The sequence below is a fragment of the Corynebacterium lemuris genome (genome assembly GCF_024919295.1).
Taxonomy (GTDB): Bacteria; Actinomycetota; Actinomycetes; order Mycobacteriales; family Mycobacteriaceae; genus Corynebacterium; species Corynebacterium lemuris.
The window spans coordinates 342,734-398,382 of sequence record NZ_JANWTC010000002.1; the positions used below are offsets into that span (position 1 = coordinate 342,734).

The window sequence follows — 55,649 nt, forward strand, 5'->3', positions numbered from 1 at the left end:
CGGGTAAGCCGATCTCCGTTCCGGTCGGTGACGTCGTCAAGGGCCACGTCTTCAACGCCCTCGGTGACTGCCTCGACGAGCCGGGCCTCGGCCGCGACGGTGAGCAGTGGGGCATCCACCGCGACCCGCCGCCCTTCTCCGAGCTCGAAGGTAAGACCGAGATCCTGGAGACCGGCATCAAGGTCATCGACCTGCTGACCCCGTACGTCAAGGGTGGCAAGATCGGTCTGTTCGGTGGTGCCGGTGTCGGCAAGACCGTTCTGATCCAGGAGATGATCACCCGTATCGCGCGTGAGTTCTCCGGTACCTCCGTGTTCGCCGGTGTCGGCGAGCGCACCCGTGAGGGCACCGACCTCTTCCTCGAGATGGAGGAGATGGGTGTTCTCCAGGACACCGCCCTCGTGTTCGGCCAGATGGATGAGCCGCCGGGAGTCCGTATGCGTGTCGCACTGTCCGGCCTGACCATGGCCGAGTACTTCCGCGACGTGCAGAACCAGGACGTTCTGCTGTTCATCGACAACATCTTCCGTTTCACCCAGGCCGGCTCCGAGGTCTCGACCCTGCTGGGTCGTATGCCCTCCGCCGTGGGCTACCAGCCCACCCTGGCTGACGAGATGGGTGTCCTCCAGGAGCGAATCACCTCGACCAAGGGTAAGTCGATCACCTCTCTGCAGGCCGTCTACGTGCCCGCCGATGACTACACCGACCCCGCCCCGGCCACCGTGTTCGCCCACCTGGATGCCACCACCGAGCTTGACCGCTCGATCGCGTCCAAGGGTATCTACCCGGCCGTGAACCCGCTGTCCTCGACTTCTCGTATCCTCGAGCCGTCGATCGTCGGCGAGCGTCACTACGCCGTGGCACAGCGTGTCATCGGCATCCTGCAGAAGAACAAGGAACTGCAGGACATCATCGCCATCCTCGGTATGGACGAGCTCGGCGAAGAGGACAAGATCACCGTCCTGCGCGCACGTCGTCTCGAGCGCTTCCTGGGCCAGAACTTCTTCGTCGCTGAGAAGTTCACCGGTCTGCCGGGATCCTATGTCCCGCTGGAGCACACCATCGAGGCATTCGAGCGCATCTGCGACGGCGAGTTTGACCACTACCCGGAGCAGGCCTTCAACGGCCTCGGTGGCCTGGACGATGTCGAGGCCGCCTACAAGAAGCTCACCGGCAAGTAAGAGGAGACGCACATGGCTGACATCACCGTTGAACTGGTCTCCGTGGAGCGCATGCTCTGGTCGGGTTCGGCCAGCATCGTCACCGCGCAGACCACTGAGGGTGAGATCGGCGTGCTGTCCGGTCACGAGCCGATGCTCGGGCAGCTGCGCGAGAACGGCGTCGTGACCATCCGTCCGGTCGAGGGCGACAGGCTCGTCGCCGCCGTACACGGTGGCTTCCTCTCCGTTACCCCGGAGAAGGTCACCATCCTCGCGGACTACGCGATCTGGGCCGATGAGGTCGACACCTCGCTGGCCGAGTCTCAGCTGCAGGACGCCGACGAGTTCACCCGTCTCCGTGCGGAGGCGGAACTGAGCGCCGTGCGCCGTAAGGCCGAGGCTTAATAAACGGGGGGCCGGGTGACCGGCTCCCGAGGCACCGCCTCTTCCTCTCTCAGACTGACACCCGCTGCCCACCAGGGCAGCGGGTGTCAGTTTTTCCGGTATCGGCGGGGGAAGGGCAAACGGTTGTTCCTGCGGGCATGCGCTGTCGTTGGGCAATTGCAGGCGCGGGCTATAGAATGAGCCGACAACCGTCCGGAAGGGGAACGTGCCGTGGAGATCGTGACCTGGGTACTGATCGTGTTTGCCGTGCTTGCGGTTCTGCTCGCCGTCTGGCGCTTCCTCACCCTGCGTTCGCGCGGCACGACGATCCTCCTGCGTCGCCTTCCGGCCTCCGGCGTCCACGGCTGGCGCCACGGCACGATCCGCTACAACGGTGACGACCTCGAGTACTTCAAGCTGCGGTCCATCTCACCGATGGCGGACCAGGTGTTCAACCGGCAGCGCCTGGACTTCCACGAGCCCCGGCAGCTGACCCCGGGGGAGGTCGCCTTCATGGCCGAGGGCCTGTCGGTGGCGACCCTGTGCGACGGCGGCACCCACTACGAGATGGCGCTTGACCCGCATAGTCTCACGGCGCTGACCTCCTGGATCGAGTCCGCTCCGCACGAGCGGCAGGAGCGCATCGACCATCACCGTCTGCGCAGCAGGATCACCCGGGGTCAGAACGGAAAGTGACCACGGGCTAGTCTGGAACGCATGCGTTTAGTCATCGCCCGTTGTTCCGTGGACTATGTCGGCCGCCTGGAGGCGCACCTGCCCATGGCTGACCGTCTGCTCATGATCAAAGCCGACGGTTCGGTGTCAGTGCACGCCGACGACCGCGCCTACAAACCCCTCAACTGGATGACTCCGCCGTGCGCGCTCACCGAGACAGCCATCACCGACATCGACGGTGAGGACACCGGCGAGCAGCTGTGGATCGTGGAGAACTCGAAGGGGGAGCAGCTCCGCATCACCATCGAGCAGGTCCACCACGAGACCACCCATGAGCTCGGCCAGGATCCCGGCCTGGTCAAGGACGGGGTGGAGGCCCACCTTCAGGAGCTGCTGGCGGAGCACATCGACACCCTCGGTGAGGGCTACAGCCTCGTACGCCGCGAGTACCCCACCGCCATCGGCCCGGTGGACCTCCTGGCCCGTGACGGGGCCGGCGGGACCGTGGCCGTGGAGATCAAGCGCCGCGGCGGTATCGACGGCGTCGAGCAGCTGAGCCGTTACCTCGATCTGCTCAACCGCGACGAACTGCTGCGGCCGGTCCGTGGCGTCTTCGCCGCCCAGGAGATCAAACCCCAGGCCCGCACCCTGGCCGAGGACCGTGGCATCCGCTGCCTGACCCTGGACTACCAGGAGCTGCGCGGCATCGAGACCGACGAACTGCGGTTGTTCTAGCAGTGCCGCGCAGGAACAGACCGCAGCGCCCGTGCAGAGGCGGGCGTCGGGAAGCGGTGGTGCCCAGGGAGCTGCCCCGCGACGGCACCGCCTTCTACGGCACCCAGACTGTCGAGGGGCCCTCGTGGACCCAGGGGGAGTTGTACCAGTTCCGGCACATGGGTTCGCATTCGGCGAAGAAATTCTACGTGTGCCCGGGCTGCAACCAGAACATCCCGCCGGGGGTCGCCCACATCGTCGCCTGGCCCCGCGACACCGGACGTGGCGCCGATGACCGGCGGCACTGGCACCGCCACTGCTGGGACCGCAGGTAACCTGGAACGCATGATCATCGCCTTCTCCGTGGCACCGACCGTCACCGCCACCCCCGACGCCGAAATGTCCGCCGCCGTAGCCGAGGCCGTGAGGATCGTCCGCGATTCCGGCCTGCCGAACGAGACCAACGCCATGTTCACCCTCGTCGAGGGGGAGTGGGACGAGGTCATGGACGTGGTCAAACGGGCCACCGAGGCAGTCTGCGCCGTCTCACCGCGTGTGTCCCTGGTGCTCAAGGCCGATATCCGGCCCGGTTACCCGGACCAGCTGCACCAGAAGGTCGAATCCCTCGAGAAGCACTTCTAAGGAGAACACCACTTGAACACCCCACACCGCTACGTCTCCGGAGCCATCGACCTCGGCGAGGTGAAGGCACGGGCGGAGGCCCGCGATCAGGCCGCCCAGCAGGTGGCCACCGGCACCGGACCGGCCCCGTACCTGACCGTCACCCCGCAGAACTTCGAGAACGACGTCGTCCGCCGTTCCCTCGAGGTGCCGGTCGTGGTGCTCGTCGGCACCCCGCGCAGCCCCGAATCCGAGCAGCTGCGCGCTGACCTGCAGCAGCTGGCAGAGGGGGCGGGCCTGAGCTACATCGTCGGCTACGTCGACGCTGACGCCACCCCCGAGGTCGCGCAGGCCTTCGGCGTGCAGGTCCTGCCCACCGTCATCGCCCTCGGCGGTGGTCGCCCCGTCACCCAGTTCGAGGGCGGCCAGCCCGCCGACGCCCTGCGGACCTGGCTCGACGCCCTGGTCACCCAGGTCGGCCCGCAGCTCTCCGGACTGCAGGCGGCACCCGCGGAAGAGGACGCCCCGGAGGATCCGCGCCTGGGCCAGGCGCTGGCGGCCCTGAACGCCGGCGACTTCGACGTGGCAATCGCGGTCTACGACGAGATCCTCGCCGAGACCCCCGGTGACCAGGACATCGTCCAGGCCCGCGACACCGCGAAGCTGCTGCAGCGCCTCGACCCGGCCTCCCGCACCGAGGACCCGGTCGCCGCCGCGGACGCCGACCCGACGGACGTGGAGAAGCAGTTCACCGCCGCCGACGCGGAGGTGGTCGCCGGGGCTCCCGAGCGTGCCTTCGACAGGCTGCTGGCACTCATGGTCGCCGTACCGGGGGAGAAGCTGCGCGTGCGTGACCGCCTCGTCGAGCTCTTCGCGCTCTTCGATGCCGCCGACCCCCGCGTCACCGGGGCCCGCACGCGGATGGCCTCCGTCCTCTTCTAGCCGGACCGACCCTAAAACACCGACGGCGCCCGACCCCTGAGCTCAGGGGTCGGGCGCCGCCGGCGTCGAGAAGCAGGGGATCAGCCGCGGTGGCGGTACCACTGCACGGAGTTGGCGGGGATCTGCAGCTCCAGGGAGTGCTCCTGGCCGTCCCAGCCGGTGTCCGTGGTGCTCACGACCTCCGGGAGTTCGTTGCCGGCTCCCTGGTACTTCGCGTCATCGGTGTTGAGCACCAGCTCCCAGTCACCGGCCCGGGGGATGCCCAGCGGGTAGCTCTGCTGGGAGGTGCCGGAGAGGTTGACCACCGCGAGCAGCGCGGAATCGTCGTTGCCCCAGCGCAGGTAGGCGAGGATGTTGTTGGCGGCATCATCGCTCTTGAGCCACTGGAAACCCCGGTAGTCGTGGTCCTGGGAGTACAGGGCGGGGGAGTCCCGGTAGATCCGGTGCATGTCACGCACCAGATTCTGGATGCCCTCGTGGTACTCGTGGCCCCAGCCCTCCAGGTTGGACCAGTCGACGGAGTGGGCCTCGTCCCATTCGCCGGTCTGGCCGAACTCCTGGCCCATGAACAGCAGCTTCTTGCCCGGGTGGGAGAACATGTAGCCGTAGAGGGCACGCAGGCCGGCAGCCTTGTTCCAGTCATCACCCGGCATGCGTCCCCACAGGGAACCCTTGCCGTGGACGACCTCGTCGTGGGAGAAGGGCAGGACGTACTTCTCGGAGTAGGCGTAGATCATCGAGAAGGTGATCTCGTTGTGGTGGTACCCGCGGTGGATCGGGTCGAGCTTGAAGTACTCGAGGGTGTCGTTCATCCAGCCCATGTTCCACTTGAGGGAGAAGCCCAGCCCGCCCTGCTCGGTGGGGGCGGTGACCCCAGTCCAGGAGGTGGATTCCTCGGCGATGGTGAGCACACCCGGGTGCGTGCGGTGGACGGTGGCGTTCATCTCCTGGAGGAACTGCACGGCCTCGAGGTTCTCGCGGCCACCGAACTGGTTGGGCTCCCACTGACCTTCCTCGCGGGAGTAGTCGAGGTAGAGCATGGAGGCCACGGCGTCGACGCGCAGGCCGTCGATGTGGAACTCCTCGATCCAGTACAGGGCGTTGGCGACGAGGAAGTTGCGGACCTCGTTGCGGCCGAAGTCGAAGACGTAGGTGCCCCAGTCCATCTGCTCGCCGCGGCGCCAGTCGGCGTGCTCGTAGAGGGCGGGGCCGTCGAAACGCGCCAGCGCCCAGTCATCCTTCGGGAAGTGGGCCGGGACCCAGTCCATGAGGACGCCGATGCCGCGGTTGTGGAAGGCCTCGATCAGGCCGCGCAGCTCATCCGGGCTGCCCCAGCGGGCGGTCGGGGCGTAGTAGCCGGAGACCTGGTAGCCCCAGGAACCACCGAAGGGGTGCTCGGAGACGGGCATGAGCTCCACGTGGGTGAAACCCTGTTCGGCGACGTAGTCGACCAGCTCGGTGGTCAGCTCCTTGTACCCCTTGCCGATCTTCCAGGAACCGAGGTGCACCTCGTAGATCGACATCGGCTGGTTGAGCAGGTCCGCGGAGGCGCGGTTACGCATCCACTCACCGTCGTTCCACTCGTAGCGGGAGTCCACGACGATGGAGGCGGTCTCCGGCGGGCACTGGGCAGCCTTGGCCAGCGGATCGGCCTTGTCGCGGCGGTGGCCCTCCTTGGTCTGGATGGCGAATTTGTACACCTCACCCTCGCCGATGTCCGGGATGAACAGCTCCCACACGCCGCTGGAACCCAGCGAACGCATCGGGAAGTGGCCGGCGTTCCAGCCGCAGAAGTCACCGACGACGGCCACGCCGATGGCGTTGGGTGCCCACACCGCGAAGGAGGTTCCCTTGACGGTGCCCAGGGCGGTCTCGTAGGAACGGACGTTGGCGCCGAGGACATCCCAGAGGCGCTCGTGGCGGCCCTCGGAGATCAGGTGGATGTCCAGGTTGCCCAGCGTGGGCAGGAAGGCGTATGGATCGGCGATGACGGCCTCACCGGTGTCCGGCCAGGTGACGCGCAGGCGGTAGTCCGGGGTGTAGATGTCCGGCAGTCCCAGCACCCACACATCGTTGCCGATGGGGGTGGCCTCACGCGACTCGTTGTGGATGAGGACATCGACGCGGAGGGCACCCGGCTGGCGGGTGCGGATGACGGAGCCGCCCTGCACGGCGTGCCAGCCGTAGAAGTCATGGGGTGCGTGATGGCTGCAGTTGTACAGCCGCTCCATGTCCGTGTCGGGGATGAGCAGATTCTGGTCGATGCCGTCGTGGGCGTCGTGCATGGCTGGACCTCACAGGGGGAAGGTGAATGCGGTTGATGCGTTTTTGTCAGGGGGAGTTGCTCCGCCCGGTCACGTTCCTGACGCTACAGGAACGGGTCGGGCGGAGGCGGCCGGATCAGGCCCGGTAGTCGGTGACCTGGCGCCAGGAGAGCGGCTCCCGCCGGTCGGCCGGGACGTTCGGCAGGATGAGCACATGGGCGACGTCGACCTCGGGCACCAGCTGCACGAAATTGCTCTGGTGCCAGGTCCAGGTGGCGCCGGTGATGGCGTCGTGGACGGGGAAGCTGGCACCGGGGTGCTGGCCGAGGGCCTTCAGGTCCAGATGCACGGTGCCGGCCTGCGTGTGATGCGGGTCGAGGTTGACCACCATGAGGACGATGTTGCCGGTGACCGGGTCGAGCTTGGAGTAGGCCAGGATCTGGTCGTTGTCCACCTCATGGAAGTGCAGGTTGCGCAGCTGCTGGAGCGCGGGGTTCTCCCGGCGGATGTGGTTGAGCAGGGCGAGGTAGGGCTCGAGGGAGTTCCCGGCGGCGCGGGCCGCCTCGAAGTCGCGGGGCCGTAGCTCGTACTTCTCGGAGTCGAGGTACTCCTCGGAACCCTTCTTGACGGGGACGTGCTCGTAGAGCTCATAACCGGAGTAGACACCCCACAGCGGGGACATCGTCGCGGCGAGGGTGGCCCGGATGGCGAACACGGCGGGCCCGCCGACCTGCAGGGACTCGTGGAGGATGTCGGGGGTGTTGACGAAGAGGTTCGGGCGGGAGTAGTCCGCGGCGTCGCGGATCTCGGAGGCGAACTCGGTCAGCTCGTGCTTGCTCGTCTTCCAGGTGAAGTAGGTGTAGGACTGTGAGAAGCCCAGCTTGGCCAGCCCGTAGAGGCGCGGGGCGCGGGTGAAGGCCTCGGCGAGGAAGATGACGTCCGGGTCGGTCTCGTGGATCCGGGCGATGAGCCACTGCCAGAAGTTGGCGGGTTTGGTGTGCGGGTTGTCCACCCGGAAGGTCCGTACACCCAGATCGACCCAGTACTTGACCACGCGGTGGACCTCGTCGTAGATCGCGGTGGGGTTGTTGTCGAAGTTGATGGGGTAGATGTCCTGGTACTTCTTCGGCGGGTTCTCGGCGTAGGCGATGGTGCCGTCGGCGAGCTCGGTGAAGAAGTCACGGTGGTCGGTGGCCCAGGGGTGGTCCGGGGCGGCCTGCAGCGCCAGGTCGAGCGCGATCTCCAGGCCGAGTTCCTCCGCGCGGGCCAGCAGCGCCTGGAAATCCGCGACGGTGCCCAGCTCCGGGTGGACCGCGTCGTGGCCGCCGTCCTTCGAACCGATGGCCCAGGGGGAGCCGACGTCGCCCGGCTCGGGGGTGAGGGTGTTGTTGCGGCCCTTGCGGTTGACCTCGCCGACGGGGTGGATCGGGGGGAAGTAGACGGTGTCGAAACCCATGGCGGCGACCCGCTCGAGTGCCTTCGCGGTGGTGGCGAAGGTGCCGTGGACCGGGCGGCCCTCCTGGTCCCGTCCGCCGGTGGAGCGCGGGAAGAGTTCGTACCAGGAGTTGAACAGGGCGTCGCGGCGCTCCACCTTGACCTCGCAGATCGGGCCGTGGGTGAGCAGGTCGCGCAGCGGGTGGTCGTGCAGCACGGCGGTGACGACCTCGGACATCGCGATGCGGACGCGGTCGGTGACGTCGCCGTCGGTGCGGCGCAGGGCGCTCGCGGCGTCGACAAGCACGCCGGAGACGGAGTCCGGGGCCTGGGCCGCGGCGCGGTCGAAGAGCGCCGCGCCGTGGGCGAGGTCATTGGCCAGCTCGGCGGCGGACTGCCCGGCGTCCATCTTCTTGGTCACCGCGTTGCGCCAGGTGGCGAACGCATCCGACCAGGCGTCCACCCGGAAGGTCCACACGCCGGGGGTGTCCGGCACGAAGACCCCGTGGACACGGTCCTGGTTGTGCGGGTCCGTGGTCATGTGGAGACCCACTGTCTCCCCACCTGGCGGGGTGACATTCAGGGTCGCGGCGATGGCGTCATGTCCTTCGCGCCAGGCCAGCGCGGTGACCGGCAGGACCTCGCCCACCACGGCCTTGGCGGGGAATAGTCGCCCGGAGATCTGCGGGCGGACGTCATCAATACCGAGTCGACCTGTCATGTGTTTCACCTTCGACATAGGGGTTGGAATTACCCTGACGAGCCTAGTGCAGCTGTGTCAGTTCCACAGGGGGCGCGGCTAATCGGCCACAATGGGGGATGTGACTGACTTCAATGACGAGACCAACGAGGACCTCCTGCTCGATTTCCGTGACGTGACCTTCCGGCGTGGGGGACGGGACCTCGTTGGCCCCGTCACCTGGCAGGTCGAACTCGATGAGCGGTGGGTGATCATCGGCCCCAACGGCGCGGGAAAGACCACCCTCATCCGCATGGCCGCCGCCGAGGAGTTCCCCAGCACCGGCCGGGCCTTCGTCATGGGGGAGCAGCTGGGACGCACCGACATGCGGGACCTGCGCTCCATGATCGGTGTCTCCTCTGCCGCGCTGGGCAACCGCATCCCCGACAACGAGACCGTGGGGGATCTCGTCGTCTCCGCCGGTTATGCCGTGCTCGGCCGCTGGCGCGAGGAGTACGAGGCGATCGACTTCGAGCAGGCCCACGAGATCCTCGACCTGGTCGGCGCGTACCACCTCATCGACCGCACCTGGGGCACCCTCTCCGAGGGGGAACGCAAGCGTGTCCTCGTCGCGCGTGCCCTGATGACCAACCCGGAGCTGCTCATCCTGGATGAGCCGGGCGCCGGCATGGATCTCGGCGGCCGGGAGGACCTCGTCGGTTATCTCGGGGATCTGGCCCTGGATCCGGATGCCCCCGCCATCGTCATGATCACCCACCACGTGGAGGAGATCCCTTTCGGCTTCACCCACGCCATGCTTCTCGACGAGGGCAAGGTGGTCGCCCAGGGACTCATCGACAATGTCCTGACCAGCGAGAACCTCTCCACGACCTTCCACCAGCCCATCGAGGTCTCCCGCATCGGCGAACGCTACTTCGCCCGCCGGACGCGCCGCCCCGGCACCCACCGCCGCTGAGTGGGGCCTAGACTATCGGTGTAAGAGGTCCGACCAGAGTGAACTGTGGAGGTGAATCGGCCGTGACCCAACGTCAGGCGCCCACCGGCTATGGCCAGGCCCGCCTGTCCACCACGGTCATCCTGGTCCGGGATTCCGGGGAGGGACTGCAGGTGTGGGCCCAGGAACGGGTCTCCACGATGCGCAACTATCCCGGCATGACCGTCTTCCCGGGTGGGGGAGTGGACCAGCGTGACCTGCCCGTCGGGGACACCTCCGCGCTGTGGACCGGCGAACCCGTCGAGGATTTCGCCGTCCGGCTGGGCCTGAGCCCCGAGCAGACCCACGCCGTCGTCTTCGCCGCAGTCCGCGAACTCTTCGAGGAGACCGGCACCCTGCTGGCCTACCACGCGGACGGTTCAACGATCGCCGATGTCACGCCCTACCACCGGGACCGCGTCGACCTCATCTCCCACCGCATCTCTCTGACGGAGATGCTCACCGGGCGTGACCTGCGGGTCTGCACCCACGGCCTGCGCCCCTGGGCCCGGTGGGTGGGCGGGTGGAAGGACCTCCACTGGTTCGACACCATCTCCTTCGTCGCCGTCGCCCCGGAAGGGCAGTCACCCGACGGCGACACCTCCGAGGCCGACGACGCAGGCTGGTTCTCCCCGCAGCTGCTTCTCGACGGCTGGCGGCACGGCCTCGTCCGCCTCGCCATCCCCACCTGGGCCCAGTTGTCCTTCCTCGCCCAGTTCCCCACCACGGCGCAGGCCCTGGCCGCCGCCGACGCCGCGGACCTCAGCCCTGTCGTCGGCGACCCGGTCGATGACCCGCGCTACGCCGAATACTTCAACGCCGCCTGGGTCGACCGGATCCGCCCGACACGCTGATGGCCTACACACGCGACGAGGTCGCCTTCCTGGCGGCCCACACGCAGGAGATCGCCGAGGCCACCACAGACCTCCCGCTCACCCGGAAGAGCCTGCTCGCCGACACCGCCGCCCTGCGTCAACGCTTCGGGGAGCATGGCCGCGCGGTGACAGAACTCGCGCAGGCCCGCCGCTCGGCGGTGACGAACGGGAAATTCCCCGCCGACTGGCTCACCGACCTCGACGCCGCCCAGCAGGCCACCCCGCAGGTCGTGGCCGCCGAACGTGCCGCCCGTCTGCGCCGCACCCTCGGACCGGACACCCTGGTCCATGACGTGACCTGCTCGGTGGGCACGGAGGGGGCGTCGACAGTCGCGGAAGGCCTGGGGTACCTGGGCAGCGACCTCGACCACACCCGCCTGCTCATGGCGCGCCACAACCTCGGCCCCGCCGCCTGGCTCGTGCGCGCCGACGCCACCGCCCCGGTGAGCAGCGGGGCCGACGTTGTCGTCGCCGACCCCGCGCGCCGGGCCGGGGGACGGCGCATCACCCGGCCCGACCAGCTGCTGCCGCCGCTGCCGGACCTGTTGGCCGCCTGGCCGGGTAAGGAGCTGGCGGTCAAATGCGCCCCGGGCCTGGATTTCTCGGACTGGGAGGGGCTGGTCAGCCTGGTCAGCGTCGACGGCGGTGTGAAGGAGGCCTGCCTCTACACTCCGGGACTGGCGGAGGGGGTCAGCCGGGAGGCGGTCGTCATCTCCGGCGGGAAGACCGATCGGATCACGGATTCTGAACCGGACGGTACTGATGCGGGTGAACCGGGCCGTTTCCTCATCGACCCGGACGGCGCGGTCGTGCGCGCCGGACTGGTGCGCCACTACGCCCACCGGGAGGGGCTGTGGATGCTCGATGAGCGCATCGCCTATCTGACCGGGGACGTGATCCCGGCGGGCCGCACCGGCTTCGAGATCCGCGAGATCGTGCCGCTGAAGAAGCTCAGGGCTGCCCTGAACAGCCATGATGCCGGTGCCCTGGAGATCCTCGTGCGCGGGGTGGATGTTGATCCGGATGCCCTGCGCAGGAAGCTGAAGCTGAAGGGGAAGGCGGCGATGGCGGTGGTGTGCACCCGGATCGGCACCCAGGGTGTGGCCCTGATCTGCGGCCCCCGGCAGGCCATGGAGCCCGGAAACTAAGTGTTGCCTGACCGGGCTGACAACGCCTTAGAGTAGACTTTCTGCAGAATTCCCCCAACCCCGTCGAAAGGTGACTGCCGATGCCCGCCATCGTGGTACTCGTCAAGCATGTTCCGGACACCTGGTCCCAGAAGGCCCTCGAGGCCGACAACACACTGGACCGGGTCAACGTTGATTCCGTCATCGACGAAATCAACGAGTTCGCCATGGAGCAGGCACTCCAGCTGCGGGACGACAACCCGGACGCCGGTTACCGCGTCATCGCCCTGACCGTCGGTGCAGCCGGCGCCGACGAGACCCTGCGCAAGGCCCTGGCCATGGGCGCGGACGACGCCGTCCACATCCTCGACGACGCCATCGCCGGTTCCGACCTGCTGGGCACCACCTGGGTGCTCACCAACGCCATCAACACCGTCGGGGACGTGGCACTCATCGTCGCGGGGAACGCCTCCTCCGACGGCGCGATGGGTGCCCTGCCGGGCATCCTGGCCGAGTACCGCCAGGTCCCGGCCCTGACCAACGTGCGTTCTGTGGCGCTCCAGGGCCAGACCATCGCCGCTGTCCGTGAGACCGCTGAGGGCCGTTTCGAGCTCTCCGCGCAGCTGCCGGCGATCGTCTCCGTCACCGACAAGGCGCCGAAACCGCGTTTCCCCAACTTCAAGGGGCTGATGGCCGCAAAGAAGCACGACGTGACCGTCCTGGACCTGGCCGCCATCGGTGTGGCCCCCGAACAGGTCGGTCTGGCGCATGCCGCCACCGCCGTGACCGCAGCGAACACCCGCCCCGCCCGCGGGTCCGGCGACGTGATCAACGGCTCTGACGGGACCGCCGCCGCGGGCACCGTCGCGGAGTTCCTCGCCGCCGAGAAGTTCCTCTGATCCACTCGACCCCCTGTTAGGAAAGCACCACATGTCCACTGTCTATGTCCTGGTCGAGCACAACGGTTCCGAGCTCGCCGCCACCACCGCCGAACTGATCACCGCCGCCCGCCCGCTGGGTGAGGTCGCCGCCGTGGTCGTCGGCACCCCGGGTGTCACCCAGCAGCTCGCCCCCGCTCTCGCGGAGCTCGGGGCCGCGACCGTCGTCGCCGCTGAGTCCGCCGATGCCGACCAGCGCCTCGTGCTGCCCAAGGTCGACGCCCTGGCCACGCTGGCCGCCACCAACCCGGGCCCCATCGTCATCTCCGCCGGGGTCTCCGGCAACGAGGTCGCCGGCCGCCTGGCCGCCCGCCTGGCCTCCGGCGTGCTCTGCGATGTGGTGGGCATCAACGCCGACCGCACTGCCGCCCAGTCCGTCTTCGGTGACCAGATCCAGGTTTCCGCTGCCGTCGGCGGTGCCAGCCCGATCTACACCCTGCGCCCCGGTGTCATCGATCCCGCTCCGGTGGCCGCTGCGGGCACCGTCACCTCCGTGGCCCTGCCGGCCGCCACCGTCAAGGACGTCACCGTCACCGGATTCACCCCGGCCCAGCGCGGTTCCCGCCCGGACCTGCCTGCGGCCAAGGTCGTGGTGGCGGTCGGGCGCGGCATCGGTTCGGCCGAGGGGATGGCCCTGGCCGAGCAGCTCGCCGACGCACTCGGCGGTGCGGTGGGTGTCACCCGCGACATCGTCGACCTGGGCTACTACGACGGCGCCTACCAGGTGGGGCAGACCGGTGTCACCGTCTCCCCGGACCTCTACATCGGCCTGGGTGTCTCCGGTGCCATCCAGCACACCTCCGGCATGCAGACCGCGAAGAAGATCGTCGTGGTCAACAATGACGAGGATGCCCCGATCTTCCAGATCGCCGACCTCGGTGTGGTCGGTGACCTCTTCGACGTCGTCCCGGCGCTCATCGACGAGATCAACCAGCGCCAGTAGATGCAGCACGCCCGCCGGTACCTCGACCATGCGGCGACCACCCCGATGCGTCAGGTCGCCATCGACGCCTGGGTTGAGCACGCCGGCGCGCTCAACCCCGGTGGGCAGTACGGCTCCGGCCGTGCCGCCCGCCGGGTGCTTGATGACGCCCGCGAGCTCATCGCCCGCCTCCTCGGTGCCGACCCGGTGGAGGTCGTCTTCACCGCCTCCGGCACGGAGGCCGACAACCTCGCGGTGACGGGTCTGTACCGGGCCTCGGAGCTGGAGCGCATCGTCTCCACCCCGATCGAGCACCCGGCGGTACTTGAACCGGTCAAGGCCCTTGGTACGGCCGCTGAGCTGCTGCCGGTGGGCCCGGACGGTCGCGTCTCGGATCTGTCCGCCCTGGACACCCCCGCCGCGGTCGCGTGCTGCATGTGGGCCAACAACGAGACCGGCGCGATCCAGCCGATCGATGAGGTCATCGCCCGCGCCTGCGCCGCCGGCACGCCGGTGCATGTCGACGCGGTGCAGGTCGTCGGTCATCTGCCGGTGGATTTCCGTACCCTCGGTGCCACCACGCTGGCGGCCAGCGCCCATAAATTCGGTGGTCCGCGCAGCTCCGGCCTGCTGCTGGCCCGGCGTTCCCCGGCGCCGGCCCCGGTATTGCACGGCGGGGGTCAGGAGCGGGGTATCCGCCCGGGCACCCTCGACGTCGCCACGGCCGCCGCCACCGCCGCCGCGCTGGCGGAGGCGGTGGGGGAGATCTCCGAGGAGACCACGCGTCTGGCGGCTCTGCGCGACACCCTGCGCGCAGGGATCCTCGCCCGCGTCGACGATGTCCTGGTCCACACCATGGAGCCTGCCCTGCCCGGACACCTGCACCTGTCCTTCCCCGGCGCGGAGGGCGACAGCCTGATCATGCTTCTCGACGCCGCCGGCATCGAGGCCTCCACCGGCTCCGCCTGCGCCAGCGGTGTCAACCGTGCCAGCCACGTGCTGCTGGCCCAGGGTGTGGGCGAGCGGGACGCCCGCGGGGCGGTGCGGTTCACCCTCGGCCACACCAGTACGGGGGAGGACGTGGAAGCCGTCCTGGCGGTGATCGCCGAGGTGGTGGCGAGGGCACGCGCCGCCGGCATGGCGTGACAGGAGTTTCTCATGTGATTCATGGGACTTATGTGACTACATGGATTAGCGTTCTCAACCATGAATGTTCTTCCCCGGCTGACCGCTGTCCTGACCTCCGCCACTCTCGCCCTCACCCTCTCCGCCGTCCCCGCCACCGCCTTCTCACCGCTGGCGCCCTCCGGTGTGGACGTCTCGGGACACCAGCGCGACAACGGCACCCCCATCCACTGGCGTGAGGTCGCCGCCGACGGGCAACGCTTCGTCTTCGTCAAGGCCACCGAGGGGGAGGGCTGGCTCAACCCGCACTACCTGGAGGATGTCCACGCCGCGCACCAGGCCGGACTGCTCGTGGGCACCTACCATTACGCCCGTCCCGCCAAGGACGCCCGCACCCAGGCCGCCCACTATGCCGCCGCACTGGCCACCGCCCCGGCGACCTCCCTGCCCCCGGTGCTCGACATCGAGGTCGACGAGGGCCTGTCCCCGGTGCAGCTGCAGGCCTGGACCCGGGACTTCCTCACCGAGACCGAACGCCTCACCGGCCGGGCCCCGATGGTCTACACCTACCGCTATTTCTGGCGCGAGCACATGGCCGACAGCAACGCCTTCACCCGCTACCCGCTCTGGCTGGCGGCCTACCAGAACACCGTGCCTGAGAGCGTCGGTGGCTGGGACAACCTCACCTTCTGGCAGCGTTCCGATGCCGGCCGCGTCGCGGGCATCAACGGACCCGTCGACCTCAACCTCTTCAACGGCACCGACGCACAGCTGGGTGATTTCGTCGCCGGCCGTCACGTCGACCTCGGCGGGCTCCTCGACACCGTCCCCGGTCCCGACATCCTCGACTCCCTGGGTGGCGACAACGCCGCCCTGGCGGGCCTGATCCTCGCCGCGGAATCCGGTCTCCTGCCCGAGGGTGCGCTGGCCGGTGCCGCCGAGCGGGCGGGCATTGACCCGGCCCTGGCCGGTGACATCGCCGGCCGCGTCGGCCAGCTCCTGGAATCCGGGGAGCTGCCCGTCGATGACCTGCTGGTGATGGTGGAGAACCCCGACTATTCCATCGGTGACCTGCTCATCCTGCTCAACAACGCGGGCTGAGCGATCAACCGAGTGAGTGGATGCTGAACGCCGCGAGGAAGCCCAGGGTGGCGATCAGCCCGGAGTAGAGGGAGGCCTTCTCGAAGGCCTCCGGGATCATCGTGTCTGTGATCATGGCCAGGATCGCCCCCGCGGCCAGCGCGTTGACGAATGCCAGTGTCACCGGGGAGGCGCCGTCCAGCAGGAGGTAGCCGGCCAGTGCCGCCAGGCCCGAGGCCATGGCGATCCCACCCCAGATCCCGAAGACATAGCCGGCGCTGCGGCCGGACCTCTTCATCCCCGCTGTGCTGGACAGGCCCTCCGGGACGTTGGAGATGAACACCGCGGCCAGCATCGGAATGCTCAGTCCGCCCCCGGTGAGGAAACTCAACCCCAGCACCATCGATTCCGGAATTCCGTCGATCAGTGCGCCCACCGCGATCGCCGCCCCACCGCCTTCATCGGCATCGGGTTGCTGGTCACCGGACCGCTTGCGGTGTCGGGCCCCCTGCCAGGCCAGCACGAGGTTCAGGCCGACGTACACGACGGCGCCCACGAGAAAACCCAGGGCAGTGGCGGCCAGTCCACCCTGCTCCACCGCCTCCTGCACCAGCTCAAATGCCAGTGCGGAGATCAGTACCCCGGAACCGAAGGCCATCACCACCGCGACCAGCCTGGCAGGCACAGACATGAACCAGGCGACAGCACTGCCCAGCAGCAGCGCGGCGCCAGCCATCAGTCCGGCACCTCCGGCAAGCAGCCACTCCGGCACGGGAACTCCCTCTCCTGGATCGGCAGGTGACTCTCACCATACGAGGGTAGTCCGTTCCGCTGTCCCGGGCGTCAGGGAGAGATTCGTCCCTGGGAGGGGTCATCCGGGCGGAGGGCGTCGAACTCAGTCAGCGCAATGCGGAAACCGAGGACATCGAGCACCTGCAGCAGCGTGTCCAGCCGGAGACTGGGTTTGCCTTTCTCGATCTCCCGGATGAGGCGTTCGGACACTCCGGCCAGGGCTGCCAGGTCCTGCTGGCGCAGGCCGAGTTCAATACGGCGTGCACGGGCTGCCTCGCCCAGCTCTGCGGGTGTCATCCTGCCTCTTTCAATCGGCGCGATCGTGCCGTTAGGCGCAAGTCTACAGGCGCATGAGGGGCAATAGCCCCACTATCGGCACGATCGCGCCGATCAGACCCCTTCCGGGCCCTCCAAGAGCGAGATGGTACTGCCATCGGCATGATCGTGCCGGTTATCCAGGCGGCGCGGCGCGGTGCCGGAGAACAGGTCCCGGGTCCAGCGCTCGTCCTTGTAGTGGGCCGGCACGGCGCCACCCAGCAGCACGCGTGCGAGCCCGGCAGCCTCCGGGGAGCCCTCCTCCGGCAGCTCATGGTCGCTGCCGATGAGGATCATGTTGCCAGAGCGGCGGCCCTTGAGCATCGGGGGATCGGCGATGACCGCCACATGGGCGAAGACCTCGGCCATGCCGGCCAGCTCCGTTTTCGTGGCGATCAGGCTGTGGAAGTCGCCGCAGTTGGCCACGTAGAGCCCGCCCGGGGCCAGCGCGTTCTGCACATCGCGGAAGAAATCGGGTGTGGTCAGGTGCAGGGGGACCCGGGCTCCGGCGAAGGCGTCGCGGATGATCACGTCGCGGCTGGCGGGGTGGAAACCGGCGGTGACCTCCCCGGCCTCGCCGACGCGGATCTTCACGGTCGGGGAGCGCGGGATGTCGAACCACTGGCGCACATACTGCGCCAGCTCGCTGTCCAGCTCCACGACGGTGTGCCGCGACTTCGGCCACAGGTCGGCGAAGTAGCGCGCCATGGTGCAGGCCGCACCTCCCAGGTGTGTCACGCGCAGGGTCGACGGATCGTGGTGTGCGGCCACCTGCTGCTCCACGATCGCCGCGATCCAGCGCATGTACTCGAATTCGAGGACGTCGGGGCGGCCGATCTGCACATGGGAGGAGGGCACCCCGTTGATCATCAGCGTCCAGGCGTCCGGCAGGAAGGTGTCGGGGACAAGCTCGGCGATGCCGGAGTCGATCTCGTAGCTGCCGGCGGCGGCGCCGGTGGTCGGGGTATCAGGGGAGGTGCGTTGACGACGGGACATGTTCTACCGGGTGTTTCTGGGCTCTCAAGAGGACGGGTGGACGGTGGCGGAAGCCTCCCTCACCATACGGTCATGACCGGAGGCAGAGGAATCCCGGAGCCGCACAGTTTAGATCCTTTAGAACTCGGGGGCCGGTTTAGATCCTTGAGAACCTCACCGTGGTTTCAGATCGGTGCGCTTCGGGATTACGCTGCAGGATTGACTGTTGGAATGAGGAGAAGAGGGAGGAAGCACATGCGCGTACTGGCGGCGATGAGCGGCGGGGTCGACTCGGCCGTGGCGGCAGCGAGGATGGTGGAGGCCGGACACGAGGTCGTCGGCGTCCACCTGGCCCTGTCCCGCGACCCGCAGGCCGTGCGTGAATCCTCCCGCGGCTGCTGCTCGCTCGAGGACTCCGCGGATGCGCGCCGGGTCTGCGACAAACTTGGTATCCCCTTCTACGTGTGGGACTTCTCCGACCGCTTCCAGGCCGATGTCATCGATGATTTCGTCGATTCCTACGCCCGCGGCGAGACCCCCAACCCCTGCCTGCGCTGCAACGAGAAGATCAAGTTCGCCGCGCTGCTCGACCGTGCCGTGGCGCTCGGATTCGACGCCGTGGCCACGGGGCATTACGCGCTGATCGACTCCGACGGCCATATGCGCCGTTCCGCCGACCCGGACAAGGACCAGTCCTATGTCCTCGGTGTGCTCACCCGCGAGGAGCTCGACCGCTGCCTCTTCCCCGTCGGCGACACCCCCAAACCGCAGATCCGGGAGGAGGCCGCCCGCCACGGCTTCTCCGTCGCATCCAAGCCGGACTCCTACGACATCTGTTTCATCCCCGACGGCAACACCCAGGCCTTCCTCGGCTCCCGCATCGGCCTGCGCCCCGGCATGGTCGTCGACCAGGACGGTGCGCAGCTGCGCGATCACGACGGCGCCTGGAATTTCACCATCGGCCAGCGCAAGGGGCTGGACCTGCGCAACCCCGCGGCCGACGGCCGCCCGCGCTACGTCACCGACATCGACGCCTCCACCGGCACCGTCACCGTCGGCCCCCGCTCCGCGTTGTCCGTGACCACCATCCACGCCGACCGCCTCAAGGTGCTCCACCCGGCGATGACCGGTTCCTTCGACGCCCATGTCCAGGTCCGCGCCCATGGCGGCATCACCTCCTGCCACGCCCAGATCAGCGGCGATGAGATGACGCTGCACCTGCGTGAACCCCTCCAGGGTGTGGCCCGCGGCCAGGCCGCCGTACTCTACCTGCCTGACCCCGACGGGGAGGGGGATGTGGTCCTGGGCTCCGGCACGATCTGCGGGACGGAGTCCGCGTGAGCGCCTACGGACTCGGCCCCCTGCCGGGCACCTCGGTCCCTGAGGCCGCCGATGTCATCCTCTCGGAGACCGGCGACCTGCCCCACCTGCCCGACCTGCCCGCCCGCGGTCTCGGCTCCGATCCCATCGGCCGTACCGCCTGCCTCCTGGAGGCTGTGACCGTCGACCGCGGGCCGCGCTCCTGGATCATGACGGACCGCCCCCAGCTGCTCACCCGGCGGACCTGGGACCGCCTCCACCGCGACCTCGACGAGGTCGAGGAGGCCTGGGGCACCACCATCCCGGAGCTGAAGATCCAGGTCACCGGCCCCTGGACCCTGGCAGCCGGCATCGAACTGGGCAACGGCCACCGCGTGATCACCGACCGCGGTGCCCTGCGCGACCTCACCGACGCCCTCATCGAGGGCGTCAACCAGCACGCCCGCCACCTGGCCACCCGCTTCCGCTCGAAGATCACCGTGCAGCTCGACGAACCGGACCTGCCCGCCATCGCCCGCGGGCTGGCCGGGGCCACCGACTTCAACCCCGTCCGTGCGATCAACCCGAAGGACCTGGCCGAGCGCCTGGCTCATGTCGTCGACGGTCTCGGGGCCGAGGACGTCCTGCTCAACCAGACCGGTTATGAACCCCTGTGGGAGGTGGCGCGGGACTGTGGCGCCGGCACCGTGCTGGTCAGCCTCGACCGGGTGCAGGGTACGGAGCAGTACGACGGCTTCGGCCACACCGTCAGCGCCGGTACCCGTATCGGGCTGGGTGTGACCGGGCCGGGCGACACCGTCGATGAACTGCTGGAGCGCCCCCGCGAGCGGGCCGTGGCTGTCGCCCGTTTCTGGGAGCGCCTCGGCCTGGATCCGCAGTGGCTCACCGAGCGGGTCGACGTCCACCCGCGCGCCGGCATCACCGAGGGCACCCTGGTGGAGGCCGCCGGGGCCTACCGGATGGCCGTGGCCGTGGAGCAGATGCTGCGCACCGACGCCGGCGACCTGTAGCCGCCGGATTCAGCGGCTCTGTCGCGGCATGGTCACCGCGGCCAGAGCCAGGAATACCACCGCGAAGGCCAGACACAGGGTGGTGTCCGCGACCACCTCGCCGGTGACACCGGAGCGGGCCGCCACCGTGACGGCGTCGACGGCATGCGAGAGCGGCAGCGCCTCCGAGATCCAGCGCAGCAGATCCGGCAGCTCCTCGCGGGGGACCAGCAGCCCGCACAGCAGGACCTGCGGGATGATGAGCACGGGCATGAGCTGCACGGCCTGGAATTCGGAACGCGCGAAGGCCGAGCCGAGCAGACCGAGGGACAGACCTGCCAGCCCCGTGACCCCGGCGATGAGCGCCAGTACCCACCAGCCGGCCTGCGTTTCGACATCCATGGACAGGTCCATCACCAGCACCAGGATGAGCGCCTGCGCGACGGCGAGAATCCCGAAGGCCAGGGCGTAACCGCCGATGAGGTCCACCCGGTGCAGGCGCGTGGTCCACAGCCGCTCGAGGGTGCCGTTGGCCCGTTCGCGCTGCATGGTCACCGAGGAGACGATGAACATCAGCGACAACGGCAGGATGGCTGTCATCACCACGGCCACGAAGCTGAACAGCTCCGGCGAATCCCGGTAGATCCAGTAGAAGAGTGTGAGCAGCAGCACCGGGACGATGAGCAGCAGCGCCATCGAGCGGGGGTCGGCGCGCAGCTGCCGCAGCACGCGGCCGGCGGTGGTGAGCAGCAGGGCGGGATTCACCGGCTTCCCCTCTCGATGGTGGCGAGGAAGGCGTCCTCGTAACTGCCGGTCACCGTGTCTGCCAGCAGCTCGGCCGGGGTGCCCTGCCAGATGAGCGCGCCCTCCCGCATGAGCAGCAGGCGGTCGCAGCGACCGGCCTCCTCCATGACGTGGCTGGACACGAGCAGGGTGCGGCCCTCCTGCGCCAGTTCGCGGAAACTGTCCCACAGCCGGGCCCGGATCACCGGGTCCAGCCCCACGGTGGGTTCGTCCATGACCAGCAGCTCCGGTGCACCGACCAGTGCCGCCCCCAGGGAGGCCCGGCCGCGCTGGCCACCCGAGAGCGCACTGATCCGCTGCCCGCGTATCTCTGTCAGACCGAGCTTCTCGACGACCCCCGCAACCTCCCCGCCCGCCAGCCGCGCGAAGTAGGCGAGGTTCTCGTCCACGCTCAGCTCCGGGTAGAGGCTGGGGGACTGGGTGACGTAGCCGATCAGTCCGCGCAAGGAAGCATCCCCGGCCGGGCTGCCCAGCACCTGCAGTCCGCCGCTGTAGTGCTGCAGCCCCGTGATAGTACGCATCAGGGTGGTCTTGCCGCAGCCGGAGGGGCCGAACAGGCCCGTGATGGAACCGGCCGGGATGCGGAAGTTGAGATCAATCAGGACCTGGGTGCGTCTGCGGCGCACATTCAAGCCCTCAGCCTGGACCGCAGCAGACATCATCATGCCTCAAGCGTCCCCCACACCAGGCCGGCGGTCAATACTTCGCCTACCGTGGATGCAAGTAAATACCCTCCGGATTAATTTGTCCGGGAATACAGCACCTAAAGTCGAGGACCATGGCCCGTTCCCCGCTTCCACCCCTCGGCCCCGCCTGGGCGGGCAGCGTCATGGGCACCTCACTGGCGGCCACCATGACCCACGTCCACGGGGCCACCCACCTCAGCCCGCTGCTCCTCGGCGCGGCCAGCCTCATCTTCCTGGCCATCAGCATCGGTTGGCTGCAGCACGCCAACCCCCATTTCACCCAGCCCTACATGGGGCCGTGGGGCATGTACGTCATGGGCGTGCTGGCTCTCGGCGGGGCCTGGACCACCATCACCGGCAGCTGGGGCTGGCAGACGGTCACCTGGCTGCTGGCCACCCCACTGGCGTGGATCGTCACGCTATGGCAGCTGAAGAAATTTCACGGCGCCCCGACCTTCTTCTGGGGGCTGTCACTGGTGCCACCGATGGTCTCTGCGAACTCCGGTTCCCAGCTGGTGGCCTCCGGCCAGCTCGACCCGGGCTGGACCCTGGCTGTTTGGCTGGTTTCCCTGGGGGGATTCCTGCTGAGCATGGCCACCGCGCTGCCGGTCTTCGCCCGCGTCTACCTCGATGTCATCCGCCGCCGGCTCTACCTGCCCCCGGGGATGACGGGTACGGCGTGGATCCCGCTGGGCATCGTGGGGCAGTCCACGGCGGTGGCCATCCTGCTGAGCAACTCACCGCCAGGGATCGGGGAGGCCGCCACCTGGCGGTTGATCGGCATCGTCATCGGTTATGTCATGTTCACCCTGGGGGTGCCCATGGCGGTGTATGCCGCGTGGAAGTTCTGGCGCGACATCGTCACCTGGCCCGGCTACTACCCGGGCTGGTGGGGTTCGGTCTTCCCGGCCGGCACCTGCACCCTGGGCAGCTACCAGCTGGCGGAGGTCACCGGCTCCGGCTGGTGGAACTGGGTGAGCCTGGTCTGGCTGACCGTCCTGCTCTTCCACGGAACGGTATGCGCGCTGCGGGCCCTGTTCCATGTGTACGAGGTCAACCGGAGTACGGAGGAGACCGCGCCGGTGCTTGTGCCCGCCGCGGCGAGAAGGTAGTTTCTCAAGCAGAAGTATCCCCGAGCCAAGGAAATGTGACGTGAAGAACCTCCGCGTTCCCGCAGCAGAACAGCAGCGCTGACCCGCGTAGAGGCCACCTCACGGCCCCGGTGTCAGCGTCCCCCGCGAGACACCGGAGTCACCTTGACACATCTTCACGCCCCTTCCGTCATCCTGTCCGACCTCGGCTTCACCTGGCCGGACGGTACACCCGCCCTGCGCGGCATCACCGCCACCTTCGGCCCCGGCCGCACAGGCCTGACCGGTGCGAACGGCACCGGCAAATCCACCCTCCTCCGACTCATCGGCGGGCAGCTGCACCCCACCGCCGGGACCGTGTCGGTCACCGGGACGGTGGGCCACCTGCCGCAGCGGCTGGCCACCGCCCCCGACGCGCAGGTCGCCGATCTCCTGGGCATTCGCCGCACCCTGGACGCACTGCGGGCCGTCGAGGCCGGCGACGCCGACCCCCGCCACTTCGAGGCGGTGGGTGCGGACTGGGACATCGAGACGCGCGCCCGCGCCGCCCTCGACGCCCTCGGCCTACCCGGCATCGGCCTCGACCGCCCGGTACGCGAGGTCTCCGGCGGGGAGGCCGTCCTCATCGCCCTGACCGGGCTCCGCCTGGCCGGCGATGATGTCGTGCTTCTCGACGAACCCACCAACAACCTCGACCTGCCCACCCGCCGGCGGCTCTACGACATGGTCCTGGACTGGCGCGGTGCCCTCATCGTGGTCAGCCACGACACCGCCCTGCTGGAGCTGATGGACGCCACCGCCGAACTGCACCACAACAGCCTCCACATCTACGGCGGGCCTTACAGCCACTACCGGGAACAGCTGGCCGTGCAGCAGGCCGCGGCCGAACAGGCCCTGCGCAGCGCCGAACAGAACCTGAAACAGGAGAAGCGCCAGCGCGTCGAGGCGGAGACGAAACTCGCCCGGCGCGCCCGCTACGCCCGCACGGACTACGCGAATAAACGCAAGCCCAAGATCGTCATGAACCAGCGGAAGACCGAGGCTCAGGTGTCGGCCGGCAAGTTGCGGGGCGAGCTGGATTCCCGACTGGAGGACGCCCGGCAGGCCGTGGCCGAGAAGGAGGGGCAGGTGCGCCGCGACGGGCACATCCGCATCCAGCTGCCGGATCCGGACGTGCCCGCCGGGCGGCGCATCGCCACGCTGGGGGAGTACACCGTCCAGGGCCCGGAGAAGCTCGCCCTGACCGGGCCCAACGGGGTGGGCAAGACCCGGCTGCTGGAGGACCTCATCCACGGGCGCGCCGGGGTGCTGTTCACGGACCGGGTGGGTTATCTGCCCCAGCGGCTCGACCATCTCGATGATTCCGCCACCGTGCTGGATTCGGTCCCGGCCGCCTCAGTGCAGGCGGCACGCGCCGGGCTGGCCCGGTTCCTGTTCACCGGTGCTGAGGTGGACAGGACGGTCGGGGAGCTTTCCGGCGGGGAACGCTTCCGCGTCGCACTCGCCGCCCTACTGCTCACTGACCCACCAAATCAAGTTCTTGTCCTTGACGAACCGACCAATAATCTGGACCTGGACAGCGTCACCGAGCTGGTCAGCGCTCTGTCCTCCTACCGTGGCGCCCTCATCGTGGTCAGCCACGACCTCGACTTCCTGCAGCGCCTGGGGATCACCACCTGGCTGGAGCTCAGCCCTGCATCGGCCAGCTCGTGTTCACCGTCGATGCATCTTTGCCCTGGCCCGCCAGATAGCGGGCGAAATCGCTCTGCCGGTCGTGGTAGCCCACGGCCTGGAACTCCATGAGCTCACCGACGTCCTTGCGGCTGAGCTCCGGCCACTGGCGCACCTGCTTCCAGGCGATGCGGGCCGCCGCCAGGGCATCGGCGGTGGCTTCGTGGGCGTTGCCCAGCTCCACCCCGTAATGCTCCGACATGGCCGTCAGGGTACGGCTGCCCTTGCGGTAGGGGTCCTGGATCTTGTCCACGGCGAAGGGGTCGAAGACGGGTCCGGTGACGGTGAAATCGCCGGTGAGCTGGCGCAGCACCGTCAGGTCGTAGCTGGCGTTGAAGACAATGAGCGTGAGCCCGTCCGCCCAGCCCTGCCTGATCTGCGCGACCGTCTCAGCGAGGACCTCATCGTGGGGGCGCCCCTCCGTGCGGGCCTTCTCCGTGGTGATGCCGTGGATCTTCGTGGCCCCCTCCGGGATCTCGACCCCGGGGTCGGCGAGGTGCTCGACGGCGTCGACGGAGCGGCCGTCGATACGCACCAGCGCAGAGGTGACGATGCGGGCCTCCAGCGGGTTGGCGGAAGTGGTCTCGAGGTCGAAGGAGAGCATGCGGGTGGCGTCGAAGGTCATGAGCACAACCCTAGACCGTGCCCCCGACATGACCGCTCAGAGCAGGTCCCGGGTGAGCTCTTGGGCCCGGGTGTCCGTGTCGGCGGCGGTGAAGTGCAGACCCGGTCGGCATGCAGTCGCCAAGTGCATAGACCACCGCAGGGGTATATATGAGGTTTCAGGGCGGGAACCCTCGTGCTGAACCCACCATGTGGGTTAACGTTTATCTATGACCGTCAATGAGAAGCAGTCCGCCGCATCGGTGAAACCCCTTTTGGTGTTGGGAAAGATCAGCGCCATTCTGGATGCTTTCACCTTGACTCGTCCTACACTGTCTCTGGGGGAGATTCGAGAGACAACGGGTATGCCGGCCTCGACGGTGCAGCGTCTGGTGACGAATCTGGTTTCTCAGGGGTTTCTCGAGCGGGAGGATGATTCTTTCCGCATCGGCTTGAAGATGGCTTATTGGGCCGCTCCGGCTACCCGGGGTGTCGAGATCCTCGATCTATTCAATCCGCTGCTCAAGGAGCTGCGCGATCTGACCGGTGAGACGGTGTGTTTCTTCCGCCCGGAGCGAGAGTACCGGGTGTGTGTAGCCATGGCAGAAACCCGTCATGCCTTGCGGCGTGCGATGCGGGTCGGGGCTATTCTGCCGCTCTACGCCGGTTCCGCTGGCCACGTGTTGCTGGCCTGGAACCCGGAGTTGTTGCAACGGATTAAGGATGCTCCGTTGCAGCCGTTGACCGATGCCACCATCACTTCTCCGGAGGAGTTAGAAGCAGTGGTGAAAAAGACCCGTCGGGATGGGTTTTCCATCACGACGGGCCAGCGGGAGGATGGGGCCTCGGGAATGTCGGCTCCGGTGTTTGATTCCACCGGCACTGCGGTCGGGGCGTTGACCATCAGCGGTCCGACCATGCGGATGCCCTATTCGGTGTGCGAGGGTTGGATCGAGGAGCTGTTGTCGACCGCGGAGCGGATGACGCGTCTGATTGGTGGGCGTCTTCCCGACGATTCCCTCACCTACCCTTAACTCCGCACCGTTGCTGTCCGGCGTCCTGCTGCTGCCAGGAGGGTGCCGGCTTCCCGCAGGGCAGGGGGATCACTAGCGATGATCACCTGGGAGAAGTTGGCCGCATAGTCTCCCAGGTCGGCTGCGACCGAACCGACCACGGCGATGACCGGCATCTCCTGATTGTGTTGGCGGACTCGGCGCAGGATCGCCTCGATGATCTTGCCCTGACTGGTTTGGGAATCCAGCCGACCTTCCCCGACCACCACGATGTCAGCCTCCCGTAGCTTCTCTTCGAAGCCGATCACGTCCAGAATGTGGTCGGCACCGGAGACTAGTTCTGCGTCGAAATGGGCCCACAGGCCTCCGGCGAATCCACCGGCCGCCCCGGTGCGGGGATGGGTGCTCGGATCCTTCGGATACTGGCTGGCTTGCTGTTCCAACCTGTGGGTGAGCAGTTCGACAGTGTGCGCGTCCGCGCCCTTCTGGGGGCCGAATACCCGGGCAGCGTCGATAAAAGTGGTGGTCACATCTGAGAGCACGGTGATCCGTGTTGCGCCCAGGCCGCCTGAGTCCGTGATCGCCTGCACCGCTCCGGCACCGCCATCAGTGGTGGCTGAACCACCGGCGGCAACCAGGATATTCTTCGCCCCGCGCTGGGCTGCTGCGGCGATCACCTGGCCGGTGCCATAGGTGTTGGCGGTGACCGGATCCCGGTGGCCTGCGTGGGGCACGTGCAATCCGCTGGCCTGCGCCAGCTCCACGATCGCCAGGCCGTCGGCGGTGAGCCCGAAACTGGCGGTCAGCGGTTGGCCCCACGGGTTGGCGGCGGGCACCTTGATGAGTTCGGCCCCCAGTGCTGCACACAGGGCCTCGTAGGTGCCTTCCCCGCCATCGGCGACCGGCAACGGGATGGGGGTGGCGCCAGCGTCACGGACGCCTATGCTGATCTCGGCGATGACCTCGGTGGCGGAGAAGGTGCCCTTGAAACTGTCCGGGGCTATCAGGACCTTCATGAGAATACCTCCGGGTTCACCAGGTGCGGGGGGCGTTTCCCGTGGGCCATGGCGATCGCGTTGAGGGCACTGAGCCGGGACATTTCAGCACGCACAGCGACGGTGGCAGAACCGATGTGTGGCAACAGGATGGTGTTCGGCAACTGGGCCAGCCCCGGAGCCAAGGTGGGTTCGTCTTCGAAGACGTCGAGGCCGGCCCCGGCGATTGTCCCCTTTCTGAGAGCCGAGACCAGTGCAGCTTCCTCCACCACCGGGCCGCGGGCGGTGTTGATGAGGATGGCGCTGTCTTTCATCCGCTTGAGGACCGTGCTATCGACCAGGTGGGTGGTCTGCTCGGTCAGCGGCACGTGCAGGGAAAGGTAGTCGCTGCGTTCGATGAGCTCCTCCCACCGCACCTGGGTTACCTGGCCGGCGAACTCCCCGAGTTCCTCCTGACTGACCTCGCGGTGGGCGGGTGGGCGCGGGGCGAAGATGACCTCCATGCCGAACCCCAAGGCGCGCTTGGCCACCGCCCGGGCGATCCGACCGAAACCCGCCAGTCCGAGGGTGGCGCCGGTGATGTCTTTGCCCAGCAGCATGTCCGGCTCCCAGCCGTGGAACTTTCCTGCGCGGACGAACTGGTCTGCCTCCACTATCCGACGTGCGGTCCCGAGCAATAGGGCGAAGGCGATATCAGCGGTGGCGTCGGTGAGCACTCCCGGGGTGTTGCCGACCTGAATGCCGTGGGAGGTGGCCGCGTCTACGTCAATATTGTTGTAACCGACCGCGTAATTGGACACCCCCTTGACCTTGGCGTCGGTGAGCAGGTCAGCATCGATAGCATCCCGCAGCTGGGTGAGCACCACATCGAAGTCACCGGAGGAGGTGAGTTCACGCAGCTGCTCATAACTCGGGGGGTCCGGAAGGACGGTGACTCTACCGGCTTCGGAGAGAAGCTCCAGGCCGGGGCCGGGGATGGAGGTGGTGACCAGAAAGTGTGGGTTCATGGTTTATCGTGTGGCCTCCAGTATCGGGGTGACCCACGCGAAGGCCGTGGCCTTGGAGCGTGCCCCCTGGGCTGCCTTCGAACGGTTCTGCTCACCGAGTTCTGTCAGTAGACCCTCCGAAAGTGCGACGATCTCACCGAATTTTTCAGGGGTGAGCCACTCGGGTTGGGTGGCGAAAAGAATGTCTTCGCTCGAGGTGTTTCCGCTGGCACCGGGAGCGAAGGGGCAGCCACCGAGACCACCGAGTGCCCCGTCGACCACATCGGCGCCTGCGGTGATAGCAGCCAGGGTGTTGGCCACGCCCAGCCCCCAGGTGTCATGGCCATGGAAGACGATGCGGCGGGCGGGGGTTTCCGCTTTTACCCGGGAGATCAGATCGCTGACCTGGGCGGGCACCGCCTGGCCGAGGGTGTCACAGATGACGATGTCGTCGCAGCCGTCGGCTCGGGGATCGTTGGCGATAAGCAGGACCCGTTCGGGGTCGACGGGACCGTCGAAGGGACAGGTGAAGGAGGTGGCCAGGCAGAGCTGTATCCGGCCTTTCACACTCTGGGTGATGGCGATGGCCTCGGGCAGTGCTGCAAGGCTCTTCTCGGTGGAGCGGCCGATATTGGCTTCGTTGTGCGCGTCTGAGACCGAAAGGCAGTACTGGAAGTTGCGGGCGCCGGCGGCGGCGGCCCTGGTGATATGGCGCGGGGTGGCCACCCAAATCCAGCACTTGGCCAGTTCCTCGTCAGTCAGTGCCTCCACGACTTCCAGGGTGTTGGCCATCGGGGGAACCAGGTCGGCTCGCGCCATGGAACCCAGTTCGATCTCCGGGATTCCCAGGCTCAACAGTGTCCGGACGATGCGGACTTTCTCGTCGGTGGACAAAACCTTGCCGGTCAGTTGAAGTCCATCGCGCAAGGTGACGTCGCGGAGGTGGGCGCGGGGGATGAAGGTGTGGGTGTTCATGCGTTCACGTTTTCCTTGGTGGCGGTTGCTTCGGCGATCTGCTCAGCGCTGAGTGCCAACAGTCCACCCAGGATCTCCTGGTTGTGCTCTCCCAGGTCGGGGCCCAAGTGCTGGATGGGCAGGGACTGCTCCCCGATGACAGGGACGATGCCGGGGAAACCGACGTTGTGGAGGGTTTCTTCCCCGGTGTCGACGTCGAACTTCTGGATCATGTTGCGGGCCGCGTACTGCGGGTCCTGGCCGATGTCGACGGCGGTGTAGATCGGGCCGGCCGGGACTCCGGCATCATCAAGGACCTCCAGACACTCGGCAGCGGTGCGTGCGGCGGTCCATTCACCGATGGCGGCGTCGAGTTCATCGCGACGCTCCCACCGGTCGGCATTGGTCTGCAGACCGGGGTCGATGCCCAGGTCGGGACGGCCGATGACCTCCATGTAGCGCTGGTAGATCGAGTCCCCATTGCCGGCGACGACGATGCTGGCACCGTCTCCGCAGAGATAAGCGTTGGTCGGGGCAATACCCTCCATCCGACCACCGACGCGCTCACGGTCGATGCCGTAGGCCTGGTTATCGGGGATCAGGGACTCCATCATGGAGAACATGGCCTCATGAAGGGCTACATCGATGATGCGGTCGGACAGGGCGATGCGCTTTTCCCCCTCAGGGCGGGTGGCTTCGCGCTGATAGAGGCTCATCACCACCCCGAAGGCGGCGTAAAGGCCGGCGATGGAGTCACCGATGGACACACCGACCCGCACCGGCGCACGATCCGGATCGCCGACCAGGTTGCGGAAGCCGCTGAAGGCCTCGGCCACGGCGGCGAAACCGGGGCGGTGGGAGAGGGGACCGGTTTGACCGAAGGCGGAGATGCGGCTGATCACCAGCTCCGGGTTGATCTCATTGAGTACTTCAGGTCCCAGTCCCCAGCGTTCCAGGGTGCCGGGGCGGAAGTTCTCCAGCAGCACGTCGCACTCTGCGACCAGGGCCTTGACGGCCTCCTTGCCGGCCTCGGAACGCAGGTCCAGGACGACGGATTTCTTGTTGCGGTTGATGGTGCGAAAGAGCATGGAGGTGGTGCCCTTGTACAGGCGCCAGTTGCGCAGCTCATCACCGGTACCGGGGCGCTCGATCTTGATCACTTCGGCACCGAAATCGGCGAGGAGGCGACCAGCAGTAGGGGCTGCAATGTAGTTGCCCAGTTCCAAGACCCGGATACCGGCGAGGGGCTGGGGAGTGTGGTCAGTCATGTCAAGCAAGTCCTCTCAAAACAACAAGGGAAGTGTGTAGTGGTGCGGGGGTTAGAGGAAGAGGCCGAGGATCATGGTGCAACCCAGGGCGACGACGGAGGCCACGGAGACGCCGAGCGAGCAGGATTTCAGCGTGCCGCGGGTGGTCTGGCCGAGCATGGACTGCAGGAGCCAGAAAGTGTTTGAGGTGACGTGGACCATGAAGAGGGAACCGGCACCAGCAGCCAGGGCCAGGAGCACCGGATCCAGGCCGATCTGACCGGCCACCGGAGCAAGCAGGCCTGCGGCGGTGATGGCGGAGATGGTCACGGAACCCACCGCGATGTGCAACAGGGCGGCGATGGCCCAGACGGTCAGCAGCGGGGCGAAGGAGCCGGCGGTGAAGTACTGGCCCAGGACATCGCCCATGCCGCTGGCTGCGATAACGGCTGCCAGGGAACCGCCGGCGCCGGTGAGGATGAGGATCTGTCCGGACTCACGGAAACCGTCGACCACGGCCTTTTCCACCCGCTCGCCTCCGATGGTGTAGCGGGCAACGTAGCTGGTACCCAGCAGGCCGATCAGCAGGGCGACCACCGGAGCAGAGAAGAATTCGATGACGGGATGGGTGACGCCGGCCATCTCCAGGATCGCACCGGTGGCGATGAGGACCAGGGCCAGCAACATGGGGGCGAAGAGCAGGAAAAGACTGTGTTGCTTCTCCTCGGCCTCTTCAACCTCGTGAACGCGGTGCGGCAACAGGCCAACACGGGTGCCATGACCATCGACGAGGCCGTCTTCGGGATCCACCGGGGCGGGCCCACCGAAACCATCGCCATCGGTGTCCCCGTTGTTGTCGTGGAGGGCACCGGTGCCACCGCTGTCGGTGGGCTCGTCGTCGATGGGTTGCTGGTCCAGGTCGACGTTCCACAATCCGCGGTGGATGAGGAAGTTCATGATCGCAATGGAGATGACGATGGTCGGCACGATGACGATGAACCCGAAGATCATCATTTTGCCCAGCGGCACACCGAGCAGTCCGGCCAGTGCCATTGTCGCCACGCCCGGGACCATGAGGACGATGCCGCATTCCAGGCTGATCGCCATGGCGGTGGCCATCTTGGCGATACCGAATTTGCCCAGGTGAGGGGCCATGCGGCGGGCCAGTGGGGCACTCATCACCAGCAGCACATCCAGGAAAATCGACTGTAGTGCAGTGCCGATAGTCAAGCCCAGGGCGTAAGGAACACCCCGTGGTCCGAAAATTTTCAGTAGGGCGTTGACGAGTCGCCGGATGGCACCGGTTTCGTTGAGGATCGAACCCATCAACACGCCCCAGGCGATCAACAGACCGACCTCGAACATGATGTCGCCGAAGCCTTGCATGGCGGTTTCTGTGGTTTCAACTGGGCCCAGGCCCGTGGCGAGGCCCAAAACCATGGCACCGGCCACTAGGGACACCACGGGATTAATGCGTAGCTTGACGATCATGAGAACGATTCCCACAATCACCGCTGCGGTGATCGAGAGGATTTGCCAGTCTGCCATGGGTAAGTCACCTCTTCCTCGGAGGCGCCCGCACTTTGTGGTGCGCCTCACTTGAAATTGAATGTGTGACCCACGACGTTAGCACTAACCCACATTGTGGGCCAGGGCCCACCGTAAATGTGATTTAGATTACAGTCGGGGGGTGGGTCGGCTGTGGAAGCTGGCCGCTCGGGAAAGCTCGTCGGAACAGTATTTACCTCTCATTCGTGTCGCCGTGAAGATTTTTCATTGCTACGGGTGATGAAGCCTGTCAACCTCTGCCCGACGACCGGATCACCCGCAACGGATATAGAATCGACCCCGTGACTGAGCCTGTGACCGACACCGACCCTGATCTGCGCCGACAGTGGAACGAGCTGGCTGAGGAGGTCCGCCGCCACCGGGACCTCTACTACAACTCGAGGCCGGAGATCCCCGACGCGGACTTCGACGAACTCTTCCGCCGGCTGCAGCGGCTGGAGGAGGAGCACCCTGAACTTGCCGTCCCGGAGAGTCCGACGATGGAGGTCGGTGCCCCCGCGGCCGCGACCTCCACCTTCGACAACGTCGAACACCTTGAACGGATGATGAGCCTCGACAACGCCTTCGACGAGGATGAACTCCTCGAATGGCTCAACCGCACACCCAGCGGGAGCTACCTCACGGAGCTGAAGATCGACGGCCTCTCCCTCGCGCTGGTCTACCGCAACGGCCGACTGGAGCGCGCCGCGACGCGTGGCGACGGCCGCGTCGGGGAGGACGTCACCGCCAACGCGCGTGTCATCGACGACATCCCCCATGAGCTGAGCGGCACCGGGGAGTTCCCCGTGCCGGAACTCCTGGAGGTCCGCGGGGAGGTCTTCATTGCCCTGGAGGATTTCGACGAGGTCAACGAACTGCGTCAGGCGGAGGGCGGCAAGCCCTTCGCCAACCCCCGCAACGCCGCGGCCGGTTCCCTGCGGCAGAAGAACCCGGAGGACGTGCGCAAGCGCCGGCTGCGGATGATCTCCCACGGCATCGGCGCCCGCGCGGGCTTCAGCCCTGATTCCCAGCACGACGCCTACCGGGCTCTCGCCGCCTGGGGGTTGCCCGTCAGCCCCCACACCCAACTGGTCCACTCGGCCGATGAGGTGATCGACCGGGTCCGCTACTGGGCGGAACACCGCCACGACGCCGCCCACGAGATGGACGGTGTGGTGGTCAAGGTCGACTCCTATGCTGAGCAGCGCGCGCTGGGGGCGACCTCGCGCGCGCCCCGCTGGGCGGTGGCCTTCAAGTACCCGCCGGAGGAGGTGACCACGAAGCTGCTGGACATCCAGGTCGGTGTCGGCCGCACCGGCCGCGTCACCCCCTTCGCGGTGATGACGCCCGTCTTCGTCGCCGGCTCCACCGTCTCCCTGGCCACCCTGCACAACCAGACCGAGGTGACCCGTAAGGGCGTGCTCATCGGCGACACGGTGGTCATCCGCAAGGCCGGCGAGATCATTCCCGAGGTCCTCGGCCCCGTGGTGGAACGCCGCGACGGCACTGAACGCGAGTTCATCTTCCCCACGCTGTGCCCCTCCTGCGGTACCCGCCTGGCCCCGCAGAAGGAAGGCGACGTCGACTGGCGCTGCCCCAACACCCGCTCATGCCCGGCGCAGCTGTCCTCGCGCCTGACCTACATCGCCGGACGCGGCGGATTCGACATCGAGGCGCTGGGGGAGAAGGGCGCGAAGGACCTCATCCGCACCGGCATCCTCACCGACGAATCCGAGCTCTTCGACCTGGACGCCGAGAAGCTGCTCGCCTCGAAGGTGTACACCACCAAGACCGGCAAGGTGAACGCCTCCGGCGAGAAGCTGCTGGCCAACCTCGCGGAGGCGAGACAGACCGACCTGTGGCGGGTGATTGTGGCTCTGTCGATCCGCCACGTCGGCCCCACCGCCGCCCGTGCCCTGGCCACCCGATACCGCTCCCTGCCCGCGCTCATCGAGGCGCCTGCCGAGGACATCGCGGAGACCGACGGTGTCGGCATGATCATCGCCGAGTCCTTCCGCGCCTGGTTCGAGGTGGACTGGCACCGCCAGCTCGTCGACCGCTGGGCTGCGGCCGGGGTGACCATGGAGGAGACCGGTGGAGAGCTGGCCACCCAGACCCTGGAGGGGATGACCATCGTGGTCACCGGAGCCCTGGAGGGCTTCAGCCGCGACGGGGCCAAGGAGGCCATCCTCTCCCGCGGCGGGAAGGCCTCGGGGTCAGTGTCGAAGAAGACCGACTACGTCGTCGTCGGCGAGAATGCCGGCTCCAAGGAGACGAAGGCCCGCGAGCTGGGCCTGCCCATCCTCGACGAGGCAGGCTTCGTCAGGCTTCTGGAGACCGGTTCACCGGAGTAGGGCCGCCGAATTCGCTCCCCAGATCAAGGGCTGGGAGCACCCTCGGGGTGGCTTTCTGGGGAGTGATTTCCCAGGAAGGCCGCCACGACGAAGACTACCGCGGCAGCCAGGGGCAGATAGAGGGCGTAGAGGTGGATGACGGGGCCGTCGTCAAGCAGCTGGGTGGCCAGCCAGCCACCCCAGCCGCTGAGCGCGATCAGCCCGGCCATGTTGGCCACGATCACCCGGGGCAGGTGGTCCTCCCGCAGCAGCACGGTCAGTCCGACCGTGATGGTGAGGATGACGCCGATGACCGCCGCCACCAGGTGGTTGATCGCCCAGGTGAAGGAGACGAACCCGAACCAGGTGGCGTGGAACAGTGCGGCGACCAGCAGCAGGTTGCGCATGTCCCACCTCCTGTCAGCTGAGGATCGCGCCGACGATGCGGCCGATGTGGCCGAGGTGTTCGACCTCGGTGGCCAGGAAATCGGGGCCGCCGGTGCGCCCGAGGACCAGCACCATGCCGGTCCGGCCCAGCGGGGTGGCGGCCAGGGAGGAGTCGAGCAGGCCCCAGGAACCGGGGATCCACTCCTCGGATTCGGGGTTGAGGATGCGGGCGGTCGCCACGTCGATGTCGACGGGGGAGGAGCCGTCGTCCTCGGGGGCGGCCTGGGAGGCCGCGACGCGGGTGATGAGGGAGTCGGACTGTGTGTTGTCCAGGACGACGGCCCAGGACACGGTCATCGACTGGGGGATGACGGCGACGAGTTCGTCCATGGCCCGCGGGATGTTGCGGGCGTGGGCGGCGACCTCGGCGAGCATCTTGATCTGGCCGCGACGGTCGACCCGCCCGGAGAAGGGGCGGATGGAGTCGACCTCCACGCCCTCGACGGTGCCGGCCGCCGTGATCAGGGTGTCGGCCATGACACCCTTGGGCAGGGAGACGACGATGTCGTCGACGACGGTGCCGTCGGGGAAGACCTCGACGACGTCGACGGAATGGATGTTGCCGTCAACCAGCCCGATCGCCTCCGCAAGCTGTCCGAGGCTCCCGGGGATGTCGGCGAGCAGGACGCGGATGAGAAAAGACATGGTGACGGGGACTTCCTTCCGGAGGAAAATGAATCTGGGTCACTCCATCATAGATAAAGGTGCATGTGGGCTGTGCAGGGGCCTCAGATAAGTTTCCCCCGGGGGACTGCAGTAGCATGGGGCAGGTTCATTTAACGATGCGTAGAAGGATGTAGTCCCCGTGTCCGAAATTTCGCGTGATGAGGTCGCCCACCTCGCCATGTTGTCCCGTCTCGCATTGAGCGAGGAGGAGCTCAAGCTCTTCGCGGAGCAGATCGACGATATCGTCGACGCTGTCTCCGCCGTGCAGAAGGTCGATACCGAGGGGGTTGAGCCGATGAGCCACCCGCACTCGATCTCGACCGCCATGCGTGACGACATCGTGGTGCCCACCCTGACCGCCGAGCAGGCCCTTGACCAGGCCCCGGCAGTGGAGGACGGCCGTTTCATGGTTCCGCAGATCCTGGGTGAGGAGTAGACACCGACATGACCACATACACCCTGCCCGATTCCGGGCTGACCTCTCTGACCGCCGCTGAGCTGGCGGAGAAGATCCACTCCCGTGAGGTCTCCTCGCGGGAGGTGACCCAGGCCCACCTCGACCGCATCACGGAGACCGACGGCGAGCTCAACGCCTTCCTGCACGTCGGCGCGGAGGCTGCGCTGGCGGCGGCGGAGGACGTCGACAAGCGTCTCGACGCCGGCGAGGCCCCCGCCTCCCCGCTGGCCGGCGTGCCGCTGGCGCTCAAGGACGTCATCGTCACCACCGACGCCCCCACCACCGGCGCCTCGAAGATCCTCGAGGGCTGGGTCAGCCCCTATGACGCGACCGTGACCCGCAAGATCCGCGAGGCCGGCATCCCGATCCTGGGCAAGACCAACCTCGATGAGCTGGCCATGGGTTCCTCCACGGAGAACTCCGCCTACGGCCCGACCCGCAACCCCTACGACCTGGAGCGCACCCCGGGTGGCTCCGGTGGCGGTTCCGCCGCGGCGATCGCCGCCGGCCAGGCCCCCCTTGCGATCGGCACGGACACCGGTGGCTCCATCCGCCAGCCGGCCGCGCTGACCAACACCGTCGGTGTGAAGCCGACCTACGGCACCGTCTCCCGCTACGGCTTCGTCGCCGCCGCCTCCTCCCTGGAGCAGGCCGGCCCCGGCGCACGCACGGTTCTCGACGCCGCGCTGCTCCACGAGGTCATCGCCGGCCACGACCCCTTCGACGCCACCACCGTCAACCGCCCGCTGGCCAGCGTCGTCGACGCCGCCCGCGAGGGTGCCTCCGGTGACCTCAAGGGCCTCAAGGTCGGTGTGGTCAAGCAGTTCAACCGCGAGGGCTTCCAGCCCGGCGTCCTCGAGTCCTACCGCGCCTCCCTGGATCAGCTGACCGCCCAGGGCGCCGAGATCATTGAGGTGGACTGCCCGCGTTTCGATGACGCCCTGGCCGCCTACTACCTGATCATGCCCTGCGAGGTCTCCTCCAACCTGGCGCGCCTCGACGGCATGCGCTACGGCATGCGCGTCGGTGACGACGGTACCCGCTCCGCGGACGAGGTCATGGCCCTGACCCGTGCCGCCGGCTTCGGCCCGGAGGTCAAGCGCCGCATCATCCTGGGCACCTACGCACTGTCCGTGGGCTACTTCGACGCCTACTACGTGCAGGCCCAGCGTGTGCGCACCCTCATCGCGCAGGACTTCGCCCGCGCCTTCGAGCAGGTCGACGTCCTGGTCACCCCGACGACGCCGACCACCGCCTTCAAGCTGGGCGAGAAGGTCGCCGACCCCGTCGAGATGTACAACTTCGACCTGTGCACCCTGCCGCTGAACCTGGCCGGCCTGTGCGGCATGTCCGTGCCCGCCGGTTTCGCCGCGGACACCGGCCTGCCGGTGGGCCTGCAGATCATGGCCCCCGCCTTCGCCGACGAACGTCTCTACCGCGTGGGCGCCGCCTACGAGGCAGGCCGGAGGTAGAACGGCCTGCCGTTGATACAGTGTCAGGGACATGTACTTTCTTTCCCTGATTTCTGTGTCGGCGTGATGGGCCGGTGATTCTCCATCAGCTGCGCCGGGCGTTGATCTTCACGCTCGGCCTCTTTCTCATGTCCCTGGGCGTGGCGGTGACGGTGCGGGCAGCACTGGGCACCGCCCCGATCAGTTCCCTCCCGACGGTTCTCTCACTGGCCACCGGGCTCACGGTCGGCACCTGGGTGGTGCTGTTCTGCCTGGTGGTTCTCGTGGTTGAGATCCTTCTCCTGCGCCGCCGTTTCCCGCCCGTCCAGCTGCTGCAGCTGCCGGTGACCTTCCTCTTCGGCTGGTTCGTCGACCTGAGCATGGCCGCCACCTGGTGGCTCGAGCCCGCCAACTACGTGATGCAGTGGGTGTGGACGGTGGTCGGTGCCGTCGTTGTCGCCCTCGGTGTCTACCTGGAGGTATGGCCCCGGCTGACCTACACCCCGCCGGAGGGGCTGGTCACGGTGATCACGATCATCACCCGGGCGCCTTTCAGCAGGGTGAAGATGATCTTCGACTGGAGTCTCGTCGCGATCTCCGCGCTGCTCTCCCTGGTGCTCATGGGGGGCCTTCACGGTGTGCGGGAGGGCACGGTCTTCGCTGCCTTCGCCGTCGGTTTCCTGATGACGGTGATCGGCAACCTGCATGAGCGCTTGCGGGTGAACCGCCGGAAGAACTGAAGGGCGTCGCGGTCTCTTTGCCGTAACCTTCCCGTCACGGCCCTATCTTTCCCGCGGGCTGGCGTCATACGATATGTGTACACCAGAAAATATGGCCTGATCAGGGAAAATATGGGACAGATCCTGGGTGGGCCCTCACAGAAAGGGATCAGGACAATGAGCACCGACTTCACCCAGTACCACGAGCACACCGAACCGCACGACGGGATCGGCGCCGGCGATGACACGGTCACCCACCTGCGCACCGGTGAGGCCATGGACACCTTCACGGTCCGGCTCCCGGTCAGCACGCTGAACATCCTGCGCGGGCTCGCCCGGGAGCGGAAGGAAACCACGGGAGCGGTGATCCGCCGGATCATCGGCAACGCCGTGGCTGACCATGTCAGCGATGACGCGACCGTCTCGGTCAGTGACCTGCGGGCACTGATCGCCCGGGCGGAGGAGCCGCATTCGCCCACCACCCCGGATGTGCGACGTGCCGGTTGAGGCGGATCCTGGTAGCTTAGGTAATCCTAAGTAGAAACAGGAGACCGCCCATGACAACCCCCACCCGCAAAAAGCGCGAGAAGCGGACCGCCACCGTCACCAATGTTCGACGACTCACCGACGAACTGGTCCGCATCAGCTTCGACTCCCCCGGACTGGTCGGTGTGGACCTTCCCCACACCGACCACTACATCAAACTGGTCTTCGGAGGTGAGGACGAGCCGCGGCCGGTCACCCGCACATACACCTTCCGCCGCATCAACACGGAGACGGGACGGTTCGACGTCGACTTCGTCACCCACGGCTCCGACGGACTGGCCGGCCCGTGGGCGCAGCGGGCTGAGGTAGGGGAGACTGTCACCTTCCTGGGGCCGGGCGGTGCCTGGAGCCCGGGTGAGGGGTACGAGCACTTCCTCTTCGCCGGCGACGAGTCCGCGGCACCGGCGATTGCGGCGGGCGTCGAGAAGCTGCCTGCCGGTGCCACAGCGGAGGTCTACATCGAGATCGAGGACGCCGCCTCCACCTTCGAGATGCCGGAACCGGCAGGCGTTCGCCTGCACTGGGTGCCCCGCAACGGCGCGACCCACGGCACGAAACTGTCCGCCGCGGTGCGTTCCGCCGGGGTCCCGGCGAAGCGCACCAGCTGGTTCGTCCACGGCGTGGCGGAGATGATCAAGGAACTGCGCCGCTTCCTCTTCGTCGATAACGGGGTGGCGCGCGAGGATGTCTCCATCTCCGGTTACTGGCGCATCGGGATGACCGAGGACCAGTGGCAGGCCTCGAAGCAGGAGTTCAACGCCGAACTCGAGGCCGCCGAGGCGCGTTAGCCTACTTCGCGTCAGACAGTGCGTAGGCCGCACCCGCGGTCACCGCGGTGACCACGGCGACGGCCGGCCAGGCGCCGATCTTCTTCGCCAGGGGGTGCGAGGCGCCGAAGCCGCCGACATAGAGCCCGGTCAGGGCAACCGTGGTCGCGGGGTTGGTCTTGGCCAGCCAGGATCGGGCGGCCCAGCCACCGGCCGCGGCCAGCACCACGCCGCCGAGGGGGCGGACGCCGGTCTCACGGGCGGAGAGCCACCCGCCGAGCAGACCGAGCGACACGACGGCCGCGGTGGAGACGTTTTCAGGGGACTTGATATCGATCATTGCCATGCCGGACAGCCTACGTGAGACGGACAGATATGCTTTCCCCCGTGAACCCGAATCCGGCAATGGTGTGGATCTACCTGGCATCGGCGGCGACGTCGATGCTGGGCAACGCGGTCGCCACCATCGTGTGGCCCTGGCTGGTGCTCGAACGCACCGGCGACCCGGCAGCGGCGGGCCTCGTCGCCGCCGCGATCGCCCTGCCCAGTCTGGCCTTCGCCTTCCTGGGCGGGCACCTCATCGACACACTGGGGCGCAAACCCATGTCGATCATCTCGGACATCATCTCCGGCTTCTCCATCGTGGGGGTGATCCTCGTCGACCAGCTGGTGGGACTGAACCTGGCGTGGTTCATCGCACTGGGCATTATCGGCGCGGTCGGTGACATTCCCGGCATGGCTGCCCGCTCCGCACTTGTCGGTGACGTGGCGCGCACCTCCGGACGCTCCCTCGACTTCATCGCCGGGATCAACCAGTCCATCGGCGGCACCGCCTGGCTGCTCGGTCCCGCCCTGGCTGGTTTCCTCATGTCGGCGCTGCCCATCGGGCACGTCCTGTGGATCACCGCCGGCTGTTCCCTGCTCGCCGCCGCACTGACCACCCTCCTGCGCCTGGTTCGGGCACCGCAGGAGGAGGTCACCGTGGACACCCCGGACCTCGGCGCCCTGCGCTCCTGGGCCGAGGTCATCCGCCCGGCACCCGTCCGCCTGCTCGCCGCCGTCACGCTCATCTCCGCGGCCCTGGTCAGCCCCTATCTGGCAGTGCTCATGCCCGCCCACTTCCAGGCCATCGACGCCCCGCTGCTGCTGGGGTTGTCGATGTCCGCCTACGCCGTGGGAATGATGATCTCCGGCGCCCTGGTGGCCACACTCGGCACCGCCCGGCGCCGCACGATCTGGGTGACGGCGATGCTGCTCTACGTGGTGGGCTTCGTGCTCATGGGCGCGCTGCAGTACTCCTGGCTGGTGTTGGCGGGCATGGCCGTCGCGGGTCTCGGCGGGGGGCTGATCGGCCCGCTGCAGATGGTGCTCATCACCGAGGAGACCCCGGAGCGACTGCGCGGCCGGGCGTTCTCGGTGTTCATGGCCATCAGCCAGTTCTCCGCACCCATCGGACTGGTGGTGGCGGCCGGCCTGCTCACCCGGGTGTCCATCTACACCACGGCGGCTGCCCTGGCGGGGACGTGGGTGCTCATCTCGGTGTGGGCGATCCTGCGCGGTGTGGTGGTTCTGCGCCCGGCCCGGATAGAGTCCTCGCCGTGAGCACCGTTCTACCCGCACCCCAGGCCTGGCGGGCCCTGGCCGCCCTGTGCCTGGGCTTCTTCATGATCCTGCTGGACCAGACCATCGTCGCCGTGGCCACCCCCGGCATCATGGCGGCCTTCGACGCCCGCCTCGACCAGGTCGTGTGGGTCACCTCGATCTACCTGCTCTGTCTGGTGGTGCCCCTGTTGTTCACCGGCCGGTTGGGTGACCGTTACGGCCAGCGCAATCTTTTCCGCATCGGCGTGGTCGTGTTCACGCTCGCCGCCCTCGGTTCAATGCTCGCGCCCACCCTCGAGCTGCTGATCCTGGCCCGTGCCGCCCAGGGGGTGGGGGCGGCGATCCTCACCCCGCAGACGATGAGCGTGATCAACCGGGTCTTCCCCCGGGAGAAACGCGGTTCGGCGCTCGGCGCCTGGGGTGCGGTCGGGTCGGTGGCCAGCCTCGTCGGCCCGGTGCTCGGCGGTTTCCTCGTCGGTGCCGTGGGCTGGCGGGGCGTCTTCCTCGTCCACCTGCCCGTCGGCATCCTCGCCTTCATTCTCGCTGGCCTGTGGGTGCCGCGGCTGCCCACCTATGCCCGGCGCATCGACCCGGTCTCTGTCGTGGTCTCCCTGTCGGGCATGGTCGCCGTGGTGGTGGCGGTGCAGCAGGGGCCCGGCCTGGGGTGGCCGGTCTGGTCGGTCGGTCTGCTGGTGGCCGGCGTCCTGCTGATGGTCCTGTTCGTCCGGCTGCAGGCCACGGCGGTGGGGCGGGGGAGCGAAGCGCTGGTGCCGCTGGAGATCTTCCGCAACCGCAACTACTCGCTCGGTGCCTTCTCCATTGCGACGATGGGTTTCGCGGTCTCCTCGATCATGCTGCCGATCATGCTGTGGCTGCAGGACGGCCGGGAGCTCAGTTCTCAGCAGGCCGGTCTCATGCTCGTTCCCATGGCGGTGGTCGCGGGTGTGGCCTCGCCGTTGATCGGCCCGGCGGCGGACCGGATCCACCCGCGCGTGCTGTCGGTGGGTGGTTTCGCCACCATGATCATCGCCCTGGTATTCACCGCCTGGGTCATGCTTACCGACGCCCCCGTCAACCTCTTCCTCTTCTCCGCCGTCCTGATGGGCATCGGCAACTCGCTGGTGTGGGCGCCGAACTCCGCCACCGCGATGCGTTCGGTGGAGATCGCCCACATGGGGGCGGCCTCCGGGGTGTACAACACCGCCCGGCAGACCGGCGCCGTACTGGGTGCGGCGGGGGTGGGTGCCGCGATGCAGGTCGGCGCCGTGTCACTGGGTTTCGTACCCGGCCTGGCGGTCGCCCTGCTGCTGCCGGCGGCGGTGCTGGGACTGGGCCTGGTGGCGGTGGCGTTCTTCCGTGCCGATCACCCGGTGCCGGGCTAGAGTGGGGCGCATGCGACTTGCCACCCTCACCTCCGGCGGCGACTGCCCCGGCCTCAACGCCGTCATCCGCGGTATCGTCCGTACCGCCAGCGCCGAGTTCGGCTCCACCGTCGTAGGCTACGAGGACGGCTGGGTGGGCCTGCTCGAGGACCGCCGCGTCGACCTCTACGACGATGAGCACATCGACCGCATCCTCCTGCGGGGTGGCACGATCCTGGGCACCGGCCGGTTGCACCCGGACAAGTTCAAGGCGGGCATCGACCAGATCAAGGCGAACCTGGCGGATGCCCAGATCGACGCGCTGATCCCCATCGGCGGCGAGGGCACCCTCAAGGGCGCGAAATGGTTGGCCGACAACGGCATCCCAGTGGTGGGTGTGCCCAAGACCATCGACAACGACGTCAACGGCACCGACTACACCTTCGGCTTCGACACCGCCGTGGCCGTGGCCACCGACGCCGTCGACCGCCTGCACACCACCGCAGAATCCCACAACCGCATCCTCATCGTCGAGGTCATGGGTCGCCACGTCGGTTGGATCGCCCTGCATTCCGGCATGGCCGGCGGCGCGCACTACACCGTGATCCCGGAGGTGCCCTTCGACATCGCGGAGATCTGCAAGAAGATGGAGCGCCGTTTCCAGATGGGGGAGAAGTACGGCATCATCGTCGTCGCCGAGGGTGCCTCCCCGAAGGAGGGCACCATGGAGATGCGTTCCGGAGGGGTCGACCAGTTCGGCCACGAGACGTTCACCGGCATCGGCCAGCAGATCGCCGACGAGATCCACGACCGTCTCGGCCATGACGTCCGCACCACCGTGCTGGGCCACATCCAGCGCGGCGGCACCCCGACCGCCTTCGACCGTGTCCTGGCCACCCGCTACGGCGTGCGCGCCACCCGCTCGGCCCACCGCGGCGAGTTCGGCACCACCGTGGCGCTGCAGGGGGACCGCATCGTCAACATCCCGCTCCAGGAGGCCGTGGGCGAACTGAAGACCGTGCCCTACGACCGCTGGGTCACCGCCCAGGCGATGTTCGGCTAGGTGCACGACCGCAACCTCGCCGGCTGCCGGCTGCTCATCGTCGGCATCAACCCCGGGCTGCTCTCCGAGCAGGTCGACGCCCCCTTCGCCCGCCCCGGCAACCGTTTCTGGCCGGCCCTGCACGCCGCCGGCATCACCGAGTGGCTTGTCGACGCCCGCCACGGCCTCGCCACCGAGGACGAAGCCATGCTCAACCGCCGCGGCCTCGGATTCACCAACATCGTCCCCCGCGCCACCGCCGGGGCCGCTGAGCTCAGCCGGGAGGAGTACCGGGCAGGTGGCGCAGAGCTAACGGAGAAGGTCACCCGCTTCCCTCCCGAAGTCATCATGATCGCCGGTATCGGGGCCTACCGCACCGCCTTCTCCCGCCCGAAGGCGAAGGTCGGTCTGCAGGAGGAACCGATCGGCGGGGTGGAGACCTGGGTCGTGCCCAATCCCAGTGGCCTCAACGCCCACGAGACGGTCGATTCCCTGGCCCGGGCCTATGCCGAGGTCTGGGCGCGACTCGAGGAGAAGCAGTGAGGAGCATCCACGTCAGCCGCATCATCCACGCCGATCCGGCACAGGTCTACTCCTTCGCCTCCGATCCGGAGAATCTGCACCTGTGGGCCGCGGGTTTCACGGACCTGGGTGAGGTCCGGGTGCGGTTCACCGCCACCAATGACCTGGGGGTTCTCGACCATGACGTCACCCTCCCGGACGGTCGGACGGTGAATAATCCGGTCCGGGTGCTCGTCCATCCCGAGGGCTCCGAGATCGTCTTCACCGTGCGCCAGTTGGACATGGACGATGAACAGTTTGCTGCCGATGCCGCCGCGGTGGGCCGAGACCTCGACACCCTGAAACAGCTCCTCGAGCTCAGGGGAGATGGACCTCACCGGTCATGATGACCCGCGCGGTGCGGGCCAGCGCCACCCACTCGAGCTGATCACCGTCGACGAGCGCGGAGACCGTTGCGCCTCTCCAGGGGTCTTGGTTAGGCCTGAACAGATACGATGAGTCCATGCTGTCGGTACAGGATCCCCATCCGGAATTCGCCGAGGTTATTCCGGTACTGCGACATTTTCGCAACCTAACTACGGTTTCGGGTTTGATGACGCCGAAGAACTATCGTGATGAACGTTCTCGGATCATCGCAGAGTTAGACAGGGGGAAAATCATCGCCCCCGTTTTCGAGTACAAGGACGTAGGTAGCAAAGTTGCAGAGGCTACTTATGCAGCTGGTGAACTGTTGCGATCACTTGAGGCGTTACCCGCAGCCTGGGCTGAAGTAATTGAGAAAGATACCCGACGTCGGTTGCGGTACCTCGAAGCGGTGGTGACCCACGAAGCTAACCGCATTGATACTCACACACGCGAGGACTACGGCATACCGTCGTCCTCTTTGCTGACACTTTCAACGCAACTGGTGGCAGAACCCGTTGCTACCGATGAGCCGACGATCACTCGCGATGAAGTAAGAGGCATTTTCGCGGAGGTGCTTAAAGAACCGGCTTTTGAGGGGTGGTCCGTCCGGTTCGTCGACAACATGTACGCCAGGGTTTCTGTGGCTGGGGGAGCACGGGAACTGAAGCTTAAAGCTAGAGCTGAATTCACACGTTCTGAGGTACAACGCCTAGCGGTTCATGAACTGGGAACTCATGCGCTCCGTCGAATTAATGCTGAAGCTCAGGGTGTGGATATCCTTGCCATGCCTATCGGTGTTCCAGAACCTTCAGAGGAGGGCCTAGCGGTATTTAATGAGGAGCTACTGGGACATCTGTCACAGGCCGAGCTGCGTCGATACGCACTGCGTGTGTTAGCCGCAGAGCAGGCACGAACAGGCTCATTTACGGATACCCTTGAAATGCTTATCAGCCACACCGATGTTGAATCATCCGTGGATATTGCGCTGCGCGCTAAGAGAGGGATAATTGATCCAGAGAAAGCTGGCGGCCATTTCAAGGACATCAGCTATCTCGCAGGTTATCTGGAGGTCCGCGACCATTTGCGCAGTCACCCAGACGACTATCACCTGTTGATGTCCGTCAAGCAGCCGATGGAAATGCTGAGTCTTCTGAAATCAATCCAGATAAAGGAATGGCCGGTTCCTGATCTCGATTTGAGGCTTCCTGGCCCTCATATCAAGAACATCGGCGGCGGGCCTGACCGCTATCCACATCCGAGTGATTCCTGGCGGATACGACAGAACCACTCCCACACTGTGGGCTCGGAAACCGCGGCGATAATTCTTGCTGAAAGCAATGTTCAAGCACGCCGATCCAAAAGGATTGAGGGGCTGCGCATTAAGGGGGATATCGATCTTGAGGGGATTGACTCTCGAATGACGATTGAGTTCGTTAACTGTCAGATTGAGGGGGTGGTCCGAGCTCGAAATGTGACTATTCCCGGATTGATCTTCCGCGAATGCACGGTCGCCGGAATCGATCTCTCTAATTCAACAATAGATGGAGATCTATTGTTAATAAATTCTGTTGTAGGTAGTGGTGTTGGAGCGGCAGTACTGGCAACGCGCGTTCATATTCGCGGTGTGCTCAACGGGGGTGTGGTGGAAGGAAATCCTCCGAGTAGATTCCAGGGAGAACTGGATCTTGATCTTGCTCTTATCGAGGGACGCCTTGATCTCAATAGTGCTGTACTTGAGGGATCCGAGAAGAGAAGGGCCTCAGGAAGGACTGAACGGACAGCACTCTCGTTAACGCGGGCGAGATGTACAGGAGGTATTCGGCTCCGTGGCGCGCAAGTGTCTGGAGCGGTGCGTGCCATAGGACTCACCGTTGAGGGACAGTTGAACCTGGTTTCAACGACTCTGTCGAACCCCGATTCCTACGCTCTCGTTCTCGAACGCGCTCAGTGCTCTTCCTCGTTGTTGGGCCGTGATCTCCATATCGAGGGAGGGATGAAGCTCACGGGGAGTGACTTCGGAGGTTCATTAATTTTCCCTGGTCTGCAAGTTCAGCATGACCCGAGCGCAGTTGCCTTGAAGATGGACAAGATCACCTGTGAATCTCTTACCCTGAGTTCGCAGAAGGATGGTGCAACCACTGAGATATCCGGTCAGGTGAACCTTGACTCAGCGCATATTATGCGCAATTTTCGTGCGGAGCGAATTCGGGTCGTGGCTGAGAAGGTTGCCCTCGTGCTTGATGGATTAACACTGGGCGGAAGGATGTCGGCGGCTCGAATGGATTTATTAATTAAAGATACCAGTGACTCGGAAACTGCGACTCTTTGTGCGCGAGGATTCTCAGTTGCAAGAGACGTCGATTTGCGCGGATTATCTATCACAGGAAACATGAAACTGAGCACCATGCGGATCGGTCATTACTTCAGTCTTCAAGATCTGGATCTGAAAACTACCGACTCGATAGTTTCTTTCCAGGGTTCCACTATCGGGCACGACCTGAATATGCAGAACAGCTGTTATGGAGAGGGCTCTGAGGTTGACTTCACTGGAGTGAACATAGCGGGTAGCCTGATCTGGAAAAGCGTGAAAGGAAAACCAGACGTTGATCTAGATTCTGCCTTCGTCCATGAATTGGATGATGATTTTGACTCGTGGCCTGAATCCGGGGCGCTCAGTCTGGCAGGGTTTTCCTACGACCAGTTCGGCGAATCGAGTCGTGCATCACTAGGTGTCAATGAGCGGATCGAGTGGATCAGTCGACAACGTACTTTTTCTTCTGGTCCTTATGAGCGGCTCGCACTTTTCTACCAGGCATCATTGAACAGCTCAGACGAACGATGCGTTATGTTGGCGCTTCAGAAGGCAAAGATCCGAAATATAGACTCACGGCTCAGACGGTGGGTATCTTGGGTGTGGTATGTCTTGACCGGTAACGGTTATCGGCTCAACGGCATCATCCTGCTGGCCGCCCTGATTCTCACACTTTCAGTGTCGTCCGCTTTCTGGGCCCGGAGTAACGAACTGCTCATCCCTGGAGACCCAGGATCTGCCCGTTCGATGGCTACGGGAGAACTAGTCAGCGTCACCACTTGTACACGGGATTACCCTTGTTTTGCACCGTTCATGTACGGGGTGGATGCCGTTGTGCCCGTCGTTGAATTTTACCACTCCCAGTACTGGGTCCCGGATCGTTCTACGCGCGCTGGGCAGACCTATGATGTTCTCCTCCAGTTTTATACTCTCCTGGGATGGATCACTCTCTCGATCTCTGCTGGTGGTGTTGTGCAGCGTATTCGGGCCTGATAATTAGGGGAGATGGACCTCACCGGTCATGATGACCCGCGCGGTACGTGCCAGCGCCACCCACTCCAGCTGACCGTCCCCGACGAGCGCGGAGACCGTCGCCGTGCCCTTCGGGTGTTCCAGCACGATTTCCGGACGGGCGGGCAGATCGATGACCGTGCCACCCACCGCGACCGCCGCACCCAGGGCCAGGATGCCGGTGGCCGGCAGCGCGTGGTGGAACCGGCCCATCGAGGTCATGCGTACCTTGAGGTGGCCACCAGCTGGTTCCACCAGCGCGACCCGCGGGATGGCGGGGGAGGGGGCCAACCCCATGGTCTCCCCAGCAGCGACCCGGAGACGTTCGAGCCGTTCCAGGGAAGGCTCCGCCACGTCCGCCGCCCGCACGATGGCGATGGGGTTGGCCACATCGATGAGGGTGGCCTCCAGCCCATCGACCTCACACACCCGGCCGCGGGGGAAGATCCTGCCTGTCTGCTCGCCGCCGGGCTGGAGGAAGCGGACGTCGATACGCTCCTGCGGGTCGGTGCCGGAAAGCTCGAGGATGGCGCCGGTGTTGAGGTTGCGGACCCGCACGGGCAGCCGCTCCACCAGGCCGGTTGACAGAGCATAGACCGCGATGCCGGCGGAGATGTTGCCGCAGTTGCCGGACCAGTCGACGACCGTCGCCTCTGGAGCCACCTGCGCGAAGAGACTGTCCAGGTCCGCATCCGGGGAATCGGAGGGACCGACGAACATCACCTTGGAGTTGGAGGACACCCCGCCGCCCAGGCCGTCGACAGCCACGGGGTCCGGGGAACCGATGAGTTGCAGGCACAGTTCATCCCGCCCGGTGTCCGGGAGATCGGACATGTTCACGAATACCGCGCGGGAGGTGCCGCCGCGGACGATGCTCACCTCAAGACCCATGGCACGAGCCTAGACGCGGGTCGCGCTAGACTGTCTGCCATGACTGCCGCGATTCATGAGTTGATGGACTTTGACGAGGTCCTGGAGAAGTTCGACCCCGTCATGGGCCTTGAGGTCCACGTCGAACTGGCCACGGAGACCAAGATGTTCTCCACCAGCTCCGCCCACTTCGGTGCCGAGCCCAACTCCAACGTCGACCCCGTCTCCCTCGGCCTGCCCGGCGCCCTGCCGGTGGTCAACGCCAAGGGCGTCGAATGGGCCATCAAGATCGGCCTGGCGCTGAACTGCTCCATCGCCGAGTCCTCCCGCTTCGCCCGTAAGAACTACTTCTACCCGGACCAGCCCAAGGGCTACCAGATCTCCCAGTACGACGAGCCGATCGCCTACGACGGCTACCTCGACATCGTCCTCGATGACGGCACCCCGTGGCGCATCGACATCGAGCGCGCCCACATGGAGGAGGACACCGGCAAGCTCACCCACGTCGGTGGCCAGTCCGGCCGCATCCACGGCGCCACCGCCTCCCTGGTGGACTGCAACCGTGCCGGTGTGCCGCTCATCGAGATCGTGACCAAGCCGATCATCGGTGCCGGTGAGCGTGCCCCCGAGATCGCCCGCGCATATGTCACCGCGCTGCGTGAGCTCGTCGCCGCCCTCGGTGTCTCCGATGCCCGCATGGACCAGGGCTCCATGCGCGTGGACTCCAACCTCTCCCTCCGCCCGATCGGCCAGGAGGAGTTCGGTACCCGTACCGAGACCAAGAACATCAACTCCCTGAAGTCCGTCGAGCAGGCCGTGCGCTACGAGATGATGCGTCAGGCCGCCGCCATCGTCAACGGCGAGGAGATCGTCCAGGAGACCCGCCACTACCAGGAGCTCGACGGCTCCACCCGCAAGGGACGTCCGAAGGAGTCCGCCGAGGACTACCGCTACTTCAACGACCCGGACCTGCCCCCGGTGCTCGCCCCGAAGGAGTGGGTCGAGGAGATCCGCGCCACCCTGCCGGAGCTGCCGTGGATCCGCCGTGCACGCATCCAGGAGGAGTGGGGGATCGCCGACGCCGAGATGCGCGACCTGGTCAACGCCGGTGCGCTCGACCTCATCCTCGCCACCGTCGAGGAGGGCACCACCCCCGATGAGGCACGTGCCTGGTGGGTCAACTACCTTTCCGCAGCCGCCCGCGAGCAGGACACCGAGCTGGCTGACCTGCCGATCACCCCGGCGCATGTCGCCCGCGTCGTCGCCCTGGTCAAGGAAGGCAAGCTGACCACCAAGCTGGCCCGCCAGGCCGTCGACGGTGTGCTGGCCGGGGAGGGCGACGTCGACGCGGTTGTCGCGGCCCGTGGTCTGGAGGTCGTGCGCGATGACGGCGCCATCGAGGCCGCTGTCGACGAGGCCCTGGCCGCCAACCCGGACATCGTGGAGAAGTACCGCGCCGGAAACACCAAGGTCACGGGTGCCATCGTCGGTGCCGTGATGAAGGCGACCCGCGGCAAGGCCGACCCCGCCCAGGTGAACAAGCTCATCGCCGAGAAGCTGAAGTAGGTTCCTGTTGACTGTCTATGTTCCCGCCCCTGACCGTTACACCACCATGCCCTACCGCCGGGTGGGTCGTTCCGGCCTGAAGCTGCCGGCCATCTCGCTGGGCCTGTGGCACAACTTCGGTGATGACAAGCCCCTGGAGACCCAGCGCGCCATCGTGCGCCGGGCCTTCGACCGCGGTGTCACCCACTTCGACCTGGCCAACAACTACGGTCCGCCCTACGGCTCCGCGGAGAGCAACTTCGGCCGTCTGCTGAAGCAGGACTTCGCCGCCCACCGCGATGAGCTGATCATCTCCTCCAAGGCGGGCTGGGACATGTGGGAGGGGCCCTACGGTTTCGGCGGTTCCCGCAAATACCTCATGGCCTCCCTCGACCAGTCGCTGGAGCGCATGGGCCTGGACTACGTGGACATCTTCTACCACCACCGCCCGGACCCGGACACCCCGCTGGAGGAGACGCTCTACGCGCTGCGTGACATCGTCGCCTCCGGCAAGGCCCTGTATGTGGGCGTGTCCTCCTACGGCCCCGAACTGACCAGTGAGGCCGCGGAGTTCATGGCGGAGGAGGGGTGCCCGCTGATCATCAACCAGCCGAGCTACTCCATCGTCAACCGCTGGGTGGAGGAGCCGGGCGAGGACGGCGATTCCCTGCTGACCGCCGCCGCCGACGCGGGTGTGGGCACCATCGCCTTCTCCCCGCTGGCGCAGGGCCTGCTGACCAACCGCTACCTCGGCGGCGTGCCGGCTGATTCCCGGGCGGCGGCGGACAAGTCGCTGTCCGGTGACATGCTCAGCGCCGAGAACCTGGAGATGATCTCCCGGCTCAACGACATCGCCCAGGAACGCGAGCAGACCCTGGCGCAGATGGCGATTGCGTGGGTGCTGCGCCAGCAGGGTGAGTTCGGGGAGCAGACGGTGACCTCCGCGATCATCGGCGCCTCGAGTGTCGCCCAGCTCGATGAGAACCTCGACGCCCTGGGCAACCTGGAGTTCTCGGCTGCCGAGCTCAAGGCCATCGACGATGTCGCACGGGACGCGGGCATCAACATCTGGGCCAAGGCCACGGCCTCCCGCCGCCACGCCGACTAACCCGTGGCCAACCGCCAGGCCAGCCCGGCGAGGACCACGGCGATGATGATGTTGAGCACCCGCCAGACGCGGGGGCTGGACAACGGCCCGGAGAGCAGTCCGGCCCCGTAGCCGATGAGTGGGAACCAGATGAGGCTGGCCAGCAGCGCACCGCCGGTGAACAGCCAGCGGCCGGTGTCGCCGTGCTGGTTGGCCAGCCCGCCGATCATGACCAGCGAGTCGAGGTAGGCGGAGGGGTTGAGCCACGTGACGATGACGGCGGTCGCCACCGGTGCCTGCTGGCGTACCCGCGTGGCCAGTGCCACGCCCCCGCCGGACCTCGGTGGCTCCTCCTCGACGATGAGGGTGGGGCGTGGGGGACGCAGGGCGTCGATAAGCGCGACCAGCGCGAACCAGGCGAGGTAGGCCACGCCGGCCCATTTCAGGGCGGCGAGCAGCAGGGGAGCGCGGTCGATGAGCACGCCCACGCCCAGGGTGCCCAGGCCGAAGAGCACCACGTCGGAGAGCAGGCACACCGCGATGACGGCGGTGACGTGTTCGCGGCGCGCGCCCTGGCGGATGAGCAGCAGGTTCTGCGGCCCGATGGCCACGATGAGGGAGAATCCGAGCAGCAGCCCGGCGAACACGATTGACATGCCTGCCAGTCTCTCCCCGCCCGGTGATGAAGGCCAGTTACATTCTCTCAGGCTGGTTTAGAATTGCTTCATGAACCCGGTGCACCTGGAGACCCTGCTCGCCATCGTCGATGAAGGCAGCTTCGAGATCGCCGCCGCCGTGCTCGGCGTGTCACCCTCCGCGGTCAGCCAGCGCATCAAGGCGCTGGAAAAGGAGACCGGGCGCGTGCTCGTGCGCCGGACCAGCCCGGCGAGCGCGACCGAGGCCGGACAGGTCCTCGTGCAGGCCGCCCGCCGCATGGCCCTGCTGCAGGCGGAGACCCGCTCCCGGCTGCAGGGCCGCCTGGAACGGGTGCCGCTGTCCGTGGCGGTCAACGCCGATTCCCTGGCGACGTGGTTCCGCCCGGTGCTCGCCGACGTCGCCGGTTTCGAGGCCGCCACCCTGCGGCTGCACGTGGAGGACGAGGCCCACACCCTCTCCCTGCTGCGCCGCGGTGATGTGCTGGGTGCCATCACCCGGGAGGCCACGCCGGTCTCCGGCTGCGATTCCATGCCGCTGGGGATCATGCGCTACCGCGCGGTGGCCACCCCCGCCCTGCGCGAGGCCCACACCCGTGACGGCGTGCTCGACTGGGCGACCATGCCGGCCCTGCGCTTCGGCCCCAACGACGCGCTGCAGGACTCGGATCTGGAGGGCCGGATCGATGATTCCGTGCGCCGCCACCGGGCGGTGTCCCAGATCCCCTCCTCGGAGGGTTTTCTCGAGGCCACGCGCGTGGGGCTGGGCTGGTCGCTGATCCCGGAGCTGCAGGCCGGGCCCCTGCTGGATTCCGGTGAACTCGTGCTTCTCGACGCCACCGTCCTCCGGGTCCCCCTCCACTGGCAACGCTGGCGCCTGGAATCCGACCTGCTGGAACGCCTCACCGCCAGTGTCGCGGCTGCGGCGTCCCGCCTGGCCTAGCGCTGGAAGGACTCCGGGTTCTTCAGTTCCTCACCGGCCGGCATGGCACCGGGCAGGGTCGTGCCCTCGGCGAAGGGCTGCCCGCCGAGTACCTCGCGGCCGTGGGGGGTGGCGAAGCCGGACAGGTCCGGTCCCTTCGGCACGATCCGGGTGGGGTTGACCTCGGTGTGGACGATGTAATAGTGCTGCTTGATCTCGGTGAAGTCGGTGGTGTCGCCGAAGCCGGGCAGCTGGAAGAGCTCACGCAGGTAACCCCACAGGTTGGGCATCTCGGTGATCTTGTTGCGCGAGGTCTTGAAATGGCCGTGGTAGACGGGATCGTGGCGCACCAGGGTGGTGAACAGGCGGATATCCGTCTCCGTGATGTGGTCGCCCACCAGGTAACGGCGGGTGGCCAGGCGTTCCTCCAGCGTGTCCAGCGCCGCCCACAGCCGGTCGTAGGCCGACTCGTAGGCCTCCTGGGAACCGGCGAAGCCACAGCGGTAGACACCGTTGTTGACCTCGGTGAACAGCCACTCGTTGAGTTCCTCCATCTCCGCGACGTGCTCGGCCGGCCACAGATCGGGGGCTCCTGCGCGGTGGTGCTCACCCCACTGGGTGATCATGTCGCGCACGAGGGAGGGGTAGTCGTTGGTGACGACTTTCCGTGAGGACTCCTCGACGATCGCCGGCACCGTGATGCCGCGCGGGTAGTCGGGGAAGCGGTTGAGGTAGGCCTCCTGCAGTCGGGGGATCTCCAGGACCGGGTCAACCTCACCCGGGTCGAGATCGAAGGTCCAGGAGCGCTGGTCGTGGGTGGGGCCGGCCAGTCCCAGGGAGATGACGTTCTCCAGGCCCATGAGGCGGCGGACGATGACGGCGCGGTGCGCCCAGGGGCAGGCGCGTGCGGCGACGAGACGGTAGCGCCCGGCCTCGACCGGCCAGCGGAAGGTGCCGTCGGGCTGCTCGGTGGGCTCACCGGCGGGTGCCTCGGCGGTGATGCGGTCGTTGATGTAGTTGGTGTCGCGCACGAATTCCCCGTCGGGGGAGGCGTTCTGTGCGTCGCCGGCCCAGTTGTCCTTGTCTTCATTACCTGTTGTCATGTCAACAATGCTAGCGGGGGGAATGCGTTTCGTCAACGCGCGGGGTTGCTAGAGTGATGCCGTCATGAAGCGAGTTTTCAGTGTGTTCGGCACGCTCCTGCTGGGTATCCTCACCCTGGTCCTCATCGACCTCGAGCTTATCGACACCCCCGCCACCCCCGCCAGCGAACAGCTCGCCACCCTGGAGGTCAAGGGCCGGGCACCCATGACCGGCTATGACCGCGACCTCTTCGGTTCCGCCTGGACCGACAACGTGCGCGTGGCCGGCGGCAACAACGGCTGCGACACCCGCAACGACATCCTGCAGCGCGACCTCGCCGACGTGGCCATCCGCCCCGGCACCCGCGACTGCCTCGTCGAATCCGGCATCTTCGAGGACCCTTTCTCCGGGGAGACGATCAACTTCGTCCGGGGCAGGGGAGCGCTCGTAGACATCGACCATGTCGTCCCGCTGGCTGACGCCTGGGCCAAGGGTGCCCAGTCCTGGGACGAACAGACCCGCCGGGACTTCGCCAACGACCCGCTCAACCTCCTGGCCGTCGACGCCGGCCTCAACCGGCAGAAGGGTGCCGCCGACGCCGCCACCTGGCTCCCGCCCAACCAGGACTACCGCTGCGACTACATCACCCGCCAGATCGAAGTCAAGGCCACCTACGGGCTCTGGGTCACCCGCGCCGAGCACGACGCCATGGCGAAGGTGCTGACACGCTGCCCGTGACCGATCTGTAGGTTTTTCGCAACACGGCACGCCCGGTCAAGCCCGACCCCGGTGGCTGGATTGTCCTAACCTGGCGGTATGAGCGACAAAAACCAGACCCCCGACCGCGCGGGCTCATACGACGACGTGCCCACCTACCGTAAGGACGCCACCTCCGCTGCGCAGGGCAATGGTGAAGACACCGCCACGGCCCAGTTTCCGCAGACCTCCGGCGGCCTTTTCAGCCGCTCCGGCCGCGCCGCCCCGCAGGAGATCCCGGCCTACACCGATCAGGACTTCGCCGCGCCCGCCAACACCGGCAATGAGACCTTCGCCTACGACCGCCCCGAGGAGCAACCCACCACCATCACTCCGATGGCCACCACCTCGACCCCGGCCGCTGCTCCGGTGTCCACCGCCACCGAATATGACCAAGGCTCCACGGCAGTGGCGACGGATGTCCCGGACCACCGCCGCGGCACCATCGACTTCGGCCTGCTGATCGTCCGCGTCATGCTCGGCCTGTGGCTCATCCTGGAAGCCGTGGGCACCTTCTTCCGTCTCGGCGGCAACCCAGGACTGTCCGGCCTGGAAGCCGATTATGCCGGTTACCTCGCCCCGGGTGGCCTGGCGATCATCATCCCGGCCCTGCAGCTGGCAGCGGGCGTATTCCTCCTCCTGGGCCTGATCACCCCCGTCTTCGCGATGGTCGCCACCGTCGCGACGTCATTCACCGCCCTGCATGAACTGACCACCTCCGGCGCCGGCCTCAACGTCTTCGCCTGGCCGGATTCCGTCTGGTTATCCCTCGTCCTGCTCGGCAGCTCCCTCGCACTCCAGTTCACCGGCCCGGGCTTCATCTCCCTGGATTACGGGCGGAGTTGGACCCGTCGCCCGCTGGTCAGCTCCTGGATCTTCCTGGTATTGGCCATCGCCGGCGGTATCGCTCTCTGGTGGTTCGGCGCAGGCGTCAACCCTCTCGCCTGACCTTTTGCTCTGACGTCGGGATCTGGATGTCCCTGGGCCGGCCGTGGCTGTGGGTGCCACGGCCGGTTCTTCTTTTTCTGAATTCTGCTTGTCGACGTCCCTCCCGCCCCGGGTCACCCTCCAGGTGCCCGGGGTGCAGCTGTTACTCGGGTGGGGCCCGGC

At 66.8% G+C, this 55,649-nt stretch carries 55 protein-coding genes (1 of these 55 cut by a window edge); 36 read left to right on the forward strand and 19 right to left on the reverse strand.

Annotated features, from left to right (window positions below):
* The 7 genes from atpD to NYP18_RS04990 all read left to right on the forward strand — a co-directional run.
* Positions 1-1,181, forward strand: partial view of a F0F1 ATP synthase subunit beta gene (gene atpD, locus NYP18_RS04960; RefSeq protein WP_126119447.1) — the 3' portion only. The gene continues 265 nt to the left of window position 1, outside the view; only the last 1,181 of its 1,446 coding nucleotides appear in the window; the start codon falls outside the window, past its left edge; the stop codon is at positions 1,179-1,181.
* Between the two features lie 12 nt (positions 1,182-1,193).
* Entirely contained in the window at positions 1,194-1,565 is a 372-nt protein-coding gene (locus NYP18_RS04965; RefSeq protein WP_126119446.1) for a F0F1 ATP synthase subunit epsilon, read from the forward strand.
* 210 nt (positions 1,566-1,775) lie between these two features.
* Positions 1,776-2,240, forward strand: coding sequence for a DUF2550 domain-containing protein (locus NYP18_RS04970; protein WP_259427066.1), 465 nt, complete (start codon positions 1,776-1,778; stop codon positions 2,238-2,240).
* A gap of 21 nt (positions 2,241-2,261) precedes the next feature.
* Positions 2,262-2,954 (forward strand): endonuclease NucS, encoded by a 693-nt coding sequence (nucS, locus tag NYP18_RS04975; RefSeq protein WP_259427067.1) that lies wholly within the window; start codon positions 2,262-2,264, stop codon positions 2,952-2,954.
* A 59-nt stretch (positions 2,955-3,013) separates the two neighbouring features.
* Complete coding sequence (locus NYP18_RS04980) at positions 3,014-3,268, forward strand: Rv1322 family protein (protein ID WP_259427068.1); 255 nt, start codon at positions 3,014-3,016, stop codon at positions 3,266-3,268.
* A gap of 10 nt (positions 3,269-3,278) precedes the next feature.
* Positions 3,279-3,575, forward strand: a complete 297-nt coding sequence (locus NYP18_RS04985) for a thiamine-binding protein (RefSeq protein WP_259427069.1) — start codon at positions 3,279-3,281, stop codon at positions 3,573-3,575.
* A gap of 12 nt (positions 3,576-3,587) precedes the next feature.
* Positions 3,588-4,496 (forward strand): tetratricopeptide repeat protein, encoded by a 909-nt coding sequence (locus NYP18_RS04990; protein WP_259427070.1) that lies wholly within the window; start codon positions 3,588-3,590, stop codon positions 4,494-4,496.
* An 80-nt stretch (positions 4,497-4,576) separates the two neighbouring features.
* Here NYP18_RS04990 and glgB read toward each other — a convergent pair whose 3' ends face one another.
* Both glgB and NYP18_RS05000 read right to left on the reverse strand, forming a co-directional pair.
* Entirely contained in the window at positions 4,577-6,781 is a 2,205-nt protein-coding gene (gene glgB / locus NYP18_RS04995; RefSeq protein ID WP_259427071.1) for a 1,4-alpha-glucan branching protein GlgB, read from the reverse strand.
* 115 nt (positions 6,782-6,896) lie between these two features.
* Positions 6,897-8,915, reverse strand: a complete 2,019-nt coding sequence (locus NYP18_RS05000) for a maltotransferase domain-containing protein (protein ID WP_259427072.1) — start codon at positions 8,913-8,915, stop codon at positions 6,897-6,899.
* A gap of 91 nt (positions 8,916-9,006) precedes the next feature.
* On the opposite strand from NYP18_RS05000, the gene NYP18_RS05005 reads away from it, so the two are divergent.
* The 7 genes from NYP18_RS05005 to NYP18_RS05035 all read left to right on the forward strand — a co-directional run bounded on the left by NYP18_RS05005 (position 9,007) and on the right by NYP18_RS05035 (position 15,955).
* Positions 9,007-9,849, forward strand: a complete 843-nt coding sequence (locus NYP18_RS05005; protein ID WP_126119438.1) for an ABC transporter ATP-binding protein — start codon at positions 9,007-9,009, stop codon at positions 9,847-9,849.
* A gap of 62 nt (positions 9,850-9,911) precedes the next feature.
* Positions 9,912-10,721: an NUDIX hydrolase gene (locus tag NYP18_RS05010; RefSeq protein WP_241228226.1), complete on the forward strand. Its 810-nt coding sequence runs from the start codon at positions 9,912-9,914 to the stop codon at positions 10,719-10,721.
* On the forward strand, positions 10,721-11,890 hold the full coding sequence (locus tag NYP18_RS05015) for a THUMP-like domain-containing protein (RefSeq protein ID WP_259427073.1): 1,170 nt from the start codon (positions 10,721-10,723) through the stop codon (positions 11,888-11,890). Before NYP18_RS05010 ends, NYP18_RS05015 begins: the two co-directional genes overlap by 1 nt.
* An 80-nt stretch (positions 11,891-11,970) precedes the next feature.
* Positions 11,971-12,768, forward strand: coding sequence for an electron transfer flavoprotein subunit beta/FixA family protein (locus tag NYP18_RS05020; RefSeq protein WP_259427074.1), 798 nt, complete (start codon positions 11,971-11,973; stop codon positions 12,766-12,768).
* A 31-nt stretch (positions 12,769-12,799) separates the two neighbouring features.
* Positions 12,800-13,750: an electron transfer flavoprotein subunit alpha/FixB family protein gene (locus tag NYP18_RS05025; RefSeq protein WP_259427075.1), complete on the forward strand. Its 951-nt coding sequence runs from the start codon at positions 12,800-12,802 to the stop codon at positions 13,748-13,750.
* Positions 13,751-14,875 carry a cysteine desulfurase family protein gene (locus NYP18_RS05030; protein WP_259427076.1) on the forward strand — a complete coding sequence of 375 codons (1,125 nt, stop codon included), beginning with the start codon at positions 13,751-13,753 and terminating at the stop codon, positions 14,873-14,875.
* 60 nt (positions 14,876-14,935) lie between these two features.
* Positions 14,936-15,955: a glycoside hydrolase family 25 protein gene (locus tag NYP18_RS05035; RefSeq protein WP_259427077.1), complete on the forward strand. Its 1,020-nt coding sequence runs from the start codon at positions 14,936-14,938 to the stop codon at positions 15,953-15,955.
* Between the two features lie 4 nt (positions 15,956-15,959).
* Here the strand turns inward: NYP18_RS05035 and NYP18_RS05040 are convergent, their stop codons facing one another.
* From NYP18_RS05040 to NYP18_RS05050, 3 genes are all read right to left on the reverse strand, one after another.
* A complete protein-coding gene (locus NYP18_RS05040) occupies positions 15,960-16,706 on the reverse strand; it encodes a ZIP family metal transporter (protein ID WP_259427078.1) in 747 nt (248 codons plus the stop codon).
* Positions 16,707-16,777: 71 nt separating this feature from the next.
* Complete coding sequence (locus tag NYP18_RS05045; protein ID WP_259427079.1) at positions 16,778-17,023, reverse strand: helix-turn-helix transcriptional regulator; 246 nt, start codon at positions 17,021-17,023, stop codon at positions 16,778-16,780.
* A gap of 93 nt (positions 17,024-17,116) precedes the next feature.
* Positions 17,117-18,037, reverse strand: coding sequence for a spermidine synthase (locus NYP18_RS05050; RefSeq protein WP_259427080.1), 921 nt, complete (start codon positions 18,035-18,037; stop codon positions 17,117-17,119).
* A gap of 234 nt (positions 18,038-18,271) precedes the next feature.
* Between NYP18_RS05050 and mnmA the strand changes: the two genes are divergently transcribed.
* The gene (gene mnmA / locus NYP18_RS05055; RefSeq protein WP_259427081.1) at positions 18,272-19,357 is read left to right on the forward strand and encodes a tRNA 2-thiouridine(34) synthase MnmA; all 1,086 of its coding nucleotides are present in this window, start codon (positions 18,272-18,274) and stop codon (positions 19,355-19,357) included.
* A complete protein-coding gene (locus NYP18_RS05060) occupies positions 19,354-20,346 on the forward strand; it encodes a uroporphyrinogen decarboxylase/cobalamine-independent methonine synthase family protein (protein ID WP_259427082.1) in 993 nt (330 codons plus the stop codon). Before mnmA ends, NYP18_RS05060 begins: the two co-directional genes overlap by 4 nt.
* A gap of 9 nt (positions 20,347-20,355) precedes the next feature.
* Here NYP18_RS05060 and NYP18_RS05065 read toward each other — a convergent pair whose 3' ends face one another.
* Both NYP18_RS05065 and NYP18_RS05070 read right to left on the reverse strand, forming a co-directional pair.
* Positions 20,356-21,090: an ABC transporter permease gene (locus tag NYP18_RS05065; RefSeq protein WP_259427083.1), complete on the reverse strand. Its 735-nt coding sequence runs from the start codon at positions 21,088-21,090 to the stop codon at positions 20,356-20,358.
* Positions 21,087-21,794 carry an ABC transporter ATP-binding protein gene (locus NYP18_RS05070; RefSeq protein ID WP_259427084.1) on the reverse strand — a complete coding sequence of 236 codons (708 nt, stop codon included), beginning with the start codon at positions 21,792-21,794 and terminating at the stop codon, positions 21,087-21,089. Before NYP18_RS05070 ends, NYP18_RS05065 begins: the two co-directional genes overlap by 4 nt.
* A 113-nt stretch (positions 21,795-21,907) precedes the next feature.
* Between NYP18_RS05070 and NYP18_RS05075 the strand changes: the two genes are divergently transcribed.
* Both NYP18_RS05075 and NYP18_RS05080 read left to right on the forward strand, forming a co-directional pair.
* A complete protein-coding gene (locus NYP18_RS05075) occupies positions 21,908-22,927 on the forward strand; it encodes an SLAC1 family transporter (protein ID WP_259427085.1) in 1,020 nt (339 codons plus the stop codon).
* Positions 22,928-23,071: 144 nt separating this feature from the next.
* Positions 23,072-24,709 (forward strand): ABC-F family ATP-binding cassette domain-containing protein, encoded by a 1,638-nt coding sequence (locus NYP18_RS05080; protein ID WP_259427086.1) that lies wholly within the window; start codon positions 23,072-23,074, stop codon positions 24,707-24,709.
* Here NYP18_RS05080 and NYP18_RS05085 read toward each other — a convergent pair.
* Positions 24,594-25,262 carry a 3'-5' exonuclease gene (locus tag NYP18_RS05085; protein WP_259427087.1) on the reverse strand — a complete coding sequence of 223 codons (669 nt, stop codon included), beginning with the start codon at positions 25,260-25,262 and terminating at the stop codon, positions 24,594-24,596. The two genes, NYP18_RS05080 and NYP18_RS05085, sit on opposite strands and share 116 nt — an antisense overlap.
* A gap of 208 nt (positions 25,263-25,470) precedes the next feature.
* Between NYP18_RS05085 and NYP18_RS05090 the strand changes: the two genes are divergently transcribed.
* The gene (locus NYP18_RS05090) at positions 25,471-26,274 is read left to right on the forward strand and encodes an IclR family transcriptional regulator (protein ID WP_259427088.1); all 804 of its coding nucleotides are present in this window, start codon (positions 25,471-25,473) and stop codon (positions 26,272-26,274) included.
* Here NYP18_RS05090 and NYP18_RS05095 read toward each other — a convergent pair.
* Genes NYP18_RS05095 through NYP18_RS05115 form a run of 5 tightly spaced genes read right to left on the reverse strand, consistent with a single transcriptional unit; the run spans position 26,271 to position 31,983 of the window.
* Positions 26,271-27,269 (reverse strand): glycerate kinase family protein, encoded by a 999-nt coding sequence (locus NYP18_RS05095; protein ID WP_259427089.1) that lies wholly within the window; start codon positions 27,267-27,269, stop codon positions 26,271-26,273. The two genes, NYP18_RS05090 and NYP18_RS05095, sit on opposite strands and share 4 nt — an antisense overlap.
* Positions 27,266-28,255, reverse strand: coding sequence for a 2-hydroxyacid dehydrogenase (locus NYP18_RS05100; protein ID WP_259427090.1), 990 nt, complete (start codon positions 28,253-28,255; stop codon positions 27,266-27,268). Before NYP18_RS05100 ends, NYP18_RS05095 begins: the two co-directional genes overlap by 4 nt.
* 3 nt (positions 28,256-28,258) lie before the next feature.
* Positions 28,259-29,209 (reverse strand): hydroxymethylglutaryl-CoA lyase-like TIM-barrel protein, encoded by a 951-nt coding sequence (locus NYP18_RS05105; RefSeq protein WP_259427091.1) that lies wholly within the window; start codon positions 29,207-29,209, stop codon positions 28,259-28,261.
* On the reverse strand, positions 29,206-30,456 hold the full coding sequence (locus NYP18_RS05110; protein WP_259427092.1) for a CaiB/BaiF CoA transferase family protein: 1,251 nt from the start codon (positions 30,454-30,456) through the stop codon (positions 29,206-29,208). Before NYP18_RS05110 ends, NYP18_RS05105 begins: the two co-directional genes overlap by 4 nt.
* A 51-nt stretch (positions 30,457-30,507) precedes the next feature.
* Positions 30,508-31,983 carry a GntP family permease gene (locus NYP18_RS05115; RefSeq protein WP_259427093.1) on the reverse strand — a complete coding sequence of 492 codons (1,476 nt, stop codon included), beginning with the start codon at positions 31,981-31,983 and terminating at the stop codon, positions 30,508-30,510.
* A gap of 314 nt (positions 31,984-32,297) precedes the next feature.
* Between NYP18_RS05115 and ligA the strand changes: the two genes are divergently transcribed.
* Entirely contained in the window at positions 32,298-34,337 is a 2,040-nt protein-coding gene (gene ligA, locus NYP18_RS05120; protein WP_259427134.1) for an NAD-dependent DNA ligase LigA, read from the forward strand.
* 23 nt (positions 34,338-34,360) lie between these two features.
* Here ligA and NYP18_RS05125 read toward each other — a convergent pair whose 3' ends face one another.
* On the reverse strand, positions 34,361-34,723 hold the full coding sequence (locus NYP18_RS05125) for a hypothetical protein (RefSeq protein WP_259427094.1): 363 nt from the start codon (positions 34,721-34,723) through the stop codon (positions 34,361-34,363).
* Between the two features lie 13 nt (positions 34,724-34,736).
* Positions 34,737-35,408, reverse strand: a complete 672-nt coding sequence (locus NYP18_RS05130; RefSeq protein ID WP_259427095.1) for an ACT domain-containing protein — start codon at positions 35,406-35,408, stop codon at positions 34,737-34,739.
* Positions 35,409-35,568: 160 nt separating this feature from the next.
* Here NYP18_RS05130 and gatC point away from each other — a divergent pair, with 160 nt between their 5' ends.
* From gatC to NYP18_RS05155, 5 genes are all read left to right on the forward strand, one after another.
* Positions 35,569-35,865, forward strand: a complete 297-nt coding sequence (gene gatC / locus NYP18_RS05135; RefSeq protein ID WP_259427096.1) for an Asp-tRNA(Asn)/Glu-tRNA(Gln) amidotransferase subunit GatC — start codon at positions 35,569-35,571, stop codon at positions 35,863-35,865.
* An 8-nt stretch (positions 35,866-35,873) separates the two neighbouring features.
* A complete protein-coding gene (gene gatA, locus NYP18_RS05140) occupies positions 35,874-37,358 on the forward strand; it encodes an Asp-tRNA(Asn)/Glu-tRNA(Gln) amidotransferase subunit GatA (RefSeq protein WP_259427097.1) in 1,485 nt (494 codons plus the stop codon).
* A 74-nt stretch (positions 37,359-37,432) separates the two neighbouring features.
* On the forward strand, positions 37,433-38,077 hold the full coding sequence (locus NYP18_RS05145; protein ID WP_259427098.1) for a YczE/YyaS/YitT family protein: 645 nt from the start codon (positions 37,433-37,435) through the stop codon (positions 38,075-38,077).
* 156 nt (positions 38,078-38,233) lie between these two features.
* A complete protein-coding gene (locus NYP18_RS05150) occupies positions 38,234-38,563 on the forward strand; it encodes a hypothetical protein (protein WP_259427099.1) in 330 nt (109 codons plus the stop codon).
* A gap of 50 nt (positions 38,564-38,613) precedes the next feature.
* A complete protein-coding gene (locus NYP18_RS05155; RefSeq protein WP_259427100.1) occupies positions 38,614-39,390 on the forward strand; it encodes a siderophore-interacting protein in 777 nt (258 codons plus the stop codon).
* 1 nt (position 39,391) lies between these two features.
* On the opposite strand, the gene NYP18_RS05160 is transcribed toward NYP18_RS05155, so the two are convergent.
* Complete coding sequence (locus NYP18_RS05160) at positions 39,392-39,715, reverse strand: hypothetical protein (protein WP_259427101.1); 324 nt, start codon at positions 39,713-39,715, stop codon at positions 39,392-39,394.
* Between the two features lie 41 nt (positions 39,716-39,756).
* On the opposite strand from NYP18_RS05160, the gene NYP18_RS05165 reads away from it, so the two are divergent.
* From NYP18_RS05165 to NYP18_RS05190, 6 genes are all read left to right on the forward strand, one after another.
* Positions 39,757-40,971, forward strand: a complete 1,215-nt coding sequence (locus tag NYP18_RS05165; protein WP_259427102.1) for an MFS transporter — start codon at positions 39,757-39,759, stop codon at positions 40,969-40,971.
* Positions 40,968-42,353, forward strand: coding sequence for a DHA2 family efflux MFS transporter permease subunit (locus tag NYP18_RS05170; protein WP_259427103.1), 1,386 nt, complete (start codon positions 40,968-40,970; stop codon positions 42,351-42,353). The genes NYP18_RS05165 and NYP18_RS05170 overlap by 4 nt, the downstream gene beginning before the upstream one ends.
* 10 nt (positions 42,354-42,363) lie before the next feature.
* The gene (locus NYP18_RS05175) at positions 42,364-43,395 is read left to right on the forward strand and encodes a 6-phosphofructokinase (RefSeq protein ID WP_259427104.1); all 1,032 of its coding nucleotides are present in this window, start codon (positions 42,364-42,366) and stop codon (positions 43,393-43,395) included.
* Positions 43,396-43,917 (forward strand): mismatch-specific DNA-glycosylase, encoded by a 522-nt coding sequence (locus tag NYP18_RS05180; protein WP_259427105.1) that lies wholly within the window; start codon positions 43,396-43,398, stop codon positions 43,915-43,917.
* Positions 43,914-44,282, forward strand: a complete 369-nt coding sequence (locus tag NYP18_RS05185) for an SRPBCC family protein (protein WP_259427106.1) — start codon at positions 43,914-43,916, stop codon at positions 44,280-44,282. The genes NYP18_RS05180 and NYP18_RS05185 overlap by 4 nt, the downstream gene beginning before the upstream one ends.
* Positions 44,283-44,398: 116 nt before the next feature.
* On the forward strand, positions 44,399-47,605 hold the full coding sequence (locus NYP18_RS05190) for a tyrosine/phenylalanine carboxypeptidase domain-containing protein (RefSeq protein ID WP_259427107.1): 3,207 nt from the start codon (positions 44,399-44,401) through the stop codon (positions 47,603-47,605).
* Positions 47,606-47,608: 3 nt separating this feature from the next.
* On the opposite strand, the gene NYP18_RS05195 is transcribed toward NYP18_RS05190, so the two are convergent.
* Positions 47,609-48,514, reverse strand: a complete 906-nt coding sequence (locus tag NYP18_RS05195; RefSeq protein ID WP_259427108.1) for a PrpF domain-containing protein — start codon at positions 48,512-48,514, stop codon at positions 47,609-47,611.
* A gap of 39 nt (positions 48,515-48,553) precedes the next feature.
* On the opposite strand from NYP18_RS05195, the gene gatB reads away from it, so the two are divergent.
* Positions 48,554-50,059, forward strand: a complete 1,506-nt coding sequence (gene gatB / locus NYP18_RS05200) for an Asp-tRNA(Asn)/Glu-tRNA(Gln) amidotransferase subunit GatB (RefSeq protein WP_259427109.1) — start codon at positions 48,554-48,556, stop codon at positions 50,057-50,059.
* Between the two features lie 7 nt (positions 50,060-50,066).
* Positions 50,067-51,146, forward strand: coding sequence for an L-glyceraldehyde 3-phosphate reductase (gene mgrA / locus NYP18_RS05205; RefSeq protein ID WP_259427110.1), 1,080 nt, complete (start codon positions 50,067-50,069; stop codon positions 51,144-51,146).
* Here the strand turns inward: mgrA and NYP18_RS05210 are convergent.
* Positions 51,143-51,781: a LysE/ArgO family amino acid transporter gene (locus NYP18_RS05210; protein ID WP_259427111.1), complete on the reverse strand. Its 639-nt coding sequence runs from the start codon at positions 51,779-51,781 to the stop codon at positions 51,143-51,145. The two genes, mgrA and NYP18_RS05210, sit on opposite strands and share 4 nt — an antisense overlap.
* A 70-nt stretch (positions 51,782-51,851) precedes the next feature.
* On the opposite strand from NYP18_RS05210, the gene NYP18_RS05215 reads away from it, so the two are divergent.
* Positions 51,852-52,721 (forward strand): LysR family transcriptional regulator ArgP, encoded by an 870-nt coding sequence (locus NYP18_RS05215; RefSeq protein ID WP_259427112.1) that lies wholly within the window; start codon positions 51,852-51,854, stop codon positions 52,719-52,721.
* Here NYP18_RS05215 and NYP18_RS05220 read toward each other — a convergent pair.
* Complete coding sequence (locus NYP18_RS05220; RefSeq protein WP_259427113.1) at positions 52,718-53,803, reverse strand: glutathione S-transferase family protein; 1,086 nt, start codon at positions 53,801-53,803, stop codon at positions 52,718-52,720. The two genes, NYP18_RS05215 and NYP18_RS05220, sit on opposite strands and share 4 nt — an antisense overlap.
* A 64-nt stretch (positions 53,804-53,867) precedes the next feature.
* Here NYP18_RS05220 and NYP18_RS05225 point away from each other — a divergent pair, with 64 nt between their 5' ends.
* Positions 53,868-54,521, forward strand: a complete 654-nt coding sequence (locus NYP18_RS05225) for an HNH endonuclease family protein (RefSeq protein WP_439648051.1) — start codon at positions 53,868-53,870, stop codon at positions 54,519-54,521.
* 78 nt (positions 54,522-54,599) lie between these two features.
* The gene (locus tag NYP18_RS05230) at positions 54,600-55,487 is read left to right on the forward strand and encodes a DoxX family protein (RefSeq protein ID WP_259427114.1); all 888 of its coding nucleotides are present in this window, start codon (positions 54,600-54,602) and stop codon (positions 55,485-55,487) included.
* Positions 55,488-55,649 lie beyond the last annotated feature (162 nt).

Bases quoted from the DNA above. Each gene is read 5' to 3' on its own strand.
- NYP18_RS04965 (WP_126119446.1), top strand. From the start codon at position 1,194: ATGGCTGACATCACCGTTGAACTGGTCTCCGTGGAGCGCATGCTCTGG.
- nucS (WP_259427067.1), top strand. From the start codon at position 2,262: ATGCGTTTAGTCATCGCCCGTTGTTCCGTGGACTATGTCGGCCGCCTG.
- NYP18_RS04985 (WP_259427069.1), top strand. From the start codon at position 3,279: ATGATCATCGCCTTCTCCGTGGCACCGACCGTCACCGCCACCCCCGAC.
- glgB (WP_259427071.1), bottom strand. From the start codon at position 6,781: ATGCACGACGCCCACGACGGCATCGACCAGAATCTGCTCATCCCCGAC.
- NYP18_RS05000 (WP_259427072.1), bottom strand. From the start codon at position 8,915: ATGACAGGTCGACTCGGTATTGATGACGTCCGCCCGCAGATCTCCGGG.
- NYP18_RS05005 (WP_126119438.1), top strand. From the start codon at position 9,007: ATGGGGGATGTGACTGACTTCAATGACGAGACCAACGAGGACCTCCTG.
- NYP18_RS05015 (WP_259427073.1), top strand. From the start codon at position 10,721: ATGGCCTACACACGCGACGAGGTCGCCTTCCTGGCGGCCCACACGCAG.
- NYP18_RS05020 (WP_259427074.1), top strand. From the start codon at position 11,971: ATGCCCGCCATCGTGGTACTCGTCAAGCATGTTCCGGACACCTGGTCC.
- NYP18_RS05025 (WP_259427075.1), top strand. From the start codon at position 12,800: ATGTCCACTGTCTATGTCCTGGTCGAGCACAACGGTTCCGAGCTCGCC.
- NYP18_RS05030 (WP_259427076.1), top strand. From the start codon at position 13,751: ATGCAGCACGCCCGCCGGTACCTCGACCATGCGGCGACCACCCCGATG.
- NYP18_RS05035 (WP_259427077.1), top strand. From the start codon at position 14,936: ATGAATGTTCTTCCCCGGCTGACCGCTGTCCTGACCTCCGCCACTCTC.
- NYP18_RS05045 (WP_259427079.1), bottom strand. From the start codon at position 17,023: ATGACACCCGCAGAGCTGGGCGAGGCAGCCCGTGCACGCCGTATTGAA.
- NYP18_RS05050 (WP_259427080.1), bottom strand. From the start codon at position 18,037: ATGTCCCGTCGTCAACGCACCTCCCCTGATACCCCGACCACCGGCGCC.
- mnmA (WP_259427081.1), top strand. From the start codon at position 18,272: ATGCGCGTACTGGCGGCGATGAGCGGCGGGGTCGACTCGGCCGTGGCG.
- NYP18_RS05070 (WP_259427084.1), bottom strand. From the start codon at position 21,794: ATGATGATGTCTGCTGCGGTCCAGGCTGAGGGCTTGAATGTGCGCCGC.
- NYP18_RS05075 (WP_259427085.1), top strand. From the start codon at position 21,908: ATGGCCCGTTCCCCGCTTCCACCCCTCGGCCCCGCCTGGGCGGGCAGC.
- NYP18_RS05085 (WP_259427087.1), bottom strand. From the start codon at position 25,262: ATGACCTTCGACGCCACCCGCATGCTCTCCTTCGACCTCGAGACCACT.
- NYP18_RS05090 (WP_259427088.1), top strand. From the start codon at position 25,471: ATGACCGTCAATGAGAAGCAGTCCGCCGCATCGGTGAAACCCCTTTTG.
- NYP18_RS05095 (WP_259427089.1), bottom strand. From the start codon at position 27,269: ATGAAGGTCCTGATAGCCCCGGACAGTTTCAAGGGCACCTTCTCCGCC.
- NYP18_RS05100 (WP_259427090.1), bottom strand. From the start codon at position 28,255: ATGAACCCACACTTTCTGGTCACCACCTCCATCCCCGGCCCCGGCCTG.
- NYP18_RS05105 (WP_259427091.1), bottom strand. From the start codon at position 29,209: ATGAACACCCACACCTTCATCCCCCGCGCCCACCTCCGCGACGTCACC.
- NYP18_RS05110 (WP_259427092.1), bottom strand. From the start codon at position 30,456: ATGACTGACCACACTCCCCAGCCCCTCGCCGGTATCCGGGTCTTGGAA.
- NYP18_RS05115 (WP_259427093.1), bottom strand. From the start codon at position 31,983: ATGGCAGACTGGCAAATCCTCTCGATCACCGCAGCGGTGATTGTGGGA.
- NYP18_RS05125 (WP_259427094.1), bottom strand. From the start codon at position 34,723: ATGCGCAACCTGCTGCTGGTCGCCGCACTGTTCCACGCCACCTGGTTC.
- NYP18_RS05130 (WP_259427095.1), bottom strand. From the start codon at position 35,408: ATGTCTTTTCTCATCCGCGTCCTGCTCGCCGACATCCCCGGGAGCCTC.
- gatA (WP_259427097.1), top strand. From the start codon at position 35,874: ATGACCACATACACCCTGCCCGATTCCGGGCTGACCTCTCTGACCGCC.
- NYP18_RS05150 (WP_259427099.1), top strand. From the start codon at position 38,234: ATGAGCACCGACTTCACCCAGTACCACGAGCACACCGAACCGCACGAC.
- NYP18_RS05155 (WP_259427100.1), top strand. From the start codon at position 38,614: ATGACAACCCCCACCCGCAAAAAGCGCGAGAAGCGGACCGCCACCGTC.
- NYP18_RS05160 (WP_259427101.1), bottom strand. From the start codon at position 39,715: ATGGCAATGATCGATATCAAGTCCCCTGAAAACGTCTCCACCGCGGCC.
- NYP18_RS05175 (WP_259427104.1), top strand. From the start codon at position 42,364: ATGCGACTTGCCACCCTCACCTCCGGCGGCGACTGCCCCGGCCTCAAC.
- NYP18_RS05190 (WP_259427107.1), top strand. From the start codon at position 44,399: ATGCTGTCGGTACAGGATCCCCATCCGGAATTCGCCGAGGTTATTCCG.
- NYP18_RS05195 (WP_259427108.1), bottom strand. From the start codon at position 48,514: ATGGGTCTTGAGGTGAGCATCGTCCGCGGCGGCACCTCCCGCGCGGTA.
- gatB (WP_259427109.1), top strand. From the start codon at position 48,554: ATGACTGCCGCGATTCATGAGTTGATGGACTTTGACGAGGTCCTGGAG.
- NYP18_RS05210 (WP_259427111.1), bottom strand. From the start codon at position 51,781: ATGTCAATCGTGTTCGCCGGGCTGCTGCTCGGATTCTCCCTCATCGTG.
- NYP18_RS05215 (WP_259427112.1), top strand. From the start codon at position 51,852: ATGAACCCGGTGCACCTGGAGACCCTGCTCGCCATCGTCGATGAAGGC.
- NYP18_RS05220 (WP_259427113.1), bottom strand. From the start codon at position 53,803: ATGACAACAGGTAATGAAGACAAGGACAACTGGGCCGGCGACGCACAG.
- NYP18_RS05225 (WP_439648051.1), top strand. From the start codon at position 53,868: ATGAAGCGAGTTTTCAGTGTGTTCGGCACGCTCCTGCTGGGTATCCTC.
- NYP18_RS05230 (WP_259427114.1), top strand. From the start codon at position 54,600: ATGAGCGACAAAAACCAGACCCCCGACCGCGCGGGCTCATACGACGAC.